Source organism: Arthrobacter sp. 210 2 (genome assembly GCF_059093025.1).
In genome coordinates this window covers 1-57,671 of the sequence record NZ_JBNHIE010000015.1, presented here as the reverse complement: position 1 = coordinate 57,671, position 57,671 = coordinate 1, and the positions used below count along the sequence as shown (strand labels likewise).

At 65.7% G+C, this 57,671-nt stretch carries 54 protein-coding genes and 1 riboswitch (1 of these 55 running past the window's edge); of the genes, 18 read left to right on the top strand and 36 right to left on the bottom strand.

Annotated elements, in window-relative coordinates; translation table 11 throughout:
* From AC5RWA_RS20700 to AC5RWA_RS20595, 22 genes are all read right to left on the bottom strand, one after another.
* Positions 1-247: the 5' end (the start) of an N-acetyltransferase gene (locus AC5RWA_RS20700; RefSeq protein WP_494058888.1), read on the bottom strand. The gene continues 698 nt to the left of window position 1, outside the view; the window shows 247 of its 945 coding nt (coding positions 1-247); it begins with the start codon at positions 245-247; its stop codon lies beyond the left edge, outside the window.
* 106 nt (positions 248-353) lie between these two features.
* Positions 354-1,826 carry an NAD(P)/FAD-dependent oxidoreductase gene (locus AC5RWA_RS20695; RefSeq protein WP_494058887.1) on the bottom strand — a complete coding sequence of 491 codons (1,473 nt, stop codon included), beginning with the start codon at positions 1,824-1,826 and terminating at the stop codon, positions 354-356.
* A gap of 53 nt (positions 1,827-1,879) precedes the next feature.
* Positions 1,880-3,241, bottom strand: coding sequence for a S8 family serine peptidase (locus AC5RWA_RS20690; protein ID WP_494058886.1), 1,362 nt, complete (start codon positions 3,239-3,241; stop codon positions 1,880-1,882).
* Positions 3,242-3,268: 27 nt separating this feature from the next.
* Positions 3,269-4,231: a Ppx/GppA phosphatase family protein gene (locus AC5RWA_RS20685; RefSeq protein ID WP_494058885.1), complete on the bottom strand. Its 963-nt coding sequence runs from the start codon at positions 4,229-4,231 to the stop codon at positions 3,269-3,271.
* The gene (locus tag AC5RWA_RS20680) at positions 4,228-4,899 is read right to left on the bottom strand and encodes a DUF501 domain-containing protein (protein ID WP_494058884.1); all 672 of its coding nucleotides are present in this window, start codon (positions 4,897-4,899) and stop codon (positions 4,228-4,230) included. Before AC5RWA_RS20680 ends, AC5RWA_RS20685 begins: the two co-directional genes overlap by 4 nt.
* Before the next feature lie 28 nt (positions 4,900-4,927).
* Positions 4,928-5,605: an FtsB family cell division protein gene (locus tag AC5RWA_RS20675; protein WP_494058883.1), complete on the bottom strand. Its 678-nt coding sequence runs from the start codon at positions 5,603-5,605 to the stop codon at positions 4,928-4,930.
* 71 nt (positions 5,606-5,676) lie between these two features.
* Entirely contained in the window at positions 5,677-6,957 is a 1,281-nt protein-coding gene (gene eno / locus AC5RWA_RS20670) for a phosphopyruvate hydratase (protein ID WP_079595716.1), read from the bottom strand.
* Positions 6,958-7,096: 139 nt separating this feature from the next.
* Complete coding sequence (locus AC5RWA_RS20665; protein ID WP_494058895.1) at positions 7,097-7,663, bottom strand: MazG nucleotide pyrophosphohydrolase domain-containing protein; 567 nt, start codon at positions 7,661-7,663, stop codon at positions 7,097-7,099.
* Positions 7,664-7,763: 100 nt separating this feature from the next.
* Entirely contained in the window at positions 7,764-8,894 is a 1,131-nt protein-coding gene (locus AC5RWA_RS20660) for an adenosine deaminase (protein WP_115524389.1), read from the bottom strand.
* 42 nt (positions 8,895-8,936) lie between these two features.
* Entirely contained in the window at positions 8,937-9,656 is a 720-nt protein-coding gene (locus AC5RWA_RS20655; protein WP_079595718.1) for a DedA family protein, read from the bottom strand.
* A gap of 212 nt (positions 9,657-9,868) precedes the next feature.
* Positions 9,869-10,498, bottom strand: a complete 630-nt coding sequence (locus AC5RWA_RS20650; protein ID WP_494058882.1) for a DedA family protein — start codon at positions 10,496-10,498, stop codon at positions 9,869-9,871.
* A 6-nt stretch (positions 10,499-10,504) separates the two neighbouring features.
* Complete coding sequence (locus AC5RWA_RS20645; protein WP_494058881.1) at positions 10,505-11,821, bottom strand: thymidine phosphorylase; 1,317 nt, start codon at positions 11,819-11,821, stop codon at positions 10,505-10,507.
* Positions 11,818-12,225 carry a cytidine deaminase gene (locus AC5RWA_RS20640; protein WP_494058880.1) on the bottom strand — a complete coding sequence of 136 codons (408 nt, stop codon included), beginning with the start codon at positions 12,223-12,225 and terminating at the stop codon, positions 11,818-11,820. The genes AC5RWA_RS20645 and AC5RWA_RS20640 overlap by 4 nt, the downstream gene beginning before the upstream one ends.
* 5 nt (positions 12,226-12,230) lie before the next feature.
* Positions 12,231-13,550 carry an ABC transporter permease gene (locus AC5RWA_RS20635; RefSeq protein ID WP_115524393.1) on the bottom strand — a complete coding sequence of 440 codons (1,320 nt, stop codon included), beginning with the start codon at positions 13,548-13,550 and terminating at the stop codon, positions 12,231-12,233.
* Positions 13,547-14,929, bottom strand: coding sequence for an ABC transporter permease (locus AC5RWA_RS20630; protein WP_494058879.1), 1,383 nt, complete (start codon positions 14,927-14,929; stop codon positions 13,547-13,549). Before AC5RWA_RS20630 ends, AC5RWA_RS20635 begins: the two co-directional genes overlap by 4 nt.
* The gene (locus tag AC5RWA_RS20625; RefSeq protein WP_494058878.1) at positions 14,922-16,508 is read right to left on the bottom strand and encodes an ABC transporter ATP-binding protein; all 1,587 of its coding nucleotides are present in this window, start codon (positions 16,506-16,508) and stop codon (positions 14,922-14,924) included. Before AC5RWA_RS20625 ends, AC5RWA_RS20630 begins: the two co-directional genes overlap by 8 nt.
* A gap of 178 nt (positions 16,509-16,686) precedes the next feature.
* Entirely contained in the window at positions 16,687-17,793 is a 1,107-nt protein-coding gene (locus AC5RWA_RS20620; RefSeq protein ID WP_494058877.1) for a BMP family lipoprotein, read from the bottom strand.
* Between the two features lie 256 nt (positions 17,794-18,049).
* Positions 18,050-19,069 carry an NADP-dependent oxidoreductase gene (locus AC5RWA_RS20615; RefSeq protein WP_494058876.1) on the bottom strand — a complete coding sequence of 340 codons (1,020 nt, stop codon included), beginning with the start codon at positions 19,067-19,069 and terminating at the stop codon, positions 18,050-18,052.
* Positions 19,066-19,497, bottom strand: coding sequence for an organic hydroperoxide resistance protein (locus tag AC5RWA_RS20610; protein WP_494058875.1), 432 nt, complete (start codon positions 19,495-19,497; stop codon positions 19,066-19,068). The genes AC5RWA_RS20615 and AC5RWA_RS20610 overlap by 4 nt, the downstream gene beginning before the upstream one ends.
* A gap of 43 nt (positions 19,498-19,540) precedes the next feature.
* Positions 19,541-19,975 (bottom strand): MarR family winged helix-turn-helix transcriptional regulator, encoded by a 435-nt coding sequence (locus AC5RWA_RS20605; protein ID WP_275726060.1) that lies wholly within the window; start codon positions 19,973-19,975, stop codon positions 19,541-19,543.
* Between the two features lie 76 nt (positions 19,976-20,051).
* The gene (locus tag AC5RWA_RS20600; protein ID WP_275726061.1) at positions 20,052-21,251 is read right to left on the bottom strand and encodes an amidohydrolase; all 1,200 of its coding nucleotides are present in this window, start codon (positions 21,249-21,251) and stop codon (positions 20,052-20,054) included.
* A 103-nt stretch (positions 21,252-21,354) separates the two neighbouring features.
* Positions 21,355-22,488, bottom strand: coding sequence for a mannose-1-phosphate guanylyltransferase (locus AC5RWA_RS20595; RefSeq protein ID WP_079595730.1), 1,134 nt, complete (start codon positions 22,486-22,488; stop codon positions 21,355-21,357).
* Positions 22,489-22,755: 267 nt separating this feature from the next.
* Between AC5RWA_RS20595 and sdhC the strand changes: the two genes are divergently transcribed.
* From sdhC to AC5RWA_RS20570, 5 genes are all read left to right on the top strand, one after another.
* Positions 22,756-23,136: a succinate dehydrogenase, cytochrome b556 subunit gene (gene sdhC / locus AC5RWA_RS20590; protein ID WP_079595731.1), complete on the top strand. Its 381-nt coding sequence runs from the start codon at positions 22,756-22,758 to the stop codon at positions 23,134-23,136.
* Positions 23,137-23,139: 3 nt separating this feature from the next.
* Complete coding sequence (locus AC5RWA_RS20585) at positions 23,140-23,601, top strand: succinate dehydrogenase hydrophobic membrane anchor subunit (RefSeq protein ID WP_079595732.1); 462 nt, start codon at positions 23,140-23,142, stop codon at positions 23,599-23,601.
* A 108-nt stretch (positions 23,602-23,709) separates the two neighbouring features.
* A complete protein-coding gene (gene sdhA, locus AC5RWA_RS20580) occupies positions 23,710-25,509 on the top strand; it encodes a succinate dehydrogenase flavoprotein subunit (RefSeq protein ID WP_079595733.1) in 1,800 nt (599 codons plus the stop codon).
* A gap of 1 nt (position 25,510) precedes the next feature.
* Positions 25,511-26,293 (top strand): succinate dehydrogenase iron-sulfur subunit, encoded by a 783-nt coding sequence (locus AC5RWA_RS20575; protein WP_079595734.1) that lies wholly within the window; start codon positions 25,511-25,513, stop codon positions 26,291-26,293.
* Between the two features lie 154 nt (positions 26,294-26,447).
* The gene (locus tag AC5RWA_RS20570) at positions 26,448-27,218 is read left to right on the top strand and encodes an alpha/beta hydrolase family protein (RefSeq protein WP_494058874.1); all 771 of its coding nucleotides are present in this window, start codon (positions 26,448-26,450) and stop codon (positions 27,216-27,218) included.
* Here the strand turns inward: AC5RWA_RS20570 and AC5RWA_RS20565 are convergent.
* The 10 genes from AC5RWA_RS20565 to glyA all read right to left on the bottom strand — a co-directional run bounded on the left by AC5RWA_RS20565 (position 27,175) and on the right by glyA (position 36,483).
* A complete protein-coding gene (locus tag AC5RWA_RS20565) occupies positions 27,175-28,260 on the bottom strand; it encodes a YihY/virulence factor BrkB family protein (RefSeq protein ID WP_494058894.1) in 1,086 nt (361 codons plus the stop codon). The two genes, AC5RWA_RS20570 and AC5RWA_RS20565, sit on opposite strands and share 44 nt — an antisense overlap.
* A 58-nt stretch (positions 28,261-28,318) precedes the next feature.
* Complete coding sequence (locus AC5RWA_RS20560) at positions 28,319-28,894, bottom strand: 2'-5' RNA ligase family protein (protein WP_476247818.1); 576 nt, start codon at positions 28,892-28,894, stop codon at positions 28,319-28,321.
* Positions 28,895-28,898: 4 nt separating this feature from the next.
* Positions 28,899-29,942, bottom strand: a complete 1,044-nt coding sequence (trpS, locus tag AC5RWA_RS20555) for a tryptophan--tRNA ligase (protein WP_079595738.1) — start codon at positions 29,940-29,942, stop codon at positions 28,899-28,901.
* 24 nt (positions 29,943-29,966) lie between these two features.
* Positions 29,967-30,800 (bottom strand): exodeoxyribonuclease III, encoded by an 834-nt coding sequence (locus AC5RWA_RS20550; RefSeq protein WP_079595894.1) that lies wholly within the window; start codon positions 30,798-30,800, stop codon positions 29,967-29,969.
* A 10-nt stretch (positions 30,801-30,810) separates the two neighbouring features.
* Positions 30,811-31,371, bottom strand: coding sequence for a hypothetical protein (locus AC5RWA_RS20545; protein ID WP_079595739.1), 561 nt, complete (start codon positions 31,369-31,371; stop codon positions 30,811-30,813).
* A gap of 129 nt (positions 31,372-31,500) precedes the next feature.
* The gene (locus tag AC5RWA_RS20540; protein WP_079595740.1) at positions 31,501-32,331 is read right to left on the bottom strand and encodes an ABC transporter permease; all 831 of its coding nucleotides are present in this window, start codon (positions 32,329-32,331) and stop codon (positions 31,501-31,503) included.
* Positions 32,328-33,182, bottom strand: coding sequence for an ABC transporter permease (locus AC5RWA_RS20535; RefSeq protein WP_494058873.1), 855 nt, complete (start codon positions 33,180-33,182; stop codon positions 32,328-32,330). Before AC5RWA_RS20535 ends, AC5RWA_RS20540 begins: the two co-directional genes overlap by 4 nt.
* Complete coding sequence (locus AC5RWA_RS20530) at positions 33,175-34,152, bottom strand: ABC transporter ATP-binding protein (RefSeq protein WP_079595742.1); 978 nt, start codon at positions 34,150-34,152, stop codon at positions 33,175-33,177. Before AC5RWA_RS20530 ends, AC5RWA_RS20535 begins: the two co-directional genes overlap by 8 nt.
* 123 nt (positions 34,153-34,275) lie before the next feature.
* Positions 34,276-35,181 carry a bifunctional methylenetetrahydrofolate dehydrogenase/methenyltetrahydrofolate cyclohydrolase gene (locus AC5RWA_RS20525; RefSeq protein WP_115524402.1) on the bottom strand — a complete coding sequence of 302 codons (906 nt, stop codon included), beginning with the start codon at positions 35,179-35,181 and terminating at the stop codon, positions 34,276-34,278.
* Positions 35,182-35,184: 3 nt separating this feature from the next.
* On the bottom strand, positions 35,185-36,483 hold the full coding sequence (gene glyA / locus AC5RWA_RS20520; RefSeq protein WP_079595744.1) for a serine hydroxymethyltransferase: 1,299 nt from the start codon (positions 36,481-36,483) through the stop codon (positions 35,185-35,187).
* 147 nt (positions 36,484-36,630) lie between these two features.
* A riboswitch (ZMP/ZTP riboswitch) is annotated at positions 36,631-36,716 on the bottom strand.
* Between the two features lie 43 nt (positions 36,717-36,759).
* Here glyA and purU point away from each other — a divergent pair.
* The 3 genes from purU (at position 36,760) to AC5RWA_RS20505 (ending at position 38,922) form a co-directional block, all read left to right on the top strand.
* Entirely contained in the window at positions 36,760-37,620 is an 861-nt protein-coding gene (purU, locus tag AC5RWA_RS20515; RefSeq protein WP_494058872.1) for a formyltetrahydrofolate deformylase, read from the top strand.
* 29 nt (positions 37,621-37,649) lie between these two features.
* Positions 37,650-38,318 carry a class I SAM-dependent methyltransferase gene (locus AC5RWA_RS20510; RefSeq protein WP_494058871.1) on the top strand — a complete coding sequence of 223 codons (669 nt, stop codon included), beginning with the start codon at positions 37,650-37,652 and terminating at the stop codon, positions 38,316-38,318.
* 85 nt (positions 38,319-38,403) lie between these two features.
* Positions 38,404-38,922 carry a gamma carbonic anhydrase family protein gene (locus AC5RWA_RS20505; protein WP_494058870.1) on the top strand — a complete coding sequence of 173 codons (519 nt, stop codon included), beginning with the start codon at positions 38,404-38,406 and terminating at the stop codon, positions 38,920-38,922.
* Here the strand turns inward: AC5RWA_RS20505 and AC5RWA_RS20500 are convergent.
* Positions 38,919-40,655: a flavin monoamine oxidase family protein gene (locus AC5RWA_RS20500; protein ID WP_494058869.1), complete on the bottom strand. Its 1,737-nt coding sequence runs from the start codon at positions 40,653-40,655 to the stop codon at positions 38,919-38,921. The genes AC5RWA_RS20505 and AC5RWA_RS20500 overlap by 4 nt on opposite strands.
* 51 nt (positions 40,656-40,706) lie before the next feature.
* On the bottom strand, positions 40,707-42,239 hold the full coding sequence (locus tag AC5RWA_RS20495) for an amino acid permease (protein WP_115524407.1): 1,533 nt from the start codon (positions 42,237-42,239) through the stop codon (positions 40,707-40,709).
* A gap of 109 nt (positions 42,240-42,348) precedes the next feature.
* Between AC5RWA_RS20495 and AC5RWA_RS20490 the strand changes: the two genes are divergently transcribed.
* Entirely contained in the window at positions 42,349-44,040 is a 1,692-nt protein-coding gene (locus tag AC5RWA_RS20490; RefSeq protein ID WP_494058868.1) for a PucR family transcriptional regulator, read from the top strand.
* Here the strand turns inward: AC5RWA_RS20490 and AC5RWA_RS20485 are convergent.
* Positions 44,019-44,813: a nitrilase-related carbon-nitrogen hydrolase gene (locus AC5RWA_RS20485; RefSeq protein ID WP_494058867.1), complete on the bottom strand. Its 795-nt coding sequence runs from the start codon at positions 44,811-44,813 to the stop codon at positions 44,019-44,021. The two genes, AC5RWA_RS20490 and AC5RWA_RS20485, sit on opposite strands and share 22 nt — an antisense overlap.
* A gap of 203 nt (positions 44,814-45,016) precedes the next feature.
* Here AC5RWA_RS20485 and AC5RWA_RS20480 point away from each other — a divergent pair, with 203 nt between their 5' ends.
* The 4 genes from AC5RWA_RS20480 to AC5RWA_RS20465 all read left to right on the top strand — a co-directional run bounded on the left by AC5RWA_RS20480 (position 45,017) and on the right by AC5RWA_RS20465 (position 50,384).
* Positions 45,017-46,207 (top strand): ROK family transcriptional regulator, encoded by a 1,191-nt coding sequence (locus tag AC5RWA_RS20480; protein ID WP_115524410.1) that lies wholly within the window; start codon positions 45,017-45,019, stop codon positions 46,205-46,207.
* A gap of 131 nt (positions 46,208-46,338) precedes the next feature.
* Positions 46,339-47,901 carry a multiple monosaccharide ABC transporter ATP-binding protein gene (gene mmsA / locus AC5RWA_RS20475; protein WP_494058866.1) on the top strand — a complete coding sequence of 521 codons (1,563 nt, stop codon included), beginning with the start codon at positions 46,339-46,341 and terminating at the stop codon, positions 47,899-47,901.
* A gap of 45 nt (positions 47,902-47,946) precedes the next feature.
* A complete protein-coding gene (mmsB, locus tag AC5RWA_RS20470) occupies positions 47,947-49,236 on the top strand; it encodes a multiple monosaccharide ABC transporter permease (RefSeq protein ID WP_115524412.1) in 1,290 nt (429 codons plus the stop codon).
* Between the two features lie 50 nt (positions 49,237-49,286).
* Positions 49,287-50,384 carry a substrate-binding domain-containing protein gene (locus tag AC5RWA_RS20465; protein WP_079595754.1) on the top strand — a complete coding sequence of 366 codons (1,098 nt, stop codon included), beginning with the start codon at positions 49,287-49,289 and terminating at the stop codon, positions 50,382-50,384.
* Positions 50,385-50,470: 86 nt separating this feature from the next.
* Here AC5RWA_RS20465 and AC5RWA_RS20460 read toward each other — a convergent pair whose 3' ends face one another.
* Positions 50,471-51,967, bottom strand: coding sequence for a pectate lyase family protein (locus AC5RWA_RS20460; RefSeq protein ID WP_494058865.1), 1,497 nt, complete (start codon positions 51,965-51,967; stop codon positions 50,471-50,473).
* A 242-nt stretch (positions 51,968-52,209) separates the two neighbouring features.
* Here AC5RWA_RS20460 and AC5RWA_RS20455 point away from each other — a divergent pair, with 242 nt between their 5' ends.
* The 5 genes from AC5RWA_RS20455 to AC5RWA_RS20435 all read left to right on the top strand — a co-directional run.
* On the top strand, positions 52,210-53,664 hold the full coding sequence (locus AC5RWA_RS20455) for an ABC transporter permease (protein WP_494058864.1): 1,455 nt from the start codon (positions 52,210-52,212) through the stop codon (positions 53,662-53,664).
* Between the two features lie 2 nt (positions 53,665-53,666).
* Positions 53,667-54,374, top strand: a complete 708-nt coding sequence (locus AC5RWA_RS20450) for an ABC transporter ATP-binding protein (protein WP_079595757.1) — start codon at positions 53,667-53,669, stop codon at positions 54,372-54,374.
* A 40-nt stretch (positions 54,375-54,414) separates the two neighbouring features.
* Entirely contained in the window at positions 54,415-55,491 is a 1,077-nt protein-coding gene (locus tag AC5RWA_RS20445) for a Gfo/Idh/MocA family protein (protein ID WP_494058863.1), read from the top strand.
* A gap of 321 nt (positions 55,492-55,812) precedes the next feature.
* A complete protein-coding gene (locus AC5RWA_RS20440; protein WP_494058862.1) occupies positions 55,813-56,655 on the top strand; it encodes a hypothetical protein in 843 nt (280 codons plus the stop codon).
* Between the two features lie 88 nt (positions 56,656-56,743).
* On the top strand, positions 56,744-57,671 hold a 928-nt coding region (locus tag AC5RWA_RS20435; protein ID WP_494058861.1), incomplete at its 3' end, for a hypothetical protein.

The window sequence follows — 57,671 nt, the reverse complement described above, 5'->3', positions numbered from 1 at the left end:
CCACCGCTTCAAGGGCCGAGTGGATCTCCAGCGTGATCCACGCGCCCACGAAGTCGTAGGCCAGTCCCTGCCTGTCCGCCTCGGCCCGGGGCAGCACCACAGTGAGGCCTTCCGCTTCGCGTACTGCCGCCTCAACGCCGCCTGCCAGCGGGCGCCCGTGCGGCCAGAGGACGTAGACGTACTCCCCGCCTCGCTGTACGGGCCGCATTCCGGCCAGCAGGGTCTGCAGGTTCCTATCGCCAGTCATGAGGCCAGTCTAAGAGGCAGGCCAGGCGGCAACGGGACATCTTCCCGTGCACAAACAAAACGGCGGCCGCCCCCGCAAGGGGACAGCCGCCGTCGGGCGTCGAGAACTACTTGGCCGGGGCCGTGACCGTTTCCTTCGATTCAACGGCGGTGGATCCGCCGCCGGTCGCGGGGGCGGCGGGGGCTGCAGGCGCAGCAGCTGCGGGCTTGGGAGCCGGCGTGGCGGCAGCAACGAAGGCGCCGCGCGGGTTGTCCAGGTCCATCAGCTGGGTGGTGTCGCGTCCGGCGAAGAAGCTGATGATCCAGTTGAAGATCACGCGGAACTTGCGCTCGAACGTGGGCATGGCCATGCCGTGGTAGCCGCGGTGGGCCAGCCAGGCGAGTCCGCCCTTGAGGCCGATGCTGCCCACCAGGTTGATGTTGGCGACGCCCTTCCATTCACCGAAGCCGGCCACAGCACCGAGGTTCTTGTGCTTGTAGTCCTTCAGCTGCTTCTCCCACCGCGAGGCCCACAGGTTCTTGGCGAGGCGCTTGGCCTGGCGGAGTGCGTGCTGGGCGTTGGGGACGCAGGTGCCGTCGGGCAGGCCCTTGCCTGTGAGGTCCGGAACAGCGGCGATGTCGCCGGCTGCCCAGGCGTTGTCCACGATGCCTTCATCGCCGGCAACGCGCAGGTCCGGGAGGACGCGGACGCGGCCGCGGGGCTCCAGCGGGAAGTCGGTGGAGCGGACCATGGGGTTGGCCTGCACGCCGGCAGTCCACACGAGGGTGTCTGCTTCGAACTCCTGGGCGGGGGTCTTGTCCGGCAGGTTGATGAGCTTGAGGGTGCCTTCGGCGCTGTCCAGCGAGGTGTTCAGCAGGACCTCGATGCCGCGGCTGCGCAGGTGCTCCACAACCCATTCGGCCTGCTTGGCGGTAACCTCGGGCATGATGCGGCCCATGGCTTCAACCAGGACGAAGCGGACTTCCTCCTGCTTGATCCGGGGGTTGTTGCGGACTGCGGCGCGGGCCAGGTCCTCCATCTCGGTGATGCATTCGATGCCGGCGAAGCCGCCGCCCACCACCACGAAGGTGAGTGCCTTGGCGCGGGCAGCGGGGTCGGTCATGGTGGAGGCAACCTCGATGCGCTCCAGGACCTTGTTGCGCAGGGCAACGGCTTCCTCGATGGTCTTCAGGCCAATGCCCTTGTCCGCGAGGCCCTTGATGGGGAAGGTGCGGGTGATGGCACCTGCGGCCAGGACGACGTCGAAGTAGGGAACCTCGAAGTTCTCGCCGCCGTCTGCCGGAGCCACAACCGCGGTGCGGTTGGCGTGGTCGATCGAGGTGACGCGGCCCTGGATCAGTTCGGTCTGCTTGAGGTGCTGGCGGTGGGACACAACCGCGTGGCGGGCCTCGATGTTGCCGCCTGCTACCTCGGGGAGGAAGGGCTGGTACGTCATGTAGGGCAGTGGATCCACGAGGGTGACGATGCCACCGGCATTCGCGATCTTCTTCTGCAGTTTGAGTGCTACGTACAGGCCGACGTACCCGCCGCCGACGACGAGTACCCTGGGACGGTCCTGGAGCTCTGGGGTGGTTGCCATAGTTTAAGGATAGCGCAGTTTGTGAAAATCTTCACTAACTGCGGGAAGGACCCCTATTGTTGCGTTTTCCCGCCCGAATCCACCTTTTCGATGACGCCTGTTTCCTGCTCCTCCGCAGCCAGTGCCGGGTCCCTGGCCGCCCGCCGCAACTGGACAACCGCTGCCGCAATGATCGCCACGAACAGGAGGGCGAATCCGATCACGACGGCGGCGCCGATGGCACTGTCCCGCTGCGAGGGCGCCTCCGCGGCAGGCACGGTAGCTTCCGGAAGCGTCGGCACCGCGCTGGGCACAGCAGCCGTGGGCAGCGGGGCGGGAGTGGCCAGGTTGCCCCGCCGGTGGACACGGATCCATTCGGCGATGGAGCCCAGCGGGTTGCCCTTGGCTTCGGGGACCTCGTCCTTGAGCGCGGCCTCGGCGTTCAGGACGCCGAATCCGTACAGGGGATCCTTGCCCGGCGCTCCGGCGTCCCTGGCCGTGGAAACGATGCGGTTGATGACCTGTTCGGCGGACATGGCAGGCCACTTGGAGCGGATCAGAGCCGCGACTCCGGCCACGATGGGGGCGGATCCTGAAGTCCCCGCCCACTCGGCGTAGCTGCCGCCGGGCATGCCGCCCAGGAGGTTCTCGGCCGGCGCGGCGACGCCGATGCTGATGCCTTGGGACGATGCATCAACACTTGCGGCCCCCTTGCGGTCCAGCCCTGCGACGGTGAGGACCCCGGGGATGGTGGCCGGCGCACCCACCTGGGTGTTTCCGCCGATCCGGTTGCCGGCCGCGGCAACGATCACCACGTCCTTTTGTTCTGCATACAGGAAGGCTGCATCCCAGCTTTGCGGCCACTGCGGTGTGGTGCTGCCGAGCGAGATGTTGATGACCTTGGCACCGTTGTCCACCGCCCAGCGGACGGCTTCCGGAATCTGGTCCTGGTCGCTTTTCCCGGAAGGATTCGGGGAACCCAGCCAGGTCGATACCGAGAGGATCTGTGCCTCCGGGGCAACGCCCATGATTCCGTCCGGAGCCACCGGCGCCGGCCCGGGGGTGGCGGTGGGCGTGGCGTTTGCAGGCTGGTGTCCGCGGCCGGCGAGCATGGTGGCCACCAGGGTGCCGTGTTCGGGCTTGATGCCGACGCTTTTCTGGCCGTCGGGCTGGCCCGAGCCGGAAGCGTCGTAACCGCCTGCCACCGCTCCCTTGAGGTCCGGGTGCTGGGCGTCCACGCCGCTGTCGATGATGGCTACTTTAACGCCGGCGCCCTTTGACACCTCCCACGCCTTGTTGATGCCGGATTCCGCCAGCCAGTACTGCTTGTCCCGCCATTCGTCGGCGTGCGCTGCGGGCGGAGTGAAGAGTCCGGTACAAAGGCAGCAGGCAGCGAGGACCAGGGCAAGCGCCGCCGATCCGGTTTTCTGCAGCATGGGTTTCGTGGAAGGCTGCATCTAAAATCAGCCGATGCTCAGGGCGATGCCGTCGAGGATGTCGTGCTCGCTGGCCGTTGCCGTGGTGATCCGCCCGCCGCTGAGCCCGCCCATCCGTTCCAGGATCCTGCGCCAGACCAGGCCGCCCGCCCCAATGACGTCCACCCGTCCCGGGTGCATGTACGGCAGCGCGGCCCGCTCCGAGCGGACCATTTCCAGAAGGTCTGTGGAGGCGGCCCGCACGGTGTCGATGGGCAGCTCGGTGCCGTGAATCGCGTCCGGCGAGTATTCCGGCAGCTTCATAGCGTGCGCTGTGATGGTGGTGATGGAGCCGGCAACGCCGACGACGGCGGTGGCGCGTTCCAGCGGAACGTCCTGTCCGGCGCGGGCGATGGCAGCGTCCACGTCGGCTTCCGCCGCTGCTATCTCTTCGGCGGTGGGCGGATCGTTGCGCAGGTGCCGTTCCGTCAGGCGGACACATCCGATGTCCACGGATTTGGCCGCGGTGACTCCTCCTGCGGTGCCCAGGACGAACTCGGTGCTTCCGCCGCCGAGGTCCACCACCAGGACTTCGTGGCCATCCAGGATGGGCAGGACGCTGCTGGCTCCGGCAAAGGACAGCGCGGCTTCCTCGTCGCCGGAAATCACTTCCGGCTCCACTCCCAGCAGGTCGCGGATGCCGTCCACGAAAACGTCCCGATTCCGGGCATCCCTGCTGGCAGACGTTGCCACGAAGCGGACAGCTTCGGCGCGGTGTTCGCGGATCAGCTGCGCGTAGTCGGCTGTCGCCGCGAACGTTCGCTCGAGTGCTTCGGGGGCGAGCTCGCCGGTGGCGTCAACGCCCTCGCCAAGGCGCACCACCCGCATCTCGCGTACTACATCCGTGAGGGTGCTGGTGCCCTCGCTGCGGTCGATATCCGCGATGAGGAGGCGGATGGAGTTGGTGCCGCAGTCGATGGCGGCCACCCGGGTGGTTCCGGCGCGGGTCATTGTTGTGCCTCGGCAGGGTTGGCGGACTTGCGGACAGGTGCGGGGCGCCCCACGATGTCCGGCAGGCCCTGCGGTCCGTGGCGGCTGAGGTCCCGTGAGGGTGCCACGCCGGTGGTGTCCCAGGCGCCGTCGCAATAGCATTTGTCCGCGGTCCACCATTCCCGGATCTGGAGCAGCGCCTCGTCACCCAGCGGATTGACCCCCGGGCCGGCCGCCAATGAATGGCCCACCAGGACGTGGAGGCATTTGACGCGCGTGGGCATGCCGCCGGCGGAAATTCCGTCGATTTCGGGGACAGCGCCGATGCCCGAGCGCTGGCCGATAGCGTCGCGCGCGGCCAGGTAGGCGTCGTGGGCGGATCGGTAGGCGGCAGCGAGTTCAGCGTCAGCAGTCAACTGCCCGTTCATGTCGTTCATGACACCGGCCGCCTCGAGCCGGGACACCGCGGAGGTGATGACCGGATGTGTGAGGTAGAACGTGGTGGGGAACGGGGTGCCGTTACTCAGGCGCGGAGCGGTGGCCGCCACGAGCGGGTTGCCGCAGACGCAGCGCGCAGGAATCTCCACCACGTCACGCACCGGCCGTCCCAGCTGCCGGCTCAGTACTTCAAGGTCATGCGGTGATGGTTGGCGGGATTCCTCCCGGGCGGCTGCCGTGTTGTGTTCCACTGTCGCGGGCCGTCCTTCCTTTTGCGGTTCAGTCTGTGGCCGCGCGCGTAATGGACTCCCACAGGGAATCCACCCACGGCAGATCGGCGGGGTCTTGTGCTGCTGCGCCGGACTGGCCACTGGTTTCCCCGGCGGGCACATCGCTGCCAAAAACCCAGTAGCCGGTTTCGCCCGGCATAACCATGTTAATGCGGTCGCGGGCCTGCTGTTTCACGTAGTTCGGGTCCTGCCAGCGGGAAACCTGCTGGCGCAGCACGTCCCCTTCAGCTTCACGGGCGGCGATGTCGGCGTTCAGGGCGTCGATCTCAGCCTTCTTGTCGAAGAAGATCTTGACGGTGGGCGCCAGCATGACGGTGATGGCAATCATCACCACGGCCAGTGCCAGCATCCGGCCCGAAAACGCCTTCGCCGGAACGGGGTGCTGGTCCTCCCCGGCGGCAGGTTCCCCCGCGCCGGCGGCCGCGCTGCTCCCCTTGCCCCCGGCCGGAGCTCCGGCCTTGGGGCGGGATCCGGCAGTGACTGAACCGGCCTTCCCCGTCGAGGCGCTGCCGGTCGCGGCGCCGCCCGCCCTGCCGGCATGGACCTCCTGCCCCGCCTTGTCCTTGCCGGAGCGGAAGTCCGCCTGGATGATTTCGGCGCCGTCGGAGGTTTCCCTGGCTTGGCGGGTGGGGGCGACCTTGGGGACTTTGGGACGGCGGGTAGCCATGACACTCCTGAAACAGCAACGGTGGCTATGGTCTTTCAACCATAGCCACCGTTTGTTGGCTTACGCGGCTACTAGCCCTTGAAACGCGGGAACGCGCTGCGGCCTGCGTAGCGTGCGGCGTCGTCGAGTTCCTCTTCGATGCGCAGAAGCTGGTTGTACTTTGCAACGCGCTCGGAGCGTGCCGGTGCGCCGGTCTTGATCTGGCCGGCGTTGGTGGCCACCGAGATGTCGGCGATGGTGGTGTCCTCGGTCTCGCCGGAGCGGTGCGAGGTGATGGTGGTGTAACCGGCGCGCTGGGCCAGGCTGACGGCGTCCAGGGTCTCCGTGAGGGAGCCGATCTGGTTGACCTTGACCAGCAGGGAGTTGGCGGTCTTGGTGTCGATGCCTCGCTGCAGGATGGAGGGGTTGGTGACGAACAGGTCGTCACCAACCAGCTGGACCTTGTCACCGATGGAGTCGGTGAGGGTCTTCCAGCCGTCCCAGTCGTTTTCGTCCAGCGGGTCCTCGATGGAGACCAGCGGGTAGTCGGCAACGAGTTCGGTGTAGTAGGCGCTCATCTCGGCGGAGGTCAGCGACTTGCCTTCGAACTGGTAGGCACCGTCGGTGAAGAACTCGGAGGAGGCAACGTCCAGGGCCAGGGCGATGTCCTTGCCCGGGGTGTAGCCGGCGTTCTTGATGGCTTCCTGGATCAAGTCCAGTGCTGCACGGTTGGACGGCAGGTTCGGTGCGAAGCCGCCTTCGTCGCCCAGGCCGGTGGCCAGGCCCTTTTCCTTCAGGACGGACTTGAGGGCGTGGTAAACCTCAACGCCCCAGCGCAGGCCCTCGGAGAAGGTCTCGGCACCCAGCGGGACAACCATGAATTCCTGGATGTCGACGTCGGAGTCGGCGTGCGAGCCGCCATTGAGGATGTTCATCAGCGGGACCGGCAGGACGTGGGCGTTGGGACCGCCCAGGTACTTGTAGAGGGGCAGGTCGGCGGAAGCTGCGGCCGCGTTGGCCACGGCCAGGGAAACGCCCAGGATGGCGTTGGCGCCCAGCTTGCCCTTGTTGGGGGTGCCGTCCAGGTCCAGCATGGCCTGGTCGATGCTGCGCTGGTCGGTGGCGTCGAAGCCGGTCAGGGCCGGAGCGATCTGGTCGATGATCGCGTCAACGGCCTTCTGGACGCCCTTGCCGAGGTAACGGCCCTTGTCGCCGTCACGCAGTTCAACGGCCTCGTGCTCGCCGGTGGAAGCGCCGGAGGGAACTGCTGCGCGGCCGATCTGGCCGTCGGAGAGCAGAACTTCAACTTCTACGGTCGGGTTGCCACGGGAATCGAGGATCTCGCGGGCGTGGATGGCATCGATAAGCGCCATGAATTTGCTCCTTATGGGCGATTAACGGGGGGATCTTGCAGAAAGACTCGACGTACTCGTCAGAGACCAGCGTAGTCGAGAGTGGTGCGGGTTACGGAAACCTATCCAGCCACTGCGTCATGATGATGCGGTGTTGGGCTTACGGTGCCCCCTGCTGGTAGCGGCGCACGGCGCCACGCAGGGCGCGCTCTGCGTCGAATCCGGCAGCGTGGGCTGAACGCACGACGGCGAGGAGCTGCTCCCCGAGCTCGTCCTCCGTTTCCGGAATGGGAGCCGGAGGAGGCAACGGCGCGCCCGCGCGGGCCGCCCGGTCCACGGACTTCTGTGCCCGTGCCAGTGCCGGGAGCGCCTGGGGAATCCCCTCGAAGGGATTGGTGCGGGCCGGATGCTCCGCCCGCTTGACCGCGTCCCACTTACGGACAATCTGGTCAACGGTCGCGGGAAAGCTGTCCTGCAGCGAGCCGTCCGGCCGGAAGACATGCGGGTTCCGGCGGACCATTTTGGCTCCCAGGCCGCGCGCAACGTCGTCGAACGTAAAGGCCCCTCGCTCCTCGGCGAGCCGGGCGTGCAGCACCACCTGGAGCAGGACATCGCCCAGCTCGCCCTGGAGTTCGGCGTCGGGATTCCCGGTCTCGATGGTTTCGGCTACTTCATAGGCCTCCTCAAGGAGGTATTCCACCAGCGAGGCGTGGGTCAGCGCTCCCATCCAGGGACAGTGCTCGCGCAGGGCCGCGATCTTCCCCAGCAGCTCCTCCAGCGCCGAACTGCCTGGCGCCTCCCCGATGGAGGAGCCGCCGGCGGCATTGTCAGCCAAGGTTGGCGTAGGCGTCGTTGATGTACTCCACCAGCGCCTCCTTCTCCTCCAGGGGCAGGAAGGAAGCCTCGGCGGCGTTCAGGGTGAGCTCGAGCAGGTCGTCAAGGTCGTAGTCGAACGTTTCCACCAGGAGGTCGAACTCGTCCGTGAGGGTGACGCCGCTCATCAGCCGGTTGTCGGTGTTGATGGTGACGTTGAAGCCCAGCTGGTAGAGCATGTCCAGGGGGTGGCTGTCGATGCCGTCGCCGAAGGCGGCGATGGCACCGGTCTGCAGGTTCGAGGAGGGGCAGATCTCCAGTGCGATGCCGCGGTCGCGGATCCAGCTGGAGAGATCCCCCAGGGTGACCAGGCCGACGGTGTCCTCGGCGTCGTCGTCGAATTCCACCATGATGTCCTCGGCGATCCGGACGCCGTGTCCCAGCCGCAGCGCGCGGCCGTCCACCAGTGCGGACTGGATGCTTTCCAGCCCGGCGGCCTCGCCGGCGTGCACCGTAGCGGGGAAGTTCTGCTGTGCCAGGTACGTAAAGGCATCCTTGAAGCGGGACGGCAGGAAGCCGTCCTCTGCCCCGGCGATGTCGAAGCCCACGGCACCCTTGTTGCGGTGGCGGACGGCGAGCTCGGCGATCTCCTGGCCGCGGTCAGCGTGGCGCATGGCGGTGATGAGCTGGCCCACCTGGATTTCGCGGCCGCTCTCCCCTACTGCTTCGACGCCGGCTTCGAGGCCTTCCTGGACTGCTTCCACGGCCTCGTCCAGCGTGAGCCCCTTCTGCAGGTGCTGTTCGGGAGCCCACCTCACTTCGCCGTACACCACGCCGTCATCGGCAAGGTCCTCGACGAATTCCTTGGCCACCCGGACCAGGCCTTCGCGCGTCTGCATGACGGCAACGGTGTGGTCGAACGTCTCCAAATAGCGGACCAGGGAACCTGAGTCGGCAGACTCGCGGAACCACTGGCCCAAGGCAACGGGATCGGTCGAGGGGAGGGTGTGGCCAACGGCCTCAGCCAGTTCGATGATGGTGGCTGGACGCAGGCCCCCGTCCAGGTGGTCGTGAAGTGAAACCTTGGGCAGGCTCTTCAGGTCAAAATCGAGGGCAGGGGCAGCGTCAACAATAGGCTCAGTCACGTTCCCACCTTAGGGTGGGCCGGGACTCAAAGCCAGCCGCTGTCAGGCTGCCGGTCCGCCGTCTGCGGACGGGGCGAGAATCGTTGACCCGCCCTTGCCGTCACGCGCGCCGGACGGGCCGCCGTCGAGCCATTCGTCCACTTCTTCGGCGTCGTTGCGCGCAAGATGCTTATGCCACCAGCGAAGCAGGTGGTCGATGAGGATGCCCAGGACGATGGCGAACACTACGGCGATGCCGGCACTGAGCAGCGGGTTGTGGTGCAGCCAGGGGAAGGAGCTGGCCAGCAGGCCAATGCCGATGGAGTAGCCCACCCACGTGACGCAGGCAAAGGCGTCCAGCAGGAAAAAGCGGCGGTGGCCAAAGCCCGTGCTTCCGGCAACATAGTTGACAGCCACCCGGCCCCAGGGGATGTAGCGGGCGGTGAAGATCAGCACGGCCCCGCGCTTGTCCAGTTCATAGCGGGCCCAGCCGAAGGCCTTCTTGACCTTGGGACGGCGCATCCATTTCCAGCGGTCCAGCCCGATCCGGCGTCCCAGCATAAAGGCCATGTTGTCGCCGGCGATGGCGCCGATCAGGGCGGTTGTTCCGAGGATCCACAGGTTGGGTTCCCCGCTGTGCCTGGAGAAGGCCGCGAGGGCCACGATGAGGGTTTCGCTGGGGACCACCATCGCGAAGCCGTCCACGAAGAAAAACACCAGCAGGATGGGGTAAATCCACCACTGGCCCGCTGCATGGAGCACGGCCTCATTAATAAACTCCACGCGGTCTTGCTCCTAGACAAAGATGACGCAGCCAAAGCGACGCTGCCATAGCGGAAATCGTTCCTAAGTGTCCCACGGCCGGGGCGTCGTTCGCTACGCCCCGGCCCCGGGAACACCCACCTCACGGTATCGGGGAAGACGCCGCGGCATCATCGTCCCTGCGGGTGATCTTCAGGGCTTCAGGGCCTCCGCCAAGGGGCTGACATGCCGCGTCAGGCCTCGGGTTCCCGCATCCGTTCCACGACGGGGGTTTTCCGCCGGACCCGGTTAATCACCACGTCCACCACGATGCCCAATGCCACGGCGCAGACGATGGCGATGGCCGCTCCCAGAAGGTGGTTTTCCTCGAACCACTGCCCGAAAAACAGCCCGATCCCTACGGAGTACGCCCCCCAAAGAACGGCCGAGAGGGCGGTCAAACCCAGGAAGCGCGCGTGGTGGTAGCGCGTGGCCCCCGCCGTCAGGTTGACGGCCACGCGGCCGATCGGGACAAACCGGGCCACCAGGATCAGTGAGGCTGGACGTTTCCGCAATTCTGCGCCGGCCCACCGGAAGGCGCTCTGCATCCGGGGACCGCGCATCCAGGACCACCTGGTGGTTCCCACCCGGCGACCGATCAGATAGGCGATGTTGTCTCCGGAGAAGGCGCCCAGGGCGGCCACCAGCATCAGGACCCAGGGGTTGGGGACGTCGGCCGTGGCAGCCACGGCCGCCAGTCCCACCACCACGGACTCGCTCGGAATCGGCGGGAAAAAGCCGTCAATGACGCAGCATGCCAGAACCAGGAAAAGCACCCAGGGTTGTCCGGCTGCGGCAAGGATGAAGTCATTGATGGCCTGCATGGGTTCTTATGCTATTCGGTCGATGATCAGTCGCTGGGCCGGACGGGATCCTTCGGGGGCGATGACCACTGCGTGCTCGAGCGCTTCCCGGGCGCGCGCGAACCGTTCCGGGGTATCGGTGAGCAGAGTCATCAGGGGCTCGCCGGCGCGGACCACGGCGCCGGGTTTGGCGTGCATCCGGACGCCGGCCCCGGCCTGCACTGCGTCTTCCTTGCGGGCCCGGCCTGCTCCCAGCCGCCATGCGGCCACGCCGACGGCGAGCGCGTCGAGCTCCACGAGCACGCCGTCCGCCGGGGCGTAGACCACGTCGGATTCCCGGGCGACGGGCAGCTGTGCACGCGGGTCGCCGCCCTGGGCCTCGATCATCCGGTTCCACACGTCCATCGCCCGTCCGTCCTTCAGCGCGGCCGCGGGGTCGGCGTCGTGGACTCCGGCGCAGGCGAGCATCTCCTCCGCCACCCGGACGGTCAGCTCCACAACATCGGAGGGCCCGCCGCCGGCCAGCACCTCGACGGATTCCTCAACTTCGATGGCGTTGCCCGCGGTGAGGCCCAGCGGGGTGTCCATGTTGGTGAGCAGGGCAACGGTGTTCACGCCCGCGTCCTTGCCCAGGGCCACCATGGTTTCAGCGAGTTCCCTTGCCGAGGCTTCGTCCTTCATAAACGCGCCGCTGCCCACCTTGACGTCCAGGACCAGGGAGCCGGTGCCCTCGGCGATTTTCTTGCTCATGATGGATGAGGCAATCAGCGGAATGGCTTCGACGGTTCCGGTGACGTCCCGCAGGGCGTACAGCTTCTTGTCCGCCGGCGCAAGGCCGGCGCCGGCTGCGCAGATCACCGCGCCCACGTCCTGGAGCTGGGCCAGCATCTCCTCGTTGCTCAGGGCGGCACGCCAGCCGGGGATGGATTCGAGCTTGTCAAGGGTGCCGCCCGTGTGGCCCAGCCCCCGGCCGGAGAGCTGCGGGACGGCGACGCCGAACACCGCCACCAGCGGGGCCAGGGGCAACGTGATCTTGTCCCCCACGCCGCCGGTGGAGTGCTTGTCAGAGGTGTACTTCAGGCCGCCGTCCGGCCGGCGCAGGCTGGAAAAGTCCATCGTCTCGCCGGAGGCGATCATCGCCGCTGTCCAGCGTGCGATTTCGGTGCGGTTCATGCCGTTGAGCAGGATGGCCATGTTGAGTGCAGCCATCTGCTCGTCCGCAATCGCTCCCCGGGTGTACGCGTCGATGGTCCAATCGATCTGTTCCGGGGTCAGCGTCCCCTTGTCGCGCTTGACGCGGATGATGTCCACCGCGTCGAACGCTTCGGCTTTCTTGTCTGTCACCGGGTTTCCTCCAGGTGTTCGGGACCGAAGGCGTCAGGCAGCACCTGGTCCATGGTTTTAATGCCTTGGGTGGTCATAAGTTCCATGCCCGGGGCGCGGAATTCGTACAGCAGCTGGCGGCAGCGGCCGCAGGGCATCAGGATGTTTCCGCTGCCGTCCACGCAATAGAAGGCCCGCAGCAGCCCGCCGCCGGTCATGAGCAGGTTGCCCACCAGGGCGCATTCCGCACAGAGGGTCAAGCCGTAACTTGCGTTCTCTACGTTGCAGCCACTGACAATCCGGCCGTCGCCGGTGAGGGCCGCAGCCCCCACCGGAAACTTCGAGTACGGAGCGTAGGCATTGTGCATTGCGGCGACGGCGGCTGCCTCCAGGGCTTGCCAGTCCACAGTGGTTGCGGGTTCCACGGCCGTCAACCCTTGACGTACGGTATGCCGCTGGCGGCGGGTCCACGGGACCTGCCGACCAGTCCCGCCACAGCGAGGACGGTCACCAGGTAGGGCAGCATGGCCATGAACTGGCTGGGGACGGGCGTGCCGATGATGGTGACGATGCTCTGCAGGTTGTCCGCGAAGCCGAACAGCAGGGCGGCGAAGAAGGCCCCGATCGGGTTCCAACGGCCAAAGATCAGGGCGGCGAGTGCGATGAAGCCGCGGCCGCCGGAGATCTCCTTGGTGAAGCTGTCGATCGCCACCAGGGTGAAGAAGGAGCCGCCGATTCCGGCCACGGCACCGCCCAGGGTGACGTTCCAGAAGCGGGTGGCGTTCACGTTGATGCCCATGGTGTCCGCAGCCTGCGGGTGCTCCCCCACTGCCCGTACCCGGAGGCCCCACCTGGTCTTGAACAGCCCCACCCAGACCACCAGGACTGCGATGTACATGAGGTAGCCCACCAAGGACTGGCGGAACAGGATCGGCCCGATCACCGGAATGCTGGACAGGACGGGAATCTCGATGACATCCAGCCCTGGCGGTGAATTGAACTGGGCCTTGTTGGCCTGCATGACGGTGCTGAACAGGAAGCCGGTGACGCCGGAGACGAGCACGTTCAGGACCACGCCGACGATGATCTGGTTGACCAGGTACTTGATGCTGAACAACGCCAGCACCATGGACACAACAGCCCCGGCCACGGCAGCGGCCAGGAGCCCGATGAAGGGGTTCTGGGTCATGCTGGCCACGATTGCGGCCGTGAAGGCGCCTCCCAGAAGCTGCCCTTCAATGGCGATGTTGACCACGCCCACACGTTCGCACAGGACGCCGGACAGTGACCCGAACACGAGGGGGACGGCCAGGGTGACGGAGCCGGCGATGAGGCCGGCCAGGGAGATGGTGGGTGTCCGGGCGCCGCCCACCACCCAGATCAGGAACGCGGCCACGAACAGGACGATGAACGTGATGGTCAGCCAGCCGGGTGCGGGCCGGCCCTTCGTTTTGAGGTACACGGCGTACCCTGCCAGCCCCAGCAGCAGGATGGACAGCACAAGGCCGCCGGCGAAGGCGTTCACCGCCAGGGCGGGCAGCTGGAAAAAGTCCTCGCTGGTGGAGATACCGAAGCTGGCGGTCTGATTGGGGGCCAGCAGCCCAAAAAAGACCAGGGCAATCAGCCCGAAGGCGGTGAGCAGCACCGGCGTCTTCCAGCCCACCGGCTTTGCGGACATGGTGGCTGTGCCGTTGTCCGTTCCGGCCGGCTGTGGGGTCCCCGGCCGGGGGGACGAAACTGTTGTGCTCATGCTGCACCTCCGGTAGTGGCTGCCTGCCGGGACTTGGCGGCGCGGGCGGGCTTTTTGCGCCGCGGATTCAGGCCGAACACGGCACGGACCAGTGGCGGCGCGGCGATGAAGAGGACGATGAGGGACTGGACCACCAGGACGATGTCGATGGGGGTGCCGGTCTGGATCTGCATCTGGACGGCTCCGGCGCGGAAGGCGCCGAACAGCAGGCCGGCGGCGAACGTGCCCCACGGCGTCGAACGTCCCAGCAGCGCAACGGTGATGGCGTCAAAGCCGTAGGTGGCTGCGACGCCGTCCGTGAGGACCTTCTCGGTGCCGGCCACCTGGGCCACACCGGACATTCCGGCCAGCCCGCCGGCAATGGCCATCACCAGGATGGTGGAGCGGGAGACGTTGATTCCGGCAGTCTGGGCGGCCTTGGGGTTGGCGCCGACGGCCCGGAATTCGAAGCCGACGGTGGAGCGGTTCAGGAGCCACCACACCAGCACAGTGGCTCCGATGGCGAGGATGAAGCCCAGGTGGAGCCGGTACTGGCTGCCGAAAATCTGCGGGTAGACGGCGGTGGGATCGAGGATCGGCGAAATGGGGTTCGACTCCCCCGGCCGCTGGAACGCCGGCGTATTCAGGAGGTACCGCAGGAAGTACAGCGCGATGTAGTTGAACATGATGGTGAGGATCACCTCATGGGCGCCGGTGCGGGCTTTGAGCACGCCAACCAGTCCGCCCCACAGGGCGCCGCCGATGATGCCGGCCGCCAGGACCAGCAGCAGGTGCAGGCCCAGGGGCAGGTTCAGGGCGAAGCCCACCCAGGCGGCGAGGATGCCGGCCACGATGATCTGGCCCTGCGCGCCGATGTTGAAAAGGCCTGCGCGGAATGCCAGCGCCACGCCCAAACCGGCCGTGATGAGCGGGGTGGCGATGGTGAGGGTCTCCATGAACGGCGCGAACTGAGCCGCCACGCTGTTGCCCCGGGGGTTGAATACCGAGCCCTGGAACAGGGCGATGTAGGAGCGGGTGGCCGCAGTCCAGACCGCCGAAAGGAAGTCCGTGGGCCGGGCGAAGAAGTATGTTGCAGTGGTGGCCACCTGCTTGTCCGTGCTGGCAATCAGCAGGCCTCCGATAATGAGGGCCAGCAGCACAGCGAGGACCGAGACCATGCCGCTCCCGGTAAAGATCCTGCGGAGCAGCGTGTCCGGGCCACCGGGAAGCTGCCCGCTTTGGGCGGTGGCCGGGACGGCGGAGGGTTCCATGGCGCCGCCCGCCGTATCAACGGAGACGACGGCGGCAGTTTCCTCCTCAGCAGGGCTGGGATGGTGTGGATCCTTGTGGTCCGGCCTGCCGTGCTCCCCGGCTGCGTGCTTGGGGTGGTTTTCAGACATGGTCGTCTCCCTCGGCGTCAGGGGTGGAGGCTGTGGTCGTGCCCGCGGCAGGGCCGGCCTGGGACGTGTGTGCGTGTTCCTCCGGCGGTATGCCGGCCATCATCAGGCCCAGGGTGTCGCGGCTGGTGCCGGCGGGCACAACGCCCACCAGCCTGCCCTTGTAGAGCACAGCGATGCGGTCGGCGAGTTCCATCACCTCGTCCAGTTCCGTGGAGATGATCATGACCGGCGTGCCCTGGTCCCGCTCCGTGACGATGCGGCGGTGCAGGAACTCGATGGATCCCACGTCCACGCCCCGGGTTGGCTGGGAGGCGATGAACAGCCGCAGCGGGCGGGAGAGTTCCCGGGCCATCACGACTTTTTGCTGGTTGCCGCCTGACAGGGTTCCGGCGGCCGCGGCGGCGGAGGGGGTACGGACGTCAAATTCACCGATGCGTGCCTTGGCGTTCTCGAGGACCTTTGCCGGTCTCATGCTGATTCCCCTGGCAAACGGCGGCTTGTCGTAAAGGTCCAGGACCAGGTTCTCCGCCACGGAGAACGTGCCCACCAGTCCGTCCACCTTGCGGTCCTCGGGAACAAATCCGACGCCGGCCTGCAGGACCTCCTTGACGGAGCGGCCCAGGAGTTCCTTGCCATCGAGTTGTACGGAGCCGGACACACGCTCCTGGAGTCCCAGGATGGCTTCGGTCAGTTCGGTCTGGCCGTTGCCCTGGACGCCGGCGATCGCAAGGATCTCCCCGCGCGCGATGTCGAAGCTGAGTCCGTCCACCACGTGCTGGCCGTTGGGGGCGATGACGGTCAGGTCCCGGACTTCGAAGGTCTTTTCCTGCGGTTTGGCCGGGGCCTTGTCCAGGGTCAGGTTTACGGCGCGGCCCACCATCATGGAGGCAAGTTCGGTGGTGGGGGCCGAGGGCTCGGCGGATCCCACCACCTTTCCGCGCCTGATCACGGTGATGGTATCGGAGACCTCCTTGACCTCCCGCAGCTTGTGGGAGATGAAGACGATCGAGGTGCCGCCGGACTTGAGTTGGCGCATGATGTCCAGGAGTTCGTCGGTTTCCTGCGGGGTCAGCACGGCTGTGGGTTCGTCCAGGATCAGGACCCTGGCATTACGGACGAGTGCCTTGATGATTTCCACGCGCTGCTGGACACCCACCGGCAGGTCCTCCACCAGGGCGTCGGGGTCGACGTCGAACCCGTACTGGTCCGAAATTTCCTTGATCCGGCGGCGCGTCTCGTCAAGGTTGAGGAAGCCTGCCGCCTTGGTGGGTTCGGCTCCCAGCGCCACATTCTCGGCGACCGTGAAAACGGGAACCAGCATGAAGTGCTGGTGCACCATGCCGATGCCGGCGGCCATGGCATCGCCAGGGCCGCGGAAGGACACCGGTTTGTCATCGATGAGGATGTCGCCTTCGGAGGGCTCATACAGCCCGTACAGCACATTCATGAGGGTGGATTTACCGGCCCCGTTTTCGCCGAGCAGACAGTGGATTTGTCCAGGTTCAACCACCACATCGATGTGGTCGTTGGCGAGCAGGGTACCGAAGCGTTTAGTGATCCCTCTGAGTTCAAGTTTCAAAACTCTGACCAATCTCGAAGCGTCCAGTGATCCACCGGACGGGATATGTGGCTGCAGCACCAGCCTAGTGGCTGCAGCAGGAGGATGAGCGGGCGCCGGCCCGGAAAAGGGAGCCAGCAAAAAAGCGCCACCGCCCGGCCGGTCAATGACCAGCCGGGCGGTGGCGCTGCACGCGGAATCAGGCCTTCGGGCTTGCCTTGGACTCAACCTTCAGCTTGCCGTCCACGATGTCCTTCTCGATCTGCTCCAGCTCGGACTTCAGCTCGGCGGGGACTTGGGAATCGAGGTCGTGGAAGGGAGCCAGCTTCACGCCCTCGTTGGCCAGCGTGCCAACATACGGGGTGTTGCTGAAGTTGCCTTCCTTGTCATCCTTAACAACGGCCTCCACGGCGTCGCCCATCGTCTTCATGACGGAGGACAGCATAATGTCCTTGTAGTCAGGGGCGGTCAGGTAGCCGTCGGAGTCGACCCAGATGAGCTTAACGTCCTTGCCGGCGGCCTTGGCTTCCTTCAGGGCAGCACCGGCGCCCTTGCCTACCGGGCCGGCGACCGGCATCACGATATCGGCGCCCTGGTCCAGGAAGTTCTGGGTGAGCTGCTTGCCCACGTCCTGCTTTTCGAAGTCCCCGGTGAAGCTGCCGTCCTGTGAGTCCTTGTTCCAGCCAAGGAGCTTGACGTCCTTGCCCTTCTGCTCGTTGTAGTACTTCACGCCGTCGGCGTAGCCGTCCATGAAGATGGTCACTGTGGGGATCTTGACGCCGCCGAAGGTGGCCACCGTGCCGGTCTTGGTGGTTCCAGCGGCAAGGTAGCCGGCGAGGAACGCTGCCTGCGCGGTGTCGTAGATGATCGGCTTGACGTTGGCGATGGCGGGATCGTACTGGTAGTCGACAATGGCGAAGTGGCTGTCCGGGTTGGCTGCTGCCTGCTCCTTGGTGGCGTCTCCCAGCAGGAAGCCGATGGTCAGCGTGAGGTCGCAGCCGGCGGTGACCATGGCCCGCAGGTTCGGTTCAAAGTCGTTGTTTGTCTTGGACTCCACTTGGTTGACCTTGATGCCCAGGTCAGCCTCAGCCTTCTTCAGCCCCTCGTAGGAGGACTGGTTGAAGGACTGGTCATCGAAGCCGCCGGAGTCGGAGACGATGCAGCCGGTGTAATCGGTGGCGCCGGCCGTGGAGTTGGTTCCCGCTTCAGGCGGGGCGCCGCAACCGGCCAGCACGAGTGCTGTGGCACCCACGGTAGCCAGGCCTGCAACTGAACCGCGCTTGAGGTGTGAACGCAGTGATGTCATCAAGATTCCTCCAGGGTGAAGAGAGTGGCGCTACGGCTCGAATTCAATGAGTGTCCGTTTCTGCACTGAAATTCTGTTTTCACTGAGGGCTCGCAGCACTGCGCCGGAGCGCACTGATGGCTCCTACTTTAGTGGCCTGCGCCACGTCCCAATAGCACGGCAGAACCGGTTCCCGGAGATTGTTTACAAGTTGTTACCAACCAGTAGGGGTGCCGCTCTGCTGCGGCACCCCTCCTGGTTGCGCGGCGGGCGGGAGCTAGAGTCGGACCAGCATTTTGCCCGTGTTCGCGCCATCGAGCAGGTCCATGAAGGCCTGCGGGGCCTTCTCGAGCCCGTCGACGATGGTTTCGTCGTAGCGCACGGTGCCGTCGGCCAGCCAGCCCGCCATCTTTTCGGCGAACTCGCGGGCATGCTGCCGCTGGCCACCCACCAGGAAACCCTGCAGGGTGAGCTGCTTGCCGATGGCCTGCATGAGGTTGCGCGGCGCGGGGGTTGGTTCCGTGGAGTTGTACTGTGCGATGGCACCGCACATCGCCACCCGCCCGCCAACATTGAGGACGGCCAGTGCAGCCTCCAGGTGCTCGCCGCCCACATTGTCGAAGTAGACGTCGATGCCGGCACTGCCGGCAGCCTTTTCCAGCTGCTCACGGACCGGGCCGTCGTGGTAATCGAAGGCCGCGTCGAAGCCGAGTTCCAGCAGGCGGGCCACCTTGGCGGGTGAGCCTGCCGAGCCGATCACCCGCGAGGCGCCCATCGCTTTCGCGATCTGGCCCACCAGTGAGCCAACCGCGCCTGCCGCGCCGGAAACGAAGACGGCGTCGCCCGGGGCAAAATTGGCCACCTTGAGCAGCCCGGCATAGGCTGTCAGGCCGGTCATGCCCAGGGCGCCAAGGAATGCCGAGGCCGGTGCCAGGTCGGTGCGGGCCGGGGTGGCGGCGGCACCGTCCAGCACCGCATATTCGCGCCAGCCGAGGGAATGCACGACGACGTCCCCCTCCTGATACGCGTCGGAACGGGACGCGATCACCTCACCCACCGCGCCGCCGTCGAGCGCTTCGCCCAAGGCAAAGGGCGCAGAGTAGGACTTGACGTCGTTCATGCGTCCGCGCATATAGGGGTCAACCGAGATAAAAAGGTTCTTCACCATGATCTGGCCATCTGTGAGTTCAGGCAGCGGCGACTCGGCGAGCCGGAAATTCTCCGGCCCCGGGCGGCCCACCGGACGGGACGCCAGCTGGATTTCACGGGTGGTGGCAGGCAGCGTGGCAACGCTCATGCTGCGTACTCCAGGACCTTGATGTCCACGCTGATGTTTCCACGGGTGGCGTTCGAATAGGGGCAGATCTGGTGCGCTTTGGCCACGAGAGCCTCGGCGGTGGCCAGGTCAAGGGCCGGCAGCGCGATCTCCAGTTCGGCGGCCAGGCCGAAGCCCGTTCCGCCGTCCAGCTTGCCGAGGTGGACCTTGGCGGCTACGGCCGAATCGGTGAGGTCGGCCCGTTCCTTGCCGGCCACCAGGCGCAGTGCCGAGTGGAAGCAGGCAGCATATCCTGCAGCAAAGAGCTGCTCCGGGTTGGTGCCCTGGCCGCTGCCGCCGAGTTCAACAGGGCTGGCAAGGTTGACTTCCAGCTTGCCGTCGCTGGAGCGGGCGTTTCCGTCGCGACCTTCGCCGGAGGCAAGGGCTTCGGCAGTGTAAAGAGGCTTCACAGTGGTATCCGTTCTGTTGGGGATCAGTAAGACGTTGGTGGCGTCACACCGCGTTGTGCAGGGCGGCCGTCAATTTGCCAAGGGTTTCGCGGAGCTGCTCGAGTTCCCGGGGAGAGAGTCCCGCGGACTTCGCGAGACGCTGGGGAATGGCGGCAGCCTTCGCGCTGAGGCTTCTTCCCGCCGATGTCAGGTGGACGGCCACGCGGCGCTCATCCTCGCCTGACCGGCGCCGTTCCACCAGGCCCAGGGCTTCAAGCCGCTTCAGCAAGGGCGACAGGGTGCCGGAGTCCAGGCCCAATTCCTCGCCCAGTTCCTTCACGCCGCGCGGCTCGCTCTCCCACAGCACCAGCATCACAAGGTACTGCGGGTACGTCAGGCCCATGTCTTCCAGAACAGGACGGTAGACGGCGGTGGCGGCGCGGGAGGCCGAATACAACGCGAAGCATACTTGTCGGTCCAGGCGGGGAATTTCGGTCATAGCACAAACAGTAACGGACAACTCAGTTGTGCACAACTTACTCGTCCTGCGGCGGAGAACCGGTGCAGAACGCTGCTTAGAGGTCGCGGATGGTGCGCAGGGCCGCCGCGGTCAGTACCCGGATGCCGAGGCCAAGGGCACGCTCGTCCAGGATGTAGTCGCCGCGGTGGAGGTCATATTCCTCGCCGCCCGGAGTTTTGGTGCCCAGGCGCATCATGGCACCGGGAAGCTCTGCCAGGAACCAGGCGAAGTCTTCACCGCCCATGGACTGCGGCGTGAGCACCACGGCACTTTCGCCGATCTCGGCACGTGCGGACGCCTCGATAATGGCCGTTTCATGTTCAGAGTTGACCACCGGAGGCACTCCCCTGGTGTGCTCAAGCTTGACGTCCACGCCGTACGGTGCCGCCACCTGGTGGACCACTTCATCAAGGAGTTCACCGGCGGCGTGCCAGGCCTCGCGGTCCAGGCAGCGCATGGTCCCGGCCATGTAGCCGGTGCCCGGGATGGCGTTGGGCGCCGACCCGGCGGAAATCTGGCCCCACACCACGGACACGCCGCTGCGGACATCCACCCGGCGGGACAGGACCGCGGGCACGTTCACCGCGATCTGCGCCAGGGCAAACACAAGATCCTCGGTCAGGTGTGGCCGCGAGGTGTGGCCGCCCCGGCCGGAAAGCTCGATACGGATGGTGTCCGAGGCCGAGGTGATGGCTCCAATGCGCGTGCCGATCTTGCCCACCTCGATGCGGGGATCGCAGTGCAGCGCCAGGATCCGGGGCACGCCTTCCAGGACGCCCTGCTCGATGCAGGAGTGGGCGCCGCCGGGCATGGTTTCTTCGGCCGGCTGGAAGATCAGGCGGACGGTGGCGCCCAGGGGCGTCTCCTGGTGCATCCTGTGCAGCACCAGGGCGATGCCGAGCATGGTGGTGGTGTGCACATCGTGGCCGCAGGCGTGGGTTACGCCGTGGTTCTTCGAGGCGAACGGCAGGCCGGTTTCCTCGATGATGGGCAGGGCGTCGATGTCCCCGCGCAACGCAGTGGCGATGGGGCCTTCCCCGACGTCCACCGTGAGTCCGGTTCCCTCGAGGCGGCGCGGAGTGAGGCCTGCCTCCTCGAGCCGCTCGGCCAGCTTGTCAGTGGTGCGGAATTCCTTGAAGGACAGCTCCGGATGCGCATGCAGGTCCCGGCGGAATTCGATCAGTTCCGGCAGGAGCGGCTCGAGCCACGGAGCCACCAGGGCGGTGGGCTCGGCTTCAGTAGTGTAATTGCGCACTGTTTCACTCTAGCGAGGGTGGCAGGAATACCAGCCATCACGGTCGCCGCGTTACATCCCGGGTGGCCGGACGGGCCCCGGGATGCGGACGGCGGCGCGTCGGTTAAAGGACGTCCGTGTCGCCGCTGGCCTTGAGGGCATCAACGGCCGCTTTAACCCGCTGCGAGTTGGCCATGGTGGTAACCAGCAGGGCGTCCGGAGTGTCTACGATGACCACGTCCTGGATCCCGATCAGGGCGATGACCCGCTTGGTGTCAGTGACCACCACGCCGCTGGAGTTCTCGGTGAAGACGCGGGCGCCTTCACCCAGGACCGTGACGTCATCCACTTCCTTGGCTGAGTTCAGCCGGCCCACGGAGGCGAAGTCGCCAACATCATCCCACCGGAAGGAGCCGGGCACGACGGCGACGTCCCCGGCCTCAGCGGCGGGTTCGGCCACGGCGTAGTCGATCGCGATCTTGGGCAGCGTGGGCCACACGCGGCTTGTCACTTCGTCACGGGCCGGGGTGTCCCAGGCGCGGGCGATTTCCTGCAGGCCCTGGAACAGCTCGGGCTGGTTGGCTTCCAGGTGCTTAAGCAGCAGCGCCACGGGCGCCACGAACATGCCGGCGTTCCAGACGTAGTTGCCGCTGTCCACATACTGCTGGGCCACTACTTCATCCGGCTTTTCAACAAACTCCACCACGTCCTGGGCGCTGGGCGCGCCCTCGATGTGCAGCCCCTGGCCTGAACGGATGTAGCCGAAACCCGTGGACGGGTGCGTGGGCTTGATGCCGATGGTCACGATCTTGCCGGCTGCTGCGGTGTGGATCGCTTCGCGGACGGCCTCCTGGAAAAGGTGGTCCGGGCTGATGACCTGGTCTGCGGCGAAGGAACCCATGATGGTGTCGGGATCACGCTCGTGCAGGATGGCGGCGGCGAGTCCGATGGCTGCCGCCGAGTCCTTGGGTTCGGACTCGAGGACGAGGTCCGAATCCTTAACTTCGGGAAGCTGGCGGCAAACGGCATCACGGTGGGCCTTGCCGGTCACCACCAGCATCCGGCTTCCCGCAAGCGGGTGCAGCCGGTCGTAGGTGGCGCGCAGCAATGTGCTGCCCGAACCCGTGAGGTCGTGAAGGAACTTGGGAGCTGCGGCTCGCGACAGGGGCCAGAGGCGGGTCCCCACTCCGCCGGCCGGGATCACCGCGATGAAGCGGTCAAGGGGTGATGCCGGGCTTGTCACTTTGTCTGTACTCATCACCGCCTACTTTAGCCGACCGGCCGCAACGGCCCCCTCCGGACTCCGCCGCCGCGACACAGTTCAGTCCAAGTGCGGCAAGCCCGTGTGGCGTTCGTCTCAAAAAATTCGAAAAACCGCGCCACTGCTGGGCACCAAGGAGCTCCTAAATTGAATAAGCTGTGAGCGGAGCCTAGATTTAGGCCTGAGCTACGAGTGCTCTCGCAGCAGGCGTTCCCCCCGCGTGGATCTCATGCCAGCGCCGCTGTGTTGCAGGGAGGTTTATCAGTGCCGACAAAACCAGCTGGCACCTTGTACCGCGGCCGTGAAGGCATGTGGTCTTGGGTAGGACACCGTATTACCGGTGTAGTGATCTTTTTCTTCTTGTTGGTCCATGTCTTGGACACCTCCTTGGTGCGTGTGTCACCCGAGGCTTACACCGCCGTTATCGGCGCGTACAAGAATCCCCTGATGGCACTGGGTGAGACGGGCCTTGTTGCCGCCATCGTCTTCCACGCCTTCAACGGCCTGCGGATCATCGCGGTCGACTTCTGGAAGAACGGCGCCAAGTACCAGCGTCAGATGCTGTGGGCAGTCCTGGGTCTCTGGGTCGTCACCATGGTCGCATTCTCCATCCGCCACCTGTCCCTCGCCCTCGGAGGTCACTAAGCCATGAGTGCAACAATCGAGAGCCCCCGCAGCGGGCGGATCGCCCCCCAGTACCGCCGCAACGGCGGCACCCGGGGCAACTTCGAGATGATCGCCTGGCTGTTCATGCGCCTCTCCGGCGTGGTGCTGGTGGTCCTCATCTTCGGGCACCTTTTCGTGAACCTCCTGGTAGGCGAAGGCATCCACGCCATCGACTTCGGCTTCGTTGCCGGCAAGTGGGCGGATCCGTTCTGGCAGTTCTGGGACCTGACCATGCTGTGGCTTGCCATGCTGCACGGCACCAACGGCGTCCGCACCATCATCAATGACTACGCCGAAAAGACCTCCACCCGCCGCTGGCTGAAGACGGTCCTCTACTCGGCCACCGTCGTCATCATCGTCCTGGGCACCCTGGTGATCTTCACCTTCAACCCGTGCCCCGTCGTCGACGGCGTTCCCCTGCCTGGCGGCTTCTGCCCTGCCTAGCACCAGCACCACCCCGGGCCCGCGGGCATTACCGCGGGCCCTGTTTTGCGGGGAAGGCGAAGCCGCCCCGTTGTTTTATAGCGAATTTTGAGAGAAAGAGCATCTGGTATGCAGGTCCATAAGTACGACGTCGTCATCGTCGGTGCCGGTGGCGCTGGCATGCGCGCCGCGATCGAATCCGGTCAGCGCGCGCGCACAGCAGTACTGACCAAGCTCTACCCCACCCGCTCGCACACCGGTGCGGCCCAGGGTGGCATGTGTGCGGCCCTTGCCAACGTCGAGGAAGACAACTGGGAATGGCACACGTTCGACACCGTCAAGGGCGGCGACTACCTGGTTGACCAGGACGCCGCGGAGGTCATGGCCAAGGAAGCCATCGACGCTGTGCTTGACCTGGAAAAGATGGGCCTGCCGTTCAACCGCACGCCCGAGGGCCGGATTGACCAGCGCCGCTTCGGTGGCCACACCCGCGACCACGGCAAGGCACCGGTCCGCCGCGCATGCTACGCCGCCGACCGCACCGGCCACATGATCCTCCAGACCCTGTACCAGAACTGCGTCAAGCACAACGTCGAGTTCTACAACGAGTACTACGTCCTGGACCTGCTGACGGTCGAAGAGGACGCAGTCCGCGCGGACGGCACGCCCTACAAGCAGAAGCGCGTTGCCGGCGTCGTATCCTACGACCTCGCCTCCGGTGAACTGCACGTCTTCCAGGCCAAGTCCGTGGTCTTCGCTTCCGGCGGCGCCGGTAAGGTCTTCAAGACCACCTCCAACGCCCACACCCTCACCGGCGACGGCATGGGCATCGCCTTCCGCCGCGGCATCCCGCTGGAGGACATGGAGTTCTTCCAGTTCCACCCGACCGGCCTCGCCGGTCTGGGCATCCTCCTGTCCGAGGCCGCCCGCGGTGAAGGCGCCATCCTCCGTAACTCGGAGGGTGAACGCTTCATGGAGCGTTACGCCCCCACCATCAAGGACCTGGCGCCGCGTGACATCGTGGCCCGTTCCATGGCCAACGAGGTACGCGAAGGCCGCGGCTGCGGCCCGAACAAGGACTACGTGCTCCTGGACCTGACCCACCTGGAGCCGGCCCACATCGATGCCAAGCTTCCGGACATCACCGAGTTCGCCCGGACCTACCTGGGCGTGGAACCGTACACCGAGCCGGTTCCCGTGTTCCCCACCGCCCACTACGCCATGGGCGGCATTCCCACGAACATCACCACCGAGGTCCTGCAGGACAACGACACCGTGGTCCCGGGCCTTTACGCTGCCGGTGAAGTGGCCTGTGTTTCCGTGCACGGTTCCAACCGGTTGGGCACCAACTCCCTGCTGGACATCAACGTCTTCGGCAAGCGCGCCGGCATCGCCGCGGCCGAATACGCCAAGACGGCCGACTTCGTGGAACTGCCGGAGAACCCGCTGGCTTACACCACAGAACTGCTGGACATTGCCCGCAACGGCACCGGCGACGAAAAGGTGGCCCAGATCCGCAAGGAACTGCAGGACACCATGGATGCCAACATGCAGGTGTTCCGTACAGCGGAAACGCTGAACCAGGTGCTGCGCGATATCGCGTCCTTCGAGGAGCGCTACAAACGCATCAACGTCCAGGACAAGGGCAAGCGCTTCAACCTGGACCTGCTCGAGGCCGTTGAGCTTGGCTTCCTGCTGGAACTGGCCAAGGTGATGACCGTGGCCGCACTGCACCGTGAGGAATCCCGCGGCGGACACTTCCGCGAGGACTTCCCGGAACGTGACGACGAGAAATTTATGAAGCACTCCATGGCGTACAAGGACGACCACGCCCCGGCTGACGGATCGGCAGAAGCTATTGCCGGCATCCGCCTGGCCACCAAGCCGGTCGTCTTTACCCGCTACGAGCCGATGGTGAGGAAGTACTAAGATGACCGCTGAAATCGCTGAGCCAGCCTCAAAGATTGAACTGCCTGCCGGCGTCGGCGGTGGCGGCGAAATCCCCACGTTCGATGTGCACATGCGCGTCCGCCGGTACAACCCGGAGGTCTCCGAGGAGGCCACGTGGGATGACTTCCACCTCACCATGTACGGCACGGACCGCGTCCTGGATGCCCTGCACAAGGTCAAGTGGGAGATGGACGGCAGCCTGTCCTTCCGCCGCTCCTGCGCCCACGGTGTGTGCGGCTCCGACGCCATGCGCATCAACGGCCGCAACCGCCTCGCCTGCAAGACCCTGCTGAAGGACCTGGACACGTCCAAGCCCATCCTGGTTGAACCCATCAAGGGCCTGCCGGTGGAGAAGGACCTCATCGTGGACATGGAACCGTTCTTCCAGTCCTACCGCGAGGTCATGCCGTTCCTCATCAACAAGGGCCATGAGCCCACGCGGGAACGCCTGCAGTCCGCCGAGGACCGTGAGCGTTTCGACGACACCACCAAGTGCATCCTCTGTGCCGCCTGCACGTCGTCCTGCCCCGTTTTCTGGACTGACGGCCAGTACTTCGGCCCGGCAGCCATCGTGAACGCGCACCGCTTCATCTTCGATTCCCGTGATGATGCCGGTGACATGCGCCTCGAGATCCTCAACGACAAGGAAGGCGTGTGGCGCTGCCGCACCACCTTCAACTGCTCCGAGGCGTGCCCGCGCGGCATCCAGGTGACCCAGGCCATCGCCGAGGTCAAGCAGGCCATCCTGTCCCGCAAGATCTGACCAAGGATCAAACAGACGACGGCGCCGTCCCCCACTTCAGGGGGTACGGCGCCGTCGTTGTTTCTCCCCACCCGCCCCCTGACCTCGCAAGCTCGGCCAGGGAACCCGGCGGGCGTGGGCCCACAGCCATTCGTACCAAACGAAAGGGGACGCCGTGTCCCGCTCCGAAAAAGTCTCCTTTGCCGGGTCCACCGGCGAAATGCTCTCCGGCATCATCGATGTGCCGGATGGACCGGTGAAGGGCTGGGGCGTCTTTTCGCACGGCTTCACCCTGGGGAAGGACGCCCCTTCCACGTCCCGGATGTGCAAGGCGCTGGCGGACAGCGGCGTGGGAATGCTGCGCTTCGACAACCTGGGGCTGGGCGGATCCGCCGGCGAATGGTCAGCGGGCTCCTTCAGCCACAAGGTTGCGGACACGGTAAAGGCGGCAGAGTTCATGCGCAGCGAGGGAAAGCAGATTTCCCTTCTGGTGGGGCACTCCTTCGGCGGTGCGGCCGTCCTGGCGGCGGCGCGGGAGATCCCGGAGCTCGACGCCGTAGCCACCGTTGGCGCCCCTTTCTCGCCCAAGCACGTGGCGCACGTTTTTGACGCTGCGCTGGACAAGATCCTCAGCGAAGGCAGCGCCGAGGTGGATCTTGGCGGGAAGCGCGTGGAGATCCGGCGGCATTTCGTGGAGGACCTCGAAAACGCCGACCTCACGGACTGCATCAAGCAGCTGCACAAGCCGCTGATGGTGCTCCACTCCCCCACGGACAACACTGTGGGCATCGAGAACGCCAGCACCATCTTCCAGACGGCACGGCACCCGCGGAACTTTGTGTCCCTCGAAGGGAGCGACCACCTGCTGACAGGCAAGGGCCAGGCGGCCCGGGCCGCCCGGATTATCGCTGCCTGGGCCGACCAATACCTCGACGCCGGGCAGTAGCGCCCCCGTCCTGCTGGGCCGGGACCTTTCCGGGCTGGACCGGCACCTTTCCCGGCTGGACTGGTACCTTTCCCGGCTGGACCTGGCGCGCACCCCACGTGCCCTTCTCATGGCCCGTGGGGGCGCTGCGCAGGTCGGCCTCCCGCACTGCCGCCCAGCCGGCGGACACCAGGTAGACCTGGCTGACCAGGTTGAACCAGATCAGCAGGCCGATGATGATGGCGAATGGCGCCAGGATGGGATTCCTGCCGGCTCCGGCCAGCAGTTCCGTGCTGAAGATCTGGAGCACGCCCGTGCCAAGGGCCGCCAGGATGGTGCCTTCCAGCAGCGCACGGCGTGACAGCTTCAGGCTCGCGGCGAACCTGTACATGATGAAGGCGGTCGCCCAGCCCAGCACCAGGGGAACGGTGATCTTGACGGACGTGGCCAGGGGACCCGCCAGCGCGTCGTCGAGGCGGAGGAAATCCGAAACCCACCCTGCTGCGGTTCCGAACACCAGGGAAGCACCGGCGCTGATGACCAGCGCCACGCCCAGGAGCAGCAGGGTTCCGGCATCCCGCAGTTTCAGGAGGATGGGATTGACCAGCAGTGGCGGCAGCCCCAGGACGCCGCGAAGCCCTTCCCGGATTCCGGAAATCCATCGCAGCGAGGTGACCACAGTGACCAGGGAGCCGATCACCGCTGTCCAGCCCAGTCCGTCAGGATTCAGCAGGTCCTGCGGATCCACGAGCCCGGCCCCGCCGTTCAGTTTCAGGAGCCCGGGCGCACTCGACGCCACACTGCTGATGATGGTGTCCAGGAGGGCCGGCTGCCCCCGCAGCACAAGGCCTGCGATGGAAAAGCCCGTGGTGAGGAGGCCTGTGATGGAGAAAAACATGTTGAAGCCGATGCCGGCGCTCATCAGCGGGCCGCGCTGAAGGCTGTAGTGCCGGAAGGCGCGCATGGGCCGGAAAGCGTTGAGCCGGGCAAGGATCCATTGGACCATCGCCATCAGCGCCGGAAACGGCCTTCCGCCTGCCCTGCGTGCCTTGCCCCACTCCATCCGCTTCCGGATGACGGCGAGCTGCAGCTGGGCGCGTTCAGTGGGAAGTGGCTGCTGCTCAGCCTGCTTCGGCTGCTGTGTCCGCGGCGGCGTCCGCGAATCGGGTGCCGGCGGCGTTGTCAGTTTCGGTCCCAAAGTCCAGCTCTTCCCGTAGCTGCCAGATGCCGTCGGCATCGTGCTCGTAAAGTCCCATGCTAACCACGGGGAAGGTGGCCTTGTAGTTCTTCAGGACCGTTTCGGCCTCATCGAGGCTTTCGGGGGCAACGTCGTGGGCAATGGTGACGTGGGGATGGTAGGCAAAAGGCAGTTCCCGCTCCAGCGGGCCCTGCTGGAGCTTTTCGTGCAGGTCGACGCACTGCTCAAAGCCGTCCTCCACGTTGATGAAAACCACCGGGGAAACGGGGCGGAAGGTACCGGTGCCGGCAATGGTGACCATGAACGGGCTCTGCCGGCGGGCCACCTCGCGGACGTGCTCGCGGGTGGCTTCCCAGTCATGCGTGGGGGTGGTGGTCACCAGCGTGATGTGTGCCGGCACCACGTCCGCCAGCGGGTCGCCGAAGGACGCCCGCCAGCGCTGGAGCTCCTCCGCTATGTCAGGGGGGAACCCCAGGATGACGCCTACGCTGGATGACATGGCGCTAGCGGACTCCTGCGAGGCTGAGTGACGGGAGGAAGCCCATGCGCTCATACACCTGGCCAAGGGTAACCGCCGCAATCTCACGGGCGCGCTCGGCGCCGTGGGCCAGCAGCCGGTCCAGTTCCGCGGGGTCCTCCATCAGCTCGTTGGTCCGGTTCCGAAGCGGGGTGACGAAGTCCACCACCACCTCGGCGAGGTCCACCTTAAGGTGGCCGTACATCTTGCCCTGGTACTCGGCCTCGAGGTCGGCGACGGACTTTCCGGTCAGGGATGAGTAGATGGTGAGCAGGTTTGAGACGCCCGGCTTTTCTTCGGGGTGGAACCTGATCTCCGTGCCGGCGTCAGTTACTGCGGACTTGATGCGCTTGGCGGCGATCTTGGGATCCTCCAGCAGTTGGATGGCGCCGTTGGGCGATTCGCCGGTCTTGGACATCTTGGCGCTCGGGTTCTGGAGATCGTAGATCTTGGCGCGTTCCTTGACGATGGTCGCCTCCGGAACGGTGAACGTGGCACCGAACCTGGTGTTGAAGCGCTGGGCCAGGTTGCGGGTGAGCTCCAGGTGCTGGCGCTGGTCCTCCCCCACAGGCACCAGGTCTGTCTGGTACAGCAGGATGTCGGCGGCCATGAGCGTTGGGTAGGCGAACAGTCCCAGCGTAGCGGCGTCCGCGCCGGACTTCTGGGTTTTGTCCTTGAACTGGGTCATCCGCGAAGCCTCGCCGAAGCCGGTGATGCAGTTCAGTGCCCAGGCAAGCTGCGCGTGCTCGGGTACATGGGACTGGACAAAGAAGATGCTTTTGTCCGGGTCGATGCCGGCGGCGATGTACTGGGCCGCGACGATGCGGGTGCGCTTGGCCAGTTCCGCGGGGTCGAAGTCCACGGTGATCGCGTGCAGGTCCGGGATGAAGAACACGGCGTCGTACTCAGCCTGCATGTCCACCCAGTTGCGGACGGCACCGATGTAGTTGCCCAGGTGCAGCGAATCGGCGGTGGGCTTGGCTCCGGAAAGGATGCGCTTCTTTGCGGCCGGGGATGTCTGGCTAGTCATGGGGAGGAAACTTTCGGAGGGGGCTTAGAGCTGGTAGTCCACTACCAGCGGGGCATGGTCGGAGAAGCGGGTATCCCACGAGGCTGCGCGGTCCACGACGGCGGAGATGGCGGAAGCTGCCAAAGCCGGGGTGGCCAGCTGGTAGTCAATGCGCCAGCCGGTGTCATTGTCGAAGGCCTTGCCGCGCTGGGACCACCACGTATAGGGACCGTCCATCTCGCCCGCCAGGCTGCGGTGGACGTCCTGCCAGCCGATCTCCTCACCGAAGAACCGGTCAAAGTAGGCGCGCTCTTCGGGCAGGAACCCTGCCTTCTTGACGTTGCCCTTCCAGTTCCGGATGTCCAGTGGAGTGTGGGCGACGTTGAGGTCACCCACTACCAGTGCGTGGTCGCTGTGTTTGGTCAGCTCAGGCAGCCGGGTGCTCATGACGTCCAGGAAACGGAATTTGTCGTCCTGCTTGGGCGTGCCCACCTCACCGGAGTGGACGTAGGCGCTTGCGACGGTCAGCTGGACAGGATGCCCGGCAGCGTCAGCGAACCGGAAATCGGCTTCCACCCAGCGGCCTGCCGTGGCGAAGTAGTCATCACCGATGCCGTTGCGGGTGGCCAGTGGCTCTTCCCGCGATGCGATGGCCACACCGGCGCGGCCTTTGGCTTCGGCCTCCGCATGCAGGATGTGCCAGCCGTCGCCCAGCAGCTGCCGGACAATGGCATCAGGGGCGCGGACCTCCTGGAGGCAGAGGATATCCACCTCGCGTGGCTCCAGCCATGCCGCCATACCGTTCTTGTAGGCAGCCCGAAGGCCATTAACGTTGACGGTTGCGATGCGAAGGTGGTCCTTCTTCAATGCCGAGCTCACCCGCTCCACTCTAGTCGATGATGGTTCCGGTGACCGGCTCCCCGCTGCCGCCTGAGGACTTGATCATGTCCCTCGCATTGGTGGCGGTAATCTCGATGGTTTCAAGGGCACGGTTGATGGTGTCCTGGTTCGCGGCAGCTCCCTTGGCGCGCTCCTCCTCCACCACGCGGATCTGCACCTGGACAATCTTGAAGGAGTGGTCCAGCTTGAGGTCGCGGACTTCGTCCGCCTGGCTCCGCTCGGAAACCACCCGCGTGCCGCCGTGGTCAGCGGAGGACGACGGTCCGCGGCCGGCAGCCGTGGTGAAGGCGTTCTGGGCTTCGCTCAGCTTGGCGCCGGCCTTTTTGGCCGCCTTCTGGATGCTGAAGACCACAAAGCAGGCAAGCAGCAGCCAGAAGAGGGCGATCACGGCCACAACCCAGCCCACCACGTCGTTCTGGTTGGCGGCGAAGATGACGGCGACAACAAACGCCGTCACCAGGACCATCAGGCCCGGACCGCTGATGCGGAACATGGAGAAACCGCCCCTGGCGGGTTTGGAGGATGACTTGGAGCTGCCCAGAGATTGCATGAAGCCATTGTCTCAAACCCCGGTGTATGCTCCCGCCGCTTCCACCGGCGGCGAACACCCAACCAGGTAGCGCCAAGTGCCATTTTGGGGCCTCAAAACGGCAGTTACTGCTACCTGGTTGGGTCGGCGCTACTTCAGGAACAGCTGCCGCAGACGCATGGTGGTCAACAGCATGCCTGCGGCGGTCATCACCAGGTAGTAGCCGATGTGCAGGGGCGTCGCCGCAGTGAAGGTTCCCACGCTGATCTGGCGCAGCAGTTCCACCCCGTGCCACAGCGGCATGGCCTGGATGAGCCACTGGATGTACTGCGGATAGACGCTCAGCGGGTAGAACGTGGCACTGAACAGGAACATCGGAAGCATCATGAAGGTGATCCAGTCCATCTGCTGGAACGTCTTCATGAAGCTGGTGATCGCCATTCCAATACTCGCGAAGCCGAAGGCGATCAGCACCGAGCCGGGGATCATCAACAGCGCCCACGGCGTGGTGATGAGTCCCATCATCCCCATGACGGCCGTAAAGCCCGCGGCGTATAGCATCCCGCGCAGGAGTGCCAGGAAAATCTCGCCCAGCGCGATGTCCAGCGGTCCCAGGGACGTGTACAGCATGCCCTGGTACAGCTTGCCGAAATGCATTTTGAAAAAGACGTTCCAGGTTGAGTCGTACACCGCCCCGTTCATCGCCGAGACGGCAAGGAGGGCCGGCGCGATGTAGGCGGCGTAGCTGATGGGCGTGCCGCCGGGCCCTTCCACGGCACCCACAATGGCCCCCATGCCCACACCCATGGACACCAGAAACAGGACAGGCTCGAAGAAGCCGGACAGCATCACCAGCCAGTGGCCGCCCAACGTAGCCTTCAGGCCGCGCGAGATCACTGCCCTGGCGTTGCGCGAGTACAGCGGTCCGAAGGTCCTGTTCCGTGCATCCTCGGTGGCGCCCTGCCGGATGGTCCAGCTCATTGCCCCATCCTTTTGGTGAAGCGGCGCCGGGTCAGGTTCCAGCCCAGGACGGCGAGCCCGGCCAGGACGGCGACGTGGACGAGGGTGAGGAGCAGCGGCTCCTGGTATCCGTAGCTGACCACCCTGCCCAGTTCGGTGCCGTGCCAGATGGGCGAGATCCAGCCGATCCACCGGACGCCCGGCGGAAGCGTGTCCAGCGGGAAGAAGGTCCCGGAGAACAGGAACAGCGGCATGACGACGAGCCGCATTACCAGGGCGAACTGCCCCTTGTCCTCGGTGATTGAGGCGGAGTAGGCCATGAGCGGCAGGCCAAACGACAGCCCCGCCAGGGTGGCCACCAGGATGCCGGCCCACGCCCAGCTTCCTGAGGACGCACCAAAAACGGCCACGGCTGCGAAGTAGATGGCTGACTGCACCAGCAGCCGCAGCGTCACGGCCATGATGTGCCCGGCCGCGATTTGCTCCGGTGTCAGCGGCGTGGCATGCGGACCATAGTAGGTCCGTCGCCATTTGAAGCCGGCCATCACCGGAAACGTGAATTCGTTGGCGGCGGTCATCACGGCGGCGGACACCAGCAGCGCCGGCGCAATGAAGGCCAGGTAACTGACGCCGCCGAAAGCCGCTGCCCCCTGGCTGTCCACCAGGGAAGCCAGGCCGATCCCCATGGCGAAGAGGTATGCCACGGGCTGGCCCACGCTGTACATCAGGATGGACCAGCTGTAGTTCTTCATCACCCGGAGCACCTGCTCCGCGTGGTAGAACGCTCCCCAGCGCCGGGCCTTTGCGGCTGCCACCTGCGGGCTGTGGGCATGCAGTGCCCCGGCCGGCCTCGGCGCCCGCTGCTCAGTCAACGAGGCTCCGGCCTGTCAGCCGCAGGAAGACGTCCTCCAGCGAGGACCTCCGGACCAGCGATGTCAGTGGCCGCAGGCCGCGGGACGCCACCTGCTCAAGTGCGCCCTCGCCGTCGTGCGCGTAGATCAGCACCCGGTCCGGCAGGACCTCCAGCCGCTCGCCTATGCCTCCCAGTTCGGTTGCGATGGTGGTGTTGCGTTCGGAACCGAACCGGAGTTCCACCACCTCGCGGGTGGAGTGCTCGCGGATCAGCTGCGCCGGGGAACCTTCAGCCATGATCCGGCCCTTGTCCACCACGATCAGCCGGTCGCACAGCTGCTCGGCCTCGTCCATGTAGTGCGTGGTGAGGATCAGCGTGACGCCCTGTTCCTTGAGCCGGAACAGCCGGTCCCATAGGATATGCCGTGCCTGCGGGTCAAGTCCCGTGGTGGGCTCGTCCAGCAGCAGGATGCGCGGTTCGTTGATCAGCGACCTGGCGATGGTCAGCCGCCGCTTCATGCCGCCGGAGAGGGCGTCGACCTTGGACTTTGCCTTGTCCGTCAGCTGCGCGAATTCCAGCAGCTCATCGGCCTTGGGCTTCAGGTAGCTCATCGGCAGGCCGAAGTAGCGCCCGTACACCAGGAGGTTGTCCCGGACGCGCAGCTCCTCGTCCAGGTTGTCCTGCTGCGGCACCACGCCCAGGTGGGCACGCACCTCAGGACCGTGCTGGTCCGGGTCGAGCCCCATGATGCTCAGGCTGCCGGACGTGCGCCGGGTGACACCGCCGATCATCTTCATCGTGGTGGACTTCCCCGCGCCGTTGGGCCCCAGCAGGCCGAAGGACTCCCCCGCCGGAACCGTGAACGAGATGCCGTCCACGGCTGCCACCCCGCCATACGTCTTGGTCAGGTTCCCTGCCGTGATGACGGTGCCGGACGGCGGCGGGCTGCCTGGCCGGGTGCCGGCGGGCAGGATGGCTTCGTTGTGCACCCTCCGCAGACTAATGGAGGTGCCGGGCTTGTGGAAGGGCTCCTTCCGTCCCGCGCTTAAAGTCCGACGGCGGCCCGCCCCTTGCGTGCGCAAGGTGCGTGCCGCCGTCGGGCGTGAGAGAGACTAGCCGGTGATGCCGGCCTGGCGTTCGGCCGCTTCGACCACGTTGGTCATCAGCAGCGCCACGGTCATGGGGCCGACGCCCCCGGGGTTCGGCGAAACCCAGCCGGCTACCTCGGCAGCGGCCGGTTCGATGTCGCCATGGACCCTGCTCTTGCCCGTCTCCGGGTCGGTTTCCCGGGTGACTCCGACGTCCAGCAGGGCCGCGCCGGGCTTCACGTCCGTAGCCTTCACGATGTGCTTGGCACCGGCCGCGCCCACAATAACGTCCGCCTGTCGGAGCAGCTCGGAGAGGTTTTTCGTGCCGGTGTGCGTCAGGGTCACGGTGGCGTTCACGGCCCGCCGCGTGAGCAGCAGCCCGATGGAGCGGCCGATGGTAACCCCACGGCCTACCACCACAACATGCTTGCCTGAAAGGCTGTAGCCGTTGCGCTCCAGGAGCTCGATGACGCCGCGGGGCGTGCACGGCAGCGGCGAGGTGATCTCCCCGTTGACGTTGAGCACCAGGCGGCCGAGGTTGGTCGGGTGCAGGCCGTCGGCATCCTTGGCGGGGTCAATCCGCTCGAGGATGGCGTCGGTGTCCAGGTGCTTGGGCAGCGGCAGCTGCACGATGTACCCGTGGCAGGCGGGGTCAGCATTGAGTTCGTCAATGAGGTCCTCGACCTGGGCCTGGGTGGCATCGGCCGGCAGCTCGCGCTGGATCGAGTTCATCCCGATCTCCACGGACTGCTTGTGCTTCATGGACACGTACAGCTGGGAGGCGGGGTCCGCACCGACGAGCACGGTGGCGATCCCGGGCGTGACGCCGCGGGCCTTCAGGGCTGCGACACGGTCTTTCAGCTCGGACTTGATGGCGGCAGCTGCTGCCCTGCCGTCAAGGATCTTTGCGGTCTGCGTGGTTTCAGTCACGAATTACCACTGCTCGTGCTGCGGGTACAGCGGGAAGTCGGCGGCCAGCTTGTCCACGCGTGCCTGCAGGGACTCGACGTCGGCGCTGCTGCCTGCCTTGAGGGCGGTGGCAATGATCTCGGCGACCTCGGTGAACTCGGCGGCGCCGAATCCGCGGGTGGCCAGGGCCGGGGTGCCGATGCGCAGGCCGGAGGTGACCATCGGCGGGCGGGGGTCGAACGGCACGGCGTTGCGGTTGACCGTGATGCCCACGGAGTGCAGGAGGTCCTCGGCCTGCTGGCCGTCCAGCTGGGAGTTGCGCAGGTCAACAAGGACCAGGTGCACGTCGGTGCCGCCGGTGAGCACCGAGACGCCGGCCTCCGCGACGTCGGCCTGGTTCAGGCGGTCGGCGATGATCTTTGCGCCTTCCAGGACGCGCTCCTGGCGCTCCTTGAATTCCTGGGTGCCGGCGATCTTGAAGGCCACGGCCTTGGCGGCGATGACGTGCATGAGCGGGCCGCCCTGCTGGCCCGGGAACACGTTGGAGTTCAGCTTCTTGGCCCACTCCTGCTTGGCCAGGATCACACCGGAACGGGGACCTGCGAGGGTCTTGTGCACGGTGGAGGTGACGACGTCGGAGTGCGGGACCGGGCTGGGGTGCAGGCCTGCGGCCACCAGGCCGGCGAAGTGTGCCATGTCCGTCCACAGGAGGGCGCCCACTTCATCGGCGATGGAGCGGAAGGCAGCGAAGTCCAGGTGGCGCGGGTAGGCGGACCAGCCGGCGATGATGACCTGGGGCTTCTCGGCGATGGCCTGCTCGCGAAGCTTGTCCATATCCACGCGGAAAGTGTCTTCTTCCACCTGGTAGGCAGCCACGTTGTAGAGCTTGCCGGAGAAGTTCAGCTTCATGCCGTGGGTCAGGTGGCCGCCGTGGGCCAGGGACAGGCCCAGGATCTTGTCGCCGGGGGTGATCATGGCGGAGAGGGCTGCGGCGTTGGCCTGCGCGCCGGAGTGCGGCTGGACGTTGGCGTACTCGGCGCCGAAGAGTGCCTTGACCCGGTCGATGGCCAGCTGCTCTGCGACGTCCACGTACTCGCAGCCGCCGTAGTAGCGGCGGCCCGGGTAGCCCTCGGCGTACTTGTTGGTGAGGACGGAGCCCTGGGCTTCCATCACGGCGCGGGGCGCGAAGTTTTCGGAGGCAATCATTTCCAGGGTGCCGCGCTGGCGGCCGAGCTCCTGGTTGAGGACTGCGGCGATTTCGGGATCGAGCTCGGCCAGCGGCTGGTTGCTGACGGCTGTGGTTGAGGTGGCTGTAGTAGTCACGGAAAACTCCTGGCTAGGGATGTGGGCACTGCTTAGGTCAGGCTACCGGCTGGCGCACTCTCGTACCGCGTTGGTGACAGGGCGTGAAAGCGCAGGGCATGGCGCTGCAGCACTGACGCAGTGCAGCCCCACTTCCGGCAAGACATGACCCTCGGCCCAGGCGTACGATCCGTGGTCTTCGTGATTGCCGCTCCCTGGTGGTTAGCCACCCAACGCCAGTTGCGACGCTTCCAGCGTATCAAAACCGGCGCCCGGTGCGCGGGTAGGCTTGTACGCGTGAACGAAGAGCTGCTGAACCAAGCGTACGTAGTAACCCTGTCCTGCCCGGACCGTCCCGGAATTGTCCACGCGGTGGCCGGTGCCCTGCTGGTGGCAGGCTGCAACATTACGGACTCGCAGCAGTACGGCAGCCCCGCCACGGGCAACTTCTTCATGCGGGTGGAAGTGACCACGCCTGCCTCCACCTCCGAGCTTCGCGGGGCCCTGGAGCCCGTGGCCGAGGCCTTCGGCATGCAGTGGAGCCTCAACGCCGTAGGCCAGAAAGTACGGACCCTGGTGATGGCCAGCACCTCCGCCCACTGCCTCAACGACCTGCTGTTCCAGCAGCGCTCCGGCACGTTGCCCGTTGAGATCCCTGCCATTGTGTCCAACCACCAGGACCTGGCCGGGCTGGCTGAGTTCTACGGCATCCCGTTCCATTACATCCCGGTGACCAAAGACACCAAGGTCCAGGCTGAGGACAAGCTGCGCGCCATCATTGCCGAACACGACATTGAGCTGACGGTCCTGGCCCGGTACATGCAGATCCTGTCCGACGAGCTCTGCACCGAGCTGACCGGCAAGGCCATCAACATCCACCACTCATTCCTGCCCTCCTTCAAGGGCGCCAAGCCGTACCACCAGGCGCACGCCCGCGGCGTGAAGCTGATTGGCGCCACGGCCCACTACGTGACGGCGGCGCTGGACGAGGGCCCCATCATCGAGCAGGAAGTCATCCGCGTTGACCACGCCCGGACTCCCGAACAGTTCGTCCAAATGGGCCGCGATGTGGAGGGCCGCACCCTGGTACAGGCCGTGCAGTGGCACGCGGAGCACCGGGTGCTGCTGGACGGCAACCGGACAGTGGTCTTCAACTAACGCAGTTTCCGGGAGCGGGGGCGGACATCGTGCAGGGCATTCCGGAGCACGCCGACCACGAGGCCGACCTCGCCGTGTTCTATGACCGGGAGGCAGCTGTGGGCAGCACCCGGGCCATGACCCCGCACCGTGTCCAGTGCCGCGACCGCTTCATCCGACTGCTGAAGGATGAACACCGGCACTCGCTGTTCGAGCTCGGGTGCGGCACCGGCGTTGAAGGCCTGGAGTTCGTGCGTGCCGGCCTGCATTACACCGGGGTTGACCTGTCCGGCGAGAGCGTCCGCCTGGCACGCGGCAGGGGCCTCAACGTAAGCGTGGCCACCGGCCGGAGTCTGCCCTTCCCGGACAACTCGTTTTCCGCGGTGTGGACCATGAGCACGCTCCTGCACGTTCCCAACGGCCGGATCCACGACGTCGTCAGCGAGTTGGTGCGGGTCAGCGCACCGGGCGCGCCGATCGCCGTCGGACTGTGGTCCGGGAACGATGAGGAAGTCCTGAACCCGGAGGACGACGAGGAGCCGCGCCGGTTTTTCAGCCGGCGAAGCGACGACGCCGTCCGGCGGATCTTCGGCGAACACGGCGAGGTGGACCACTTCCAGACCTGGCCGGAGGGCACCGGTGACGAGTCAGGCCCGGGCCGGGGCGCCTGGAAGCAGCATTACCAGTTCCTGGTCTTCCGCACCCCTGAACCCAAGTAGGTAGCGCTAAGTGTCGTTTTGAACCCTCAAAACGACAGTTAGCGCTACCTAGTTGGGTCTGCGCGGGATGCCCTAGGCTGGGCCCATGGCTCCCCTGTACTCCTTCGCCGGCAACTCGCCCGCTGTCCACGATTCAGCTTTCGTCGCCCCCACGGCCTCGATCATCGGCAACGCCACCCTGGGCCCCGAATCGAGCGCCTTCTACGGCGTCTCCGTCCGGGCCGACACCGCGGCCATCACCGTCGGGGCTGGCAGCAACCTGCAGGACAACGTGGTGCTGCACGCCGATCCCGGCTTCCCCTGCACGGTGGGCGAACGGGTCAGTGTCGGGCACGCCGCCGTCGTGCATGGCTGCACGGTGGAGGACGACTGCCTGATCGGCATGGGCGCAACCGTCCTCAACGGCGCAGTGATCGGCGCCGGCTCGCTCGTGGCGGCCGGCGCCGTCGTCCTTGAGGGCACGGTTGTGCCGCCCCGCTCACTGGTGGCCGGCGTACCCGGTAAAGTGCGCCGCGGACTGACCGACGAGGAGTACGACGGCGTACGCGCCAACGCTTCCCGGTACGTTGAGCTGGCCGCAGCGCACCGGGAGCTGCACTCCTAGTCCAACGAGATGGGTCCAATCGCGTCCAGCAGGTCGCCCGGTCCCGGGTTGCCCGGCGCGGAAGAGCCGCCCAGGTGGTTCACGACGCCCCACACCGCGTTCAGCCCGGTGGTCACTGCCCCTTCGGCCCAGCCGGCGGTGAAGGACACGTCGTCGCCTGCCAGGAAGATGCCCCGCTGCGATTCGGGCAGGGCATCCTGCTTGAAGTGCGTGAACAGGCGCTGCTGGTAGCGGTAGTGTCCCGGCAGGTTGGCCTTGAAGGCGCCCATGAAGTTGGGATCCGCTTCCCAGGACACCGTGATGGGCTGGCCCACGATATGGCTGGCGATGTCCACGCCGGGGTAGATCTGCTCGAGCGAGTGCAGCATCAGTTCCACGCGCTCATCGGCGTCCAGCGCGAGCCACTTCAGGGCGTCGTCGTTCCATGTGTAGGACAGCAGGATGACGGCGGGCTGGTCCGGCCCGTTGTCCAGCAGGTACGTCGCCCGGTTGAGTCGGTCCGTCAAAGTCATGGACAGGACCTCGTTGCCGGTCTCCGGATCGATGTCCTTCCAGAACGGCCGGTCCACCATCACGAAGGTCTTGGAGGACTGCATGTAGTGCGAGCGCTCGATGGCGGTCCACAGCTCGGCCGGGAACAGGGCCTCCTCGGTGTGGATCCGGGTGGACAGCAGCCAGGACTGGCACGTGGTCACCACGGCGGGGTAGCTGGCTTCGCGGCCCCAGCGTTCACGGACCCGCAGGTTGCCGTCCGGGTCGCGGCTGATTTTTCCGACGGCGCCGCGGGGTGAACCGGAGTGCAGTGAGGACAGGGACGTTCCCTCCGGCCAGTGCCGCATGTCCGACGGCGAATGCTGCCAGAGTGCCTCGGGCAGCCTTTGCGCTCCCCCGCTGATGAGGCGGTGCTGGTCGTCTGCGTCCGTGTAGACCACGCGCAGGATCTCCAGGATGGAATTGGGGAAGTCGGTGTCCCATCCGCCGGTGCCGAAGCCAACCTGTCCGAACGCTTCGCGGTGCGCAAACCCCGCCTTCTTAAAAGACTCGCTGGCGGCGATGAACCCGTAGAAGGTCTGCTCGTCCATCAGCGGCAGCAGTTCGTTCCAGAGTTCCTTGATCCGGGCCGTGTCCCGGGCACGGATGGCATCCTGCATCTCCGCGAACTTGGCACCGTCATTGACGGCCGCCTTCCAGGCGTCCGCAACCTCCCGGAAGAACGGCGGAAGATCGCTCGGCTTTTCCGCATAGTGCTTCTGCCCGGCCAGTTCGATCACGGTACTGGAGGTGGCGTCGGCGAGCGGGTTGGGGAATTCCTGGGTGTCCAGGCCCAGCAGGTCCACATAGTGGTAGAAGGCCCTGCCGGAGACCGGGAAGCGCATGCCGCCCAGGTCCGCCACCACACCCGGCGCGGCGGGGAACGCGGCCGTGCGGAGGCGCCCGCCGATCCGGTCGGCTTCGTACACCACCGGCCGCAGTCCCAGCTTCATCAGTTCATACGCCGTGACCAGGCCGGACAGTCCCGCACCAATAACGGCAACCTCGGTTCCGAGCAGCTCGGCCGGCAGCGAGCCCAGCCCGTCCGGGTGTGCCAGGTAGTGGTCGTAGCTGAAGGGAAAGTCCGGGTTGAGCATGGTGATGGGTGCCGTCTGCTCTCCGGGACGCCGGCCAGGCGCGCCCGGCGCCAGGGTGGAGGTACTGGACGGATCGGAGGCCGGAAGTTCGGTGGCGATGGTCATGGAGGTGTCTGCCTTTGTTGGTTCGGGGCGTCGATGGGTTGCTGTGGAGGGTCAGGACTTGGAGGCTTGGGGCGTGGCGGGTTGGGTCGTGGCGGACCGGGCGGACAACTCAAGGTATTCCTCGTTGCCCAGCGCCGCCACCCTGGAGTTCCGGCGTCCGTAGCCGAAGTAGGCGGCCAGGCCCACCAGCATCCAGATAGCGAAGGTCATCCAGGTGTCGGCTCCGAGGTTTGCCATGAGGTAGCCGCACATCAGGGCGCCGAGAATCGGCGTGAGCGGGAAGAACGGCACCCGGAAGGTCCGCTCCAGTTCCGGACGCGTCCGGCGGAGGTAGATGACCGCAACATTCACCAAGGCGAACGCGAACAGGGTGCCGATGCTGGTGGCATCCGCCAGTGCGCCCAGCGGGACCAGTCCGGCGGTGAGCGCGACGGCGGTTCCCACCAGGAGCGTACCGGCCACCGGGGTGCCGGTCCGGCGGGAGACGCGGCCGAAGATCGCGGGGATGAGGCCGTCGCGGGCCATGGACAACAGGATGCGGGTCTGGCCGTAGAGGACCGTCAGGACGATGCTGGCGATGGCGAGGACGGCGCCGACCGCGAAGACCAGGGCAATCCAGGGCTGTCCGGTTGTCTCTTCCAGGATCTTCACCAGGGCCGCTTCGGTTCCGTCGAACCAGCCCCAGGGGCGGGCGCCGATCGCGGCCACGGCCACCAGGACGTAGATGGTGGTGACGATCAGCATGGAGAGCATGATGGCGCGCGGCAGGTCCCGCTTGGGGTTGCGTGCTTCTTCGCCCGCGGTGGAGGCGGCGTCGAAGCCGATGTAGGAGAAGAAGACGCGTGAAGCTGCGGCCGAGACGCCGGCGGCTCCCATGGGCAGCAGCGGTTCGAAGTTTCCGGCGTTGAAGGCGCTGAAGGCGACGGCACAGAAGAAGAGCAGGATTCCTACCTTGACCACCACGATGGAGGTGTTGATCCAGGCGCTCTCCTTGGCGCCCCGGACCAGGAGGACGGTGGCAAGCACCACGATCACCATGGCGGGGATGTTGACCATTCCGCCGTCGCCCGGCGGCTGGGAGAAGGCGTCCGGCAGCACCGAGCCGAACACGGACAGGGCTTCGTTCACGTACTGTCCGGCGCCGACAGCAACGGCCGCAACGGACACTGCATATTCCAGCACCAGGCACCAGCCGCAGATCCATGCCATCCCCTCGCCCATGGTGGCGTAGGTGTAGGAGTAGCTTGAGCCCGACACCGGAACCAGTCCCGCCATCTCGGCGTAGGAGACCGCTGACAGCAGGGCAGCGAGGCCGGCGATGGCGAAGGAGATCCAGATGGCAGGTCCCGCCAGCGGGACGGATTCGCCCAGGATCACCAGGATGCCGGTGCCCAGCGTCGCACCCACGGAGATCATGGTCAGCTGCAGGACGCCAAAGCTCCGGACCAGGCGGGGCCCGCCCTGGCTGGACTCAGCCTCGCTGACCATTTGGGCGATCGGTTTGCGGCGCAGCAACTGAGCGCCGAGGGTGGGACGGCCGGCCGGGCGGGCCGGAGCCTGGCCGGAGAGTGTAGGCACAGTCATCGTTGACGTCCGTTCGTGTCGGTGAGTGGTTGAACTGGTTTCCCCTCCCCCAGCGTAGGGGTGTGAGCCGTATCTCAGAGGTGTGCAAAGTGACCTATAGTCATTGGTCATGAGACGCAATGCACCAGCCATCAGTGCCCCCGCCGATGATTCGGCCCCTCAGCTGGATGCAGTGACACTGGGACAGTTCCTGGCCGCGCTGCCTCCGGCGGTGGCCGTTGTGCACGATGCCGGCAACGGCCACACTCCGCTGCGCTGGGTGGAGCCGAGCGAGCTGGAAGATCCCACGCCGTACCTGCTGGACGGGGAGTTTGTACTGACCGCCGGCCTGCCTTTCCGCGGCGGCAGCAATGGAAGGAACGACGGCGGCGGCACCGCAGGCAGTGACCGCGGCAGGAGCCGCGCCAGCGGGGCCCACGCCTACGTCCGCCGGCTTGTCGCTGCCGGGGTTGCGGCACTGGGTTTCGGCCTGGAACCTTACTACGATGCTGTGCCCGGCGATCTTGTGGCCGCGTGCCGGGAGCATGGCCTCACCCTGGTCGAAGTGCCCGCCAGCGTCCCGTTCGCCGCCCTCGGACTCGAGTTCTCCAAGCTGCTGGAATCCGGCAACGCCCAGGTGTTCAGGCAGCTGGCAGAAACCAACCGGCACCTGATGCGGGCCGTCCTTTCGGCCCGGCCCGAGCATGAGCTGCTGGCGGCCCTGACCCAGCGGGTTCCGGTGTGGGCTGTCCTGGCCGGAGCAGACGGGAGGGCGCGCGCCCGGGCGGGTGCCGCCGTCGAACTTTCCGCACTCCAGCCCCTGCTTAAGAGGCTCCTGGCGGGAAGCGGCCCGCGCGTCGAAACAGAGGCATTCGATATACCCGGCTCGGCGCTGGTGTTCGGCCATCCCCTGCGGAGCAGCAGGGACGCAACGCTCGGCGGCCTGGTGCTGGGCGCGGACAAGCCGCTCACCCCCGCCCAGAACAACGTGGTCTCCTCTGTGGTTGGCCTTTTGGAACTCCTGGTCCGGCAGCGGACAAGCGGTTCGCTGGCGCCGAGCCAGCTGGCCACCGCCTTGCTGCTGCACCCCGAAAGCCTGGCCGGGGGCAACAACAGGGAGCTGAACGCCATGAGGGATCTGTTGGCGCAAAGTGTTTCCGGAACCCGGACCGGGCCGGTCCGGGTGGTCCAGGGCATCCGGACTGATCCTGCAGCTGCCGCCGACGGGCCGGTCCGGGAGCTGCTCCAGTGGCGGCGGCTGTTCGACACGAAGATGGTGGAGCTGACGGGGTACGGGTTCGCTGCGGTAACGCGGCTGAAGGTGGATGAGCAGCTGCTGGCGGAGGTGGAGCAGCTGGGCTGGCGGCTCGTGGTCGGGCAGCCCGCGGAACTCCCGGGTCTTGCCGCGGCCTACCGCAGTGCCACGGCGCTGCGCCCCAGGGTCTCGGCTACCGGCAAGTCTGTGCGGGAAGAGGAACTGACGTGGTCCGTCACTGGCTTACTGGGCGGCGATGCCGGCGCCATGCTGGCCGCCCGGCTCCTGGCACCGGTTCTGGACCAGGAGCCCGACCGTCGGGACTCCCAGCTCCAGGTCCTCCGGTCCTGGCTGGCCGCCAACGGTAACTGGGACGCCACGGCAAAGGACCTGGGCCTGCACCGGAACAGCGTCCGCCGCCAGATCAACGCCCTGGCGGAGCTCCTGGACATGAACCTGGGGCAGGCGTCAGTCCGCGCCGAGTTGTGGATTGCCCTGCAGTTTGTCGATGCCTCAGCGCCTGCGGATGAGGTGGCGGGCGGCGGTCAGGCGTCCCAGGACCGGTAGAGGTCCGGGCGGCGCTCGGCCAGGTACGGCACGGTGGTCCGCTCACGCCGGGCTGCATCCGGGTCTACCTCGGCGAAGAGCAGCTCCGGCGCTTCCCCGGCTGCGGCCAGCAGCTTCCCGTCCGGACCGGCGATCACGCTGCCGCCCAGGAAACGGCAGTCATCCTCAATGCCTGAGTGGTTGGCGTAGGCGATGGTCAGCTGGCTTTCGAGCGCCCTGGCCCGCAGCAGCACCTGGGGAACGTCGTCGAATCCGTGGGCCAGGGCTGTGGGGACCAGCAGCAGTTCAGCGCCGCCCGCAGCCGCGGCACGCACGGCTTCGGGAAATTCCACGTCATAACAAATCACCATGGACGTCGGTATCCCATGGAAGTGCACGACGGCGGGGCGTTCCGTTGCCGGGGTAAAGGCCGCCCTTTCATCCGGGCCAAACAGGTGAACCTTGCCGTAGCTGAGCAGGCTACTGCCATCGGTATCCACAAGAGTGGCGCTGATCTGCCAGTCCCCCTCAGGGGTGATGCGGGGAAGGCTGTACACCAGCGCGATGCTGTTTCGGCGGGCGATATCCGCGAGCCGTTCGTGGAGCACCGGCAGGAGTGCCGGATCCAGCCCGGCCCGGACGCGGCGCGGAGCGTATCCCACCGGGAAGAGCTCCGGGGTTACCAGGACTTCAGCGCCGGCCGCTGACGCGGAGCGGGCAGCGGCGTCAATGACGGAACAATTGGCTTCGGGATCAAGGACCGCGGCGTTCGCCTGCAGGAGTGCCAGCAGCACTGCTACCACCTTCCGTCGTTGGGGCGGCCCCTCGCCGGGGCCTTACAACCAGCGTAGCCAGCGGCCGCGACGCTTTCCGGGGCCATTTGCACCTCACTTGCCGAATAGCTGGCCACATTGTCCCGGCGTCCATCACCGGCCCTGGCATGCCTTATGCGTTAACTTCTTGACTCCAAGGTGAGCGATAGGGCAATCTTCTTAGCATGTCCGCAACCCCGCGCTCAACGAGGAGCAAGCCGAAAAATCCCGGTTCACAGTCCGCCTTGCGGCAGCTGAACCAGCAACGGATTATCGAGACCCTCATGGGCGGACCCTCCACCCAGGCCGAGCTGGCCAGGCAGACGGGACTCTCCACCGCCACCGTCTCCAACATCGTCAAAATCATGCTGGATTCCGGACTGGCCTCCACCGAACCGATCACCAGCTCGGGCCGGAGGGCACTCAACGTCAGGCTCAACAGCAACGGGGCGGTGGCTGTGGGAATCGACTTCGGCCGGCGCCACCTCCGGGTGGTGCTGGCTTCCCTGAGCTACCACGTCATTGCGGAGGAATCCGTCATGCTCCCCCTCGGCCACCAGGCAGAAGAGGGCATCCAGGCGTCGGTGGTCCTGCTGGACAAACTACTGCGCGAAAGTGGCATTGACCGGTCAGCCGTGGTGGGTGCCGGCGTCGGAATTCCCGGGCCGATCGACAGGCGGACGGGGACGGTTGCGCAGGGTGCCATCCTTCCTGAGTGGGTGGGGATCAACATCCTCCAGTACCTTGAGGAAACCTTGAGAATCCCCGTGTTTATTGACAATGACGCCAACCTGGGCGCGTGGTCCGAGGTGACCTGGGGGCAGCACACCGGGGTCAGCAACCTGCTGTTCCTGAAGATCGGATCAGGCATCGGTGCGGGCTTGATCCTCAACGGCGCCCCCTACTACGGGAACGTCGGCATCACCGGTGAAATCGGCCATGCAACCATCCATGAACAGGGCCTCGTGTGCCGATGCGGCAACCGCGGCTGCCTGGAAACCATCGCCTCCACCACCACCATGATCGAACTCCTCAGCCGCGGCGAGGACCGGCCGCTCACGCCTGCGGACATCGTCAGGAAAGCCCTCAGCCGGGACCCGGCCACGCTCCGCGTCGTGGACGATGCTGGCCTGTCCGTTGGCCGCGCCCTGGGCAACGTGGCCAACCTCATCAACCCTGAAGTGATCGTGGTGGGAGGACCGCTGGCCGGACTCGGCGACCTCCTGCTGGAGCCCATCCGCCGCGGCCTGGTCAGGCATGCCGTCCCCGTCATCGGGGAGACCACAACACTCACCATGTCCTCCCTGGGAGACCGTGCGGAGGCCCTGGGCGCTGCGGCCCTGGTCTTCCAGCACGCCGGGATCCGGAAGACCTAGACCGTTTCGTTATCCAGCAATTGCGTTAAAGACTTGACGACAACTGCTGTGATCCAGTTTACTTTTGGATCAGACGGCCCTGCGCTTTGCCGGCCGGACAAAGAAGTCATTGCATTGGAGGGTTAGGGCATATGGCGTCCCAGACCACGCAAACGGAACCGGTCATCCTGGAGATGCGGTCCATCACCAAGGAATTCCCCGGCGTCAAAGCGTTGGACAACGTGAGCCTGCGGGTAAAGGCTGGCGAGATCCACGCGATCTGCGGCGAGAACGGTGCCGGCAAGTCCACCCTGATGAAGGTTCTTTCCGGCGTGTACCCGTACGGAAGCTACGACGGCGACATCGTCTACCAGAACCAGGTGCAGCAGTTCCGGGATATCAGGGCCAGCGAACACGCCGGCATCGTGATCATCCACCAGGAACTGGCGCTGATCCCGGAACTCTCCATCATGGAGAACATCTTCCTGGGCAACGAACCCACCAAGCGGGGTGTCATCAACTGGGCCGAAGCCCGCCTGCGGTCCCTTGACCTGCTGGCCCGCGTGGGCCTCCGTGAGGACCCGGACACCCCCATCAAGGAAATCGGCGTCGGCAAGCAGCAGCTGGTCGAAATCGCCAAGGCCCTGAACAAGTCCGTGAAAATCCTCATCCTGGACGAGCCCACCGCCGCGCTGAACGAATCCGATTCCCAGCACCTGCTGGACCTGATGCTCGGCCTGAAGGCCAAGGGCATTACGTCCATCATCATTTCGCACAAGCTCAACGAGATCGAGCAGATCGCCGACTCCATCACCATCATCCGGGACGGCAAGTCCATCGAGACGCTGAACGTGAAGGCTGACGGGGTGGATGAGGACCGGATCATCAAGGGCATGGTGGGCCGCACACTGGAATCACGCTTCCCGGACCACACGCCCAAGATCGGAGAAGTGTTCTTCGAGGTCAAGGACTGGACCGTGGCCCACCCCAACGTCCAGGACCGCCTAGTCTGCAAAAACTCCAGCTTCTTCGTCCGCCGTGGTGAAATCGTTGGCTTTGCAGGGCTCATGGGTGCCGGCCGCACCGAACTGGCCCGGTCAGTCTTCGGCCGTTCCTACGGCCGTTTCATCAACGGCCATATCTACAAGGACGGCAAGGAGATCACCCTCAAGTCGGTCCGCCAGGCCATCGACGCCGGCCTCGGTTACGTTACCGAGGACCGCAAGTCCCTGGGACTGAACCTTCTCGATGACATCAAGACCACCACTGTGGCAGCCAACCTGCGCAAAATCAGCCGCAACTCCGTGGTGGACCCGAACCAGGAATTCACGGTGGCGGAGCAGTACCGCAAGTCGCTCCGGACCAAGACCCCCTCGGTTGAGGAAGGCGTGGCGAAGCTCTCCGGCGGCAACCAGCAGAAGGTGGTCCTCGCCAAATGGATGTTCACGGACCCCGACCTGCTGATCCTGGACGAGCCGACCCGCGGCATCGACGTCGGGGCCAAGTACGAGATCTACGGCATCATCCAGCAGCTCGCCAACCAGGGCAAGGGAGTGATCGTCATCTCCTCGGAGCTCCCCGAACTCCTGGGCCTCTCGGACCGCATCTACACGATCTTCGAAGGCGCCGTTACCGGTGTCCTGACCAAAGAAGAGGCCAGCCAGGAAAGCCTGATGAAACTGATGACCTCTGCCCGCAAAGCCGAAGCCGCCTGACCCTCTGGATCACTCCAGAACCTTCCGGACACAAGGACTGACACCATGAACGCCCTCAAAAAGCTGTTTGGCGGCAACACCCGCCAATTCGGCATGATCTTCGCCCTGGTTGCACTGATCATCTTCTTCCAGATCGCCACCGACGGCCGGACCCTCACCCCCGGCAACGTCATCAACCTCTTCAACGGCAACTCCTACATCCTGATCCTGGCCATCGGCATGGTCCTGGTGATTATCGCCGGGCACATCGACCTCTCCGTGGGTTCCGTGGCCGCGTTCGTGGGAGTCACCGTTGCCCTGGCCATCCGCGACTGGGGCATCCCCTGGTACGCGGGCGTCCTGCTGGGGCTGTTGCTTGGTGCGCTGATCGGAGCCTGGCAAGGCTGGTGGACGGCGTACGTGGGAATCCCGGCCTTCATCGTGACGCTGGCCGGCATGCTCCTGTTCCGCGGCTTCAACCAGTTCGTGGGCAAGTCCAACACCATCCCGGTCCCCAACGACTTCCAGTACCTGGGCGCCGGTTACCTCCCCGAGGTGGGACCCGACACCGGATTCAACAACCTCACGCTCCTGCTGGGCATCGCCGCCACCGCATTTGTCGTGGTCGGCGAACTCCGCTCCCGCGCACGTGCCAAGGCTCTCGGTGCCGAAGTCCCCGAAATGTGGGTGACTGCCCTCAAGCTGGTCCTGATCGGCGGCGCCATCCTCTACGCCACATACCTGTTCGCCACCGGCCGCCCGGGCACCTCCTTCCCCATCCCCGGCCTGATCCTCGCGGTCCTGGTCCTGGTCTACGGCTTCATCTCCTCCCGCACCATCCTCGGCCGCCACGTCTACGCCGTCGGCGGCAACCGCCACGCGGCCGAACTCTCCGGCGTCCAGTCCAAGAAGGTCAACTTCCTGGTCATGATGAATATGTCCATCCTGGCCGGCCTGGCCGGCATGATCTTCGTCGGCCGCTCCACCGCCTCTGGCCCGTTCGACGGCGTCGGCTGGGAACTGGACGCCATCGCCGCAGTCTTCATCGGCGGAGCCGCCGTCACCGGCGGCGTGGGCACCGTAGTGGGGTCCATCATCGGTGGCCTGGTGATGGCTGTGCTGAACAACGGCCTGCAGCTCCTCGGCATCGGCGCCGACCTCACCCAGATCATCAAGGGCCTCGTGCTCCTGATCGCCGTTGCCTTCGACGTCTACAACAAGAGCCAAGGCAAAAAGTCGCTCATCGGCATGCTGATGAAGAACATCGGCGGCGGCCGTGCCGGCGGCGGACCCAGCAACCCGCTTCAGCCCGACGAGACCACCTCCACCAAGGAAGCCATCGCCAGGGAAGCCTGAGCCGTGCAGCCTGAACAGCGTTACACCACTACAGAGAAAGAGAACCAACAATGAGAATGTCTGGTAAAGCAGGAAAGGCAGCAGCGGTAGCTGCCATCGCAGCACTGGCGCTGACGGGCTGCGGCCGCTCCGAGCCCACCACGGGTGGCGGGACCGAAGGCGCCGGCGGGTTCGAACAGGACGCCGCCATCGCCGTCGCACTTCCCCAGAAGACCAGTGAAAACTGGGTCCTCGCCGAAAAGCTGTTCAATGACGGCCTCAGCGATGCCGGGTTCAAGCCTGACGTCCAGTTCGCCAACGCCGGCGTTTCCGAGCAGCAGAACCAGATCAGCGCCATGATCACGAAGAACCCCAAGGTCCTCATCGTGGGCGCTGTCGACGGCACCCAGCTCGGCACGCAGCTGAAGCAGGCCAAGGATGCCGGCGCCACCATCATCGCGTACGACCGCCTGCTGCTGAACACCGAGAACGTGGACTACTACGTGGCCTACGACAACTTCAAGGTCGGCGAACTCCAGGGCCAGGCGCTGCTGGAAGGCCTGCAGGCCAAGAAGCCGAACGGCCCGTACAACATCGAACTGTTCGCCGGCTCCCCCGACGATGCCAATGCCAAGGTCTTCTTCGATGGCGCCATGAGCGTCCTGAAGCCGAAGATCGACGACGGCACGCTCAAGGTCCTCTCCGGCCAGACCAACTTTGAGCAGGCTGTCACCCAGGCCTGGAAGAGCGAGAACGCACAGCGCCGCGCTGACACCCTGCTCACCGGCAACTACACCAGCGAGCCCCTGGACGGCGTCCTCTCGCCGAACGACACCCTGGCCCGCGCAGTCCTGACGTCCGTCAAGGCCGCCGGCAAGCCGATCCCGGTGATCACCGGCCAGGACTCCGAAGTAGAGTCGGTCAAGTCGATCCTGGCTGGCGAGCAGTACTCCACCATCAACAAGGACACCCGGAAGCTCGTTGAGCACGCCATCACCATGGCGAAGGACCTCCAGGCCGGCAAGGAACTGGAGATCAACGATCCGAACTCCTACAACAACGGCGTCAAGACAGTCCCGGCCTACCTGCTGGAGCCGGTCATCGTTACCTCCGCGAACGTGAAGACTGCCTACACCGACGATCCGGTACTCGGCCCGATCACCAAGTAGCCAACTCCACGCGAGAAGCCCGGTCCCTTTCTGAGCACATCAGTAAGGGACCGGGCTTCCCTGCGTCTGTTGGAACGTGGGCGGAATTACCGCTTGACCGTCAGCACACCGGGGCCAGTGAACTGCAGCGCGTGGTTCCGGACTGCCTGCGGCGTGGTGAAGGCTTTGTAGCTGTAGGCGTCCGCGGGGTTCCAGCCGACGTCGGTGGTGAAGTCCCAGCCGGTCCAGTCGGGGGCGGACGTGCCGGAAAGTTCTGCTTCCGCCAGAGCCTCTGCCCGGTTTTGCTCGAAGGACGCCCGGGCCACCGAGTTCAGGTCCGCATCGGCCCCGTTGAACCAGGAGCCGGTGTCGCTGAAGCGATGCCCGTTATAGCTGCTCACCATGACGGTGGGATCGGCACCGGGTCCGGAGTAATCGAACGCATTGCCCTCAGAGAAGATCCGGGACTCGTATCCCGCGCCAAGGAAGTAGCTGTTCCCGCCCTGACCTTCACTGACCATGGGGTATTGAGGGTGGTCCGTGCTGCCCACGAAGTAGTTGTTAAGGACGTCGACCTGGCCGAAGCGCACGCGAGGCCCGCGCTGCTGGATGTTCTCGAAGTGGTTCCCAATGTAGCTGACGCGCAGCTTGCCGCCGTCCTTGTCCACGTGTTCGTCACCGGATCCCAACAGCATGGTTTTGTCGTGGTTGGCCAGCTTGCTGTTGGAGATGGTGACAAAGTCGGTGCCGTCCTTCAGGTCCAGCAGGCCGTCATGCCGGTTGGCGGGCTTGCCGTTCGGTCCCAGCGGGGCCTCACTGTCCGGGTACCGGCCGTCGCTGAGCCGGACGTGGTCGATCCAGAGATGATCGGAGGTCACGGAGGAGACGGCGTCGAAGCGGGCGTTCCAGGCGCCGTCCCCGTCATCCGGCGACCAGGTGCTGAAGAAGTCCACGGGCGCCTCCACGCTCAGGTTGCGCATCACCACGTTGGTGGCACTCAGGATCACGATGTTGGCCCCGACAAATCCGGAATCAGCGCCCACGCCGATCAGCGTCGTGTTGCTGGGCAGGCTAACTTCGATCTGTCGCTTCATGTTGTTGCTGCCGGTCTGGCGCAGCTGGCGCTGCTTTTTGCAGTAGTCAAAGGTCTGGTCGCTCCACACCTTGCCCTCCGGGCCGAAGCAGGACATGTACTTGTGGATGTCGTATCCAGCAGCGTAGTCCTGCTCGCGCAGGATGCGGCCGTCCGTTGTCTGGTTCCCGTCAATAGTTCCGTTGATATAGATGATTTTGGCTGCCGTTGGGTCGCCGTGGTTGGCCAATGCGGCCTTAAGGCCCGCCAGCGTGCTGACCTCGTATCGATTTTCGGCCGGTGCACCTGCCCCGCCGTTCGTGGCGCGTCCGACGGCGGCCCAGCCGGTGGGTGCAGCATCGTCCGGGCGAATGATGCCTCCGCCGGTAGGGGCAGGGCTGGCAGTTGCGGGAGAGGTGGAGGCCAGGCCCGCGGCGAGTGCCAGAACAGATGCTGAAGCGGCGATGCCTGCGGTTCGGCGCAGTCTGCCGAAAGTAATAGGGCGTGCGGTAGTACGAATTTGGGACGTCATTGGCCTTTTTTCCGGCATGCCAAACAGCCCACATGCCTCGGTGGGTTCGGATAAAGGGGGAAGATCTTTCCTTCGAGAAAGCGGTTTCTAGAAGTCACTTAATACTTACGCGCCGTGTGACTGGGCTGTCAAGAGTTCTTCACAGCCCAAACACAGCTTGGACCGGTTCCCTGCACAGGGTGAAGCACAACTGTGGACCTGAAGCCGGCCTCCCGGGCCGGCACCGGAATCATAGGAGTAACGTGAGCGTCCTTGCCCGCAGTTTAGGCAATGCCTTCAGAAACAAGGTCCGCACCGCCGCCGTCGTCGCAGTGCTGGCGGTGGCCATCGGCCTTGCCCTGGCCATGCTGGTGGCGAACCAGGCGGTTGGAGCCAAGGTCCAGGAACTCAACGCCTCGGTGGGCACCGTTCTGACCGTCAACCCGGCCGGCGGCCAGGGCTTCGAAGGCGGCGGCGAGCCGCTGACCAGTGACCAGGCAGCAACCGCCGCCGCCGTTCCCAACGTCAGTGCCGTCGTCGGGACCTCATCCCTTAGGCTGAGAAACGCCGCGGAAGCTGCGGCGCAAAGTGCTGCAGGCGCCCAAGCCGGCCCAGGCGGCGGACAGGGCGGTCCGGGAGGCCAGGCTGCGGCCACGTTGACCACCAGCCTCACGGCCGCGGTGGACGCCGGTACGCTGGGCGGCCGCAACCAGGCAGCCAACGGCACAACGGGTACCACCGGCACCACCCAGCCGGTCCGGTCGCTGCCCATTACTGCCACGGGCATCGGCGCTGAAGTGGACACGACGGGCAAGGCGCTGAGCATCACCGAGGGCACAGGCCTGGGTGATTACACGGCCGAATCCACGAATGCCCTGCTGGGCACCAGCTTGGCCGACAAGAACAGCCTCACGGTGGGATCGACCTTCACCATCAACGACCAGACCTACACCGTGGCCGGGCTGTTCGACTCCGGCACCACGTTCGGCAACAACGCCGTTTATCTCACGCTCCCGTCAGCCCAGACCCTCGCCGGACTCCCCGGCGAACTGTCCAGCATTATCGTCACCGTCGATTCGCTCGAAAACGTCGAAGCCGCCAAGACTGCCTTGCAGTCCTCCCTCGGCACCGACAAGGCCGACGTCACGCAGGACCAGAACCTCGAGACCGCCGTCAGCTCATTGGGCAGCGTGAAGAACATCTCCTTCATCGCCTTCGTGGCTGCCTTGGCAACCGCCGGCCTGATCATCCTGCTCATCATGGTGATGCTCGTCCGCGAGCGCCGCAGGGAAATCGGCGTGCTCAAAGCGATTGGCGCACCCAACCGCACCATCGGCCTGCAGTTCGTCCTCGAAGCCCTCGTCCTGGCGGCACTGGGCAGCGCGGCGGGCGCCGTGATCGCGGCCTTCGCCAGCAGCGGCATCGCATCAGCGCTGATCAGCACCAACAGCACCACCACGAAGGCGACTGCCACTGCCGGCCGCGGCATGCCCGGCGGCGCCGGCGGGGTCGCAGGGGGCGGGGCAGGTTTCCCTGGCGGCCAAGGGGGACTCTTCGGCGGCGCCTCCCAGCTGCTGGCCTCCGTCACGGCCAGCGCCTCCCCCGAAGTCATCGCTGCCGGTATCGCAGCCGTGTTAGGCGTCGCCATTGTTGGCGCTCTCGTCCCGGCGCTGCTGACCGCGCGCATCCGTCCCATCGAAGTCCTGCGAGGAGAATAAACATGATTGAAGTCAAGAACCTTGTCCGCACCTTCAACTCGGGTGACCGCACCATCAAGCCGGTCAATGATGTCAGCTTCAATTTGGAGCAGGGCACCCTCGCCTCCATCGTGGGCAAAAGCGGCAGCGGAAAGAGCACGCTGTTGTCCCTCCTGGGCGCGCTGGACAAGCCCACCTCCGGAGACGTCGTCGTCAACGGCGTCAGCCTTGCGGGCATGCCCGACGGGAAGCTGACCGAATACCGGCGCCGGGACATCGGATTCGTGTTCCAGCAGTTCAACCTGATCCCCAACCTGTCCGCCCTGGACAACGTGATGCTGCCGATGGAGTTCGCCGGGATGCGGAAGCCGGCCAGGCTGCACCGTGCAAAGGAGCTGCTGGAACAGGTCCAGCTGGTTGCCGAAAAGCACGACCGTCGCATCAACAGGCTCTCCGGCGGTGAACAGCAGCGCGTGGCGATCGCCCGTGCCCTTGCCAACGCACCCAAGCTGATCCTGGCCGATGAACCCACCGGCAACCTGGACGAGCAGACCGGCGACCACATCATCGAGCTGCTCAGCTCCCTCTGCCGCGACCACAACACCACCATTCTGGTGGTCACCCACGACAGGGCTCTGGCCAACAAGACGGACCGCCGCTTTAGGCTGCAGCAGGGCAAGCTGACCGAGGAGCCGGTACGCGACCGAACTGCCATGGCCGCCACGGCCTAATCGCCAACGCCTGCCCATCGACGGTGAGAGGATGGGCATCATGAGTGCGCCCATTGCCAAACCGTGGCTGTCCAGCCAGTCCGACACGGATCCACGTTCCGCTACCGGCAAGACATTGCGGTGGGGTGTCATCGCCACCGGCGGCATCGCCCGTTCCGTCGCCCAGGACCTGGCATTGCTGGCCGACGCAGAGCTGTACGCCGTCAGTTCCCGCGCCCAGGATACAGCGGACGCTTTTGCCGTTGCCTACGACTTTTCCAAGGCGTACGGGGACGACGGCGGCCAGCGCGGCTACCAGCGGCTGCTCGCCGATGAGGCGGTGGACATTGTCTATGTGGCGACTCCCCATGCGCAGCACCATGAGATAGTCCTCGCCGCACTGAACGCCGGCAAGCACGTTCTCTGCGAGAAGGCCTTCACCATCAACGCGCGCGAGGCCGGCGAACTCATCGACGTCGCCCGCAGCCGGAAGCTCTTTGTGATGGAGGCGGTCTGGAGCCGTTTCCTGCCCAGCGTGCAGCGGGCGTTCGACATTGCCGCATCCGGCGAACTCGGCGACATCCATTGGGTGAGCGCCGACCTCGGCTTCCCTGCACCGTACTCCCCCACCTCCAGGCTCTGGGCCAGGCAGGACGGCGGCGGAGCGCTGCTCGATATCGCCGTCTACCCGCTGCTGTGGGCGCTCGGAACCCTTGGCTTCCCACAGACCGTCAGCGCCACAGGGTTCCTGAACGACGACGGCGTCGACGCCCAGAACGCCATGACCCTGGGTTACAACCACGGAGCCCAGGTCCAGCTCACCTCGTCGCTGCTGTCCCACGGCCCGCGCATCGCCACTGTTGCAGGAAGCCTCGGCTTCCTGCAGAGCGTGGGATCCATCAACAACCCGCGCGAACTTACCGTCGCAAAGGGGTGGGACGAACGCCGGACGGAAGCATTCGACGTGGTGGGCAAGGGGTACACGTACGAACTTCGCGAGGTCACGCGGTGCATTCAGCAGGGCCTGACCGAGAGTCCTGTCATGCCCCTGGAAGATTCGCTGAACACCATGCGTCTCTTTGACGGCGTCCGTGCCCAACTCGGGGTGACTTACCCCAACGACAGCCACGGAAGATAGTTGAGCAGGGCGTTTTCCGTGGCACCGGGGTCAATAACATGACATCCGGAACCGGTAATGGTGGTGGATGGCTTCTGCCATTACCGTTTTTGTCGAATTGTTTTAGTTCGCTCTAGACTTCCTGCAACATCCAGTCTTACGCTGTAGACGTCGTCGAATAGACCAGTACTGGGGGTGGTACGCATGGGTGAAGCTCGCTCCCCGTGGCGTGTCCTCAGGCCGGTACTCCTTGCCGGGGCGGCCGCAGTCAGCTGGCTGACACTTTCGTCCACAGCTGCCTCTGCTGACGCCCTTTCGGATACAACGTCCCTTTTGGGCGGTGTGACCAGTTCAGTCTCTTCCGTGGCGGATAAGGTGACCACCCCGGTGCCCGCGTTGCCCGCTCCGGCTCCTGCTTCGGCAGTCTCCGCGCCGCTTCCCGCACCCGCGCCGAAGGCCGGGCTGCTTCAACCTGTGGTGGCCCCCGTCGCGAAGCTCGCCGACAATCTCGTGTCCTCCGTTCCGGTAGTGAGCCATATCGTTCCGGCCGGAACGGTTTCTGCTGTTTCTGCTCCCATCGCTGAAGTTGCTGATGGAGCCACCACAGCAGTGGTTGAAGTGGTGGTTCCCCCGGTTGCAGAGGCCGTTCCGGTCCTGGAGCCGGTTCTGGACCCAGTTGCCGATCTTGTGACAGGCACGTCACCCCTACCCGTTCGGGTTCCTGAACTCCCCGGGACCGCCATTGGCGAAGAGCCGTCCAAGGTTGCAGCTGATACCCCTGTACTTGGTGCGGTCACGGCAACCGTCAGTGAATCAGTGGAAGAACCAGCTCCTGCAGGGAGCGCGTCCACCGACGCATCCGGTGTTCCCAGCGCTCCGGCCACAGCTGTTGGCGTGGCTTCCCTCGCTGGCACTTCCGCACTTTCTTGGACTGGGCTGACCGGAGCTGGCCCGGCTACAGAGCAGCCGGGCACTGCCGACCATGCGCCCGTGCCCGCACAGAACCCGGCTGTTCCCGGCTCCGGCTCGGGCAGCAGCGCGTCCTCTTCGACGTCCTCAGGTTCAGCGGCGTGGCTGACCCCCTACAGCTTTGACCTTCCCTTCAACGGCCTTGTCCTGGCCGGCGAAGCAACTGAGCATGCCCCCTCACCGGTGTCGTACGACCCCGGTTCCTCTCCTGACTAGTTGAGTCCCGTCTGCCCTTCTGTTGGCAGAACGTGGCCCTATGGGCAGCTGACAAGCGCCCGACTTCAACTTTTCAGGAGACATCATCATGAGTTCCAACCTTCACAGGGGGCTGCTTGGCACCCTCTTTGCCGGCGGGCTTTTGGCCTTCGGCTGCACCGCGGCAAATGCCGCGGATACCACCAGCGGATCGGATCTTTCCGCATCTGCCCTGATCTCGGCGGCGGCGTCCGCGGATACAACGTCGTTGGGCCTGCTGGGTGACCCAACGCCGTCCGATTCCACGGGCGTCGCCGCCGTAGCCACCGTCGACCTTGGCCTCGGCAACGCTGCGACCACCACGCCGGAAGCACCCGCAACCGACCTCACCGTCGCAGCAGACGCCGTCCTGGACCTCGGCACCAACCAAGCCACCAGCCCCGACCTCGCTGCAGCAGCCACCGTCGACCTCGGACTCGGCAACACCGGCACCACCACGCCGGAAGCACCCGCAACCGACCTCACCGTCGCAGCAGACGCCGTCCTGGACCTCGGCACCAACCAAGCCACCAGCCCCGACCTCACTGCAGCAGCCACCGTCGACCTCGGACTCGGCAACACCGGCACCACCACGCCGGAAGCACCCGCAACCGACCTCACCGTCGCGGCGGACGCCGTCGTGGACCTCGGCACCAACCAAGCCACCAGCCCCGACCTCGCTGCAGCAGCCACCGTCGACCTCGGACTCGGCAACACCGGCACCCCCACAACGGAAGCACCCGCAACCGACCTCACCGTCGCAGCAGACGCCGTCGTGGACCTCGGCACCAACCAAGCCACCAGCCCCGACCTCGCTGCAGCAGCCACCGTCGACCTCGGACTCGGCAACACCGGCACCCCCACAACGGAAGCACCCGCAACCGACCTCACCATCGCAGCAGACGCCGTCGCGGACCTCGGCACCAACCAAGCCACCAGCCCCGACCTCGCTGCAGCAGCCACCGTCGACCTCGGACTCGGCAACACCGGCACCCCCA

Coding starts and splice junctions, on each gene's coding strand:
- AC5RWA_RS20635 (WP_115524393.1), bottom strand. CDS start 13,550: ATGAGCACAACAGTTTCGTCCCCCCGGCCGGGGACCCCACAGCCGGCC.
- AC5RWA_RS20620 (WP_494058877.1), bottom strand. CDS start 17,793: ATGACATCACTGCGTTCACACCTCAAGCGCGGTTCAGTTGCAGGCCTG.
- AC5RWA_RS20650 (WP_494058882.1), bottom strand. CDS start 10,498: ATGCAGGCCATCAATGACTTCATCCTTGCCGCAGCCGGACAACCCTGG.
- AC5RWA_RS20500 (WP_494058869.1), bottom strand. CDS start 40,655: ATGACCATCGCCACCGAACTTCCGGCCTCCGATCCGTCCAGTACCTCC.
- sdhA (WP_079595733.1), top strand. CDS start 23,710: ATGCAGGTCCATAAGTACGACGTCGTCATCGTCGGTGCCGGTGGCGCT.
- AC5RWA_RS20615 (WP_494058876.1), bottom strand. CDS start 19,069: ATGAGCGTTGCCACGCTGCCTGCCACCACCCGTGAAATCCAGCTGGCG.
- AC5RWA_RS20595 (WP_079595730.1), bottom strand. CDS start 22,488: ATGAGTACAGACAAAGTGACAAGCCCGGCATCACCCCTTGACCGCTTC.
- mmsA (WP_494058866.1), top strand. CDS start 46,339: ATGGCGTCCCAGACCACGCAAACGGAACCGGTCATCCTGGAGATGCGG.
- AC5RWA_RS20690 (WP_494058886.1), bottom strand. CDS start 3,241: ATGCTGCAGAAAACCGGATCGGCGGCGCTTGCCCTGGTCCTCGCTGCC.
- AC5RWA_RS20460 (WP_494058865.1), bottom strand. CDS start 51,967: ATGACGTCCCAAATTCGTACTACCGCACGCCCTATTACTTTCGGCAGA.
- AC5RWA_RS20450 (WP_079595757.1), top strand. CDS start 53,667: ATGATTGAAGTCAAGAACCTTGTCCGCACCTTCAACTCGGGTGACCGC.
- AC5RWA_RS20605 (WP_275726060.1), bottom strand. CDS start 19,975: ATGACCGAAATTCCCCGCCTGGACCGACAAGTATGCTTCGCGTTGTAT.
- AC5RWA_RS20480 (WP_115524410.1), top strand. CDS start 45,017: ATGTCCGCAACCCCGCGCTCAACGAGGAGCAAGCCGAAAAATCCCGGT.
- AC5RWA_RS20545 (WP_079595739.1), bottom strand. CDS start 31,371: ATGCAATCTCTGGGCAGCTCCAAGTCATCCTCCAAACCCGCCAGGGGC.
- eno (WP_079595716.1), bottom strand. CDS start 6,957: ATGGCGCTTATCGATGCCATCCACGCCCGCGAGATCCTCGATTCCCGT.
- AC5RWA_RS20675 (WP_494058883.1), bottom strand. CDS start 5,605: ATGGCTACCCGCCGTCCCAAAGTCCCCAAGGTCGCCCCCACCCGCCAA.
- mmsB (WP_115524412.1), top strand. CDS start 47,947: ATGAACGCCCTCAAAAAGCTGTTTGGCGGCAACACCCGCCAATTCGGC.
- AC5RWA_RS20540 (WP_079595740.1), bottom strand. CDS start 32,331: ATGAGCTGGACCATCCGGCAGGGCGCCACCGAGGATGCACGGAACAGG.
- AC5RWA_RS20585 (WP_079595732.1), top strand. CDS start 23,140: ATGAGTGCAACAATCGAGAGCCCCCGCAGCGGGCGGATCGCCCCCCAG.
- AC5RWA_RS20695 (WP_494058887.1), bottom strand. CDS start 1,826: ATGGCAACCACCCCAGAGCTCCAGGACCGTCCCAGGGTACTCGTCGTC.
- AC5RWA_RS20685 (WP_494058885.1), bottom strand. CDS start 4,231: ATGACCCGCGCCGGAACCACCCGGGTGGCCGCCATCGACTGCGGCACC.
- AC5RWA_RS20630 (WP_494058879.1), bottom strand. CDS start 14,929: ATGTCTGAAAACCACCCCAAGCACGCAGCCGGGGAGCACGGCAGGCCG.
- trpS (WP_079595738.1), bottom strand. CDS start 29,942: ATGACTAGCCAGACATCCCCGGCCGCAAAGAAGCGCATCCTTTCCGGA.
- AC5RWA_RS20575 (WP_079595734.1), top strand. CDS start 25,511: ATGACCGCTGAAATCGCTGAGCCAGCCTCAAAGATTGAACTGCCTGCC.
- AC5RWA_RS20490 (WP_494058868.1), top strand. CDS start 42,349: ATGAGACGCAATGCACCAGCCATCAGTGCCCCCGCCGATGATTCGGCC.
- AC5RWA_RS20560 (WP_476247818.1), bottom strand. CDS start 28,894: ATGTCATCCAGCGTAGGCGTCATCCTGGGGTTCCCCCCTGACATAGCG.
- AC5RWA_RS20665 (WP_494058895.1), bottom strand. CDS start 7,663: ATGGGAGCGCTGACCCACGCCTCGCTGGTGGAATACCTCCTTGAGGAG.
- AC5RWA_RS20445 (WP_494058863.1), top strand. CDS start 54,415: ATGAGTGCGCCCATTGCCAAACCGTGGCTGTCCAGCCAGTCCGACACG.
- AC5RWA_RS20565 (WP_494058894.1), bottom strand. CDS start 28,260: ATGGAGTGGGGCAAGGCACGCAGGGCAGGCGGAAGGCCGTTTCCGGCG.
- AC5RWA_RS20495 (WP_115524407.1), bottom strand. CDS start 42,239: ATGACTGTGCCTACACTCTCCGGCCAGGCTCCGGCCCGCCCGGCCGGC.
- AC5RWA_RS20465 (WP_079595754.1), top strand. CDS start 49,287: ATGAGAATGTCTGGTAAAGCAGGAAAGGCAGCAGCGGTAGCTGCCATC.
- AC5RWA_RS20505 (WP_494058870.1), top strand. CDS start 38,404: ATGGCTCCCCTGTACTCCTTCGCCGGCAACTCGCCCGCTGTCCACGAT.